This is a genomic window from Crenobacter sp. CS_VA4 (genome assembly GCF_055597485.1).
Map to the genome: position 1 here is coordinate 1 of NZ_JBVMAE010000025.1, position 54,002 is coordinate 54,002.

Sequence of the window (54,002 nt, forward strand, 5' to 3'; positions counted from 1 at the left end):
TCCGGCGTGCTTGAGCTCGCCTTCCCACTTGGCGACCACGGCGGTGGCTACGGTGTTGCCGACCACGTTGCTGGCCGCAGCCCTCGGCGGTGGCGCGCTGGGCAATCGGCTCGGCCGCACGCTGCGCCGTACCCTGGACGGCCAGGGAGCGGGCGCTGAGGTGCCGCCGCTCGGCGCCCCGGTCGTACCGTCCGCGCCGGACGGTACCGACACAGCGACCGACGCGGGGCCGGGCGACGCCGCGGCAGAGCCCCCGTCCGACCAGCCACCGCAAAAGGAAGAGACCTACCGCGTCGTGCTCAACCCGGCGGCGGTTTCGCTGCGCGGCGACGGCGCCGACAGCGCGGTGCTGATACCGCAGGTGCTCAGTTCGGAAGGCCGCGACGCCACCGCCGAGTCGGTGTTTCAGTTCGAGAAGCTGAGCGACATCGGCGATACGGCCGCCGTGCTGGCGCCCGGCGCCGCCTCGGCCACGCTGTTTGCGCGGCTGCTGCTGTCCGGCGATGCGCAGCAGTTCGCGGTGCGCTGCAAGGCCACCGTGCCGACGTCGACCGGGCAGGTCACGGTCGAGTCCGATTCGGTCACCGTGACGGTCCGCCCTGCCAACCCGCAGTTCGCCCTGCTGCTTGCGTCGGACGGTGGCGTCGGCAGCGGCGAGGGCGCGCTCGACGTGCAGACGACGCTCACCGTGTTCGGCGAACCTCGCAGCGATTATGAAGTCACCTTCTCCTGCGCGCCGAACCTGTTGTCGGGGATCTTTAAACCGGGGCCGGGCCGCTCCACCGCGCTGCCGGTCCCCAAGCTGGTGGTCGCGGACAAGAGCTACACGGTTAGCGCCAAGGGTACCTACAAAATCGGCGCGACCGAGGTGCCGCTGCAGGACGCGAAGAGCGTCATCTTCAAGTCGCTCGCGCCTGAACTTTGCGTGACGCCGTCCAAGGCCGAGGTGACCGGCGATGCGCAAGACTCGGCGACGCTCGCGATCAGCGGCACGTTCCGCGCCAACGGCCAGGCGTTCACCCCGCTGATGATCAGCGTGGATCCGCCGCGGCTGGGCAGCTGCCCCTCTCCGGTGGCGGGGGAAACTGCGACGAGCTTCGTCGCGCCGCTGCTGGACGGCGCTAAGGACGAGGACGTCACCATCACGGTACGGGCGAAGTACGCCGGCGACGATGGTGAAGTCACGCTGACCGGGCAGACGCTGATCACCGTGCTCGCGCTCGCTCCGCAGCTGAGCATCGAGACCGTGCCGGACGACGCTTACGCCTTGGCCAATGGTGGCAATCAGATCATCTTGAAGGCGGTGCTGCGCATCCGGGGCCAAGCGCAGCCGGCCACCGAGACGACTTGGCAGATCGCACCGACCGTCGTCGACGGGCGGAGCCGTGTCTACGGTACCCTGCAGGGCAGCGGCGCCACCGTGCCCTATCGGGTTCCGCTGCTGGTTGCCACGGCGTCGCTGTCGCAGAAGATCATGGCGAACTATCGCGGCAGGGGCCTGGACCTGCACGCCGAGACGGTGCTGGAACTCGAGGGGATGCAGCCGAAGATCGAGGTCCGGCTAGCCCCCGAGGATGTCGACGAGGTGCGCGCCGACGGCAAGAGCCATGACGTCGTCGCGGAAGCCTACTGGGAGGGTTACGAAGACGGCGCTGACCGGACGCAGTTCCTCCCCAAGGATCTGAAGTACAGCCTGGTCGACGGTGAGGGCAGCGTCACCAAAAAGACCGAATGGGTCGGCAGCTATCAGGCGCCCGACGGCGGCAGCGACCTGCACGACGACGTGACGGTGCTCGTGCGCGCCAGCGGGCGGGTGATCGGCGACGATGCGCCGGCGCCCGGCATCGAGATCCACGGCGACCTCCAGTTCAAGCTGCGCTATCCGAACCCCGGCTGCCGGGTCACGGTCAACCCTGCCAGCGTGGTGGCCGATGGAAAGAGCACGGCGGCGATCACCGTCGTGCCGCTGCTCTACGGCGTCGACGCCCGCAGCCTGGGCGCGACGATCGACGACTTCGCGGTGCCGCTCAGCATCCCCGACCTGGGCCGCGTCAGCGCGCTCGAGCGCACGGCGCTGACCGCGGTGCTGGCGATCTTCCGGCTGACCAACAGCTTCTCGCTGTCGGTGCCCGCCGATGTCATGGTCAGCCTGGACGGCAAGCTCTACCACTGCCAAGGCGCGAGTGTGCTGCAGGTGACCGGATCAGCTCTCGTGCCAGATCCGGTACTCGTGATCGACTGGCAACTCGATCCATCGCCTCGCACCGCCCGTCAATACGCAGCCAATGACATCCACATTTGGGGAGACGCGGTAGATCTGGTCGGCGTGGACTACCGGCTCGTCGTTGTTCCCCCGGGCTGGTCCATCGTGCAGGAGACACCCGAGGCCATGCCGTGGCAGGTGGACGGTGGACAGTGGTTGGGCGCGGCGAGCACCCCGCAAGTCCAGAGTTTCGGGCCCAATAGGGCGGGCGCAGTCCGAGCCGATTGGACGAATCAGGATGGCACGCTACGAATCACGTACCGAGTGGGGGCGATCGTGCAAAGCGCGACTGGGGAGAGGCGCACCCTTCCGGTCACGCCATTTTCGACCACAGTGGCCGTGGTTGGTGCCAAGCCGCAGCTGGCCCTATCGGCCGACCGAGATGGCAATGCCGACGGCTCGTGCATCGTCACCGTGAGCCCCACTCTAGGCCTATTTAATACCACCTTCCCCGGCGGCCTAGAGATTACGACCATCGACAACCAAACCACCCTGGATCCGTACTATGACTTACTGGGCTACTACAGGCTGGGCTACGACAAGGTCGTGCCGGGAAAGGCCCCCCACGCCTTCGATGCCCCGCCTTCCTTGACACAGCAGGCTCTCAAGCTCCGCTGCAAATTCCACCTGGCTGACGAGGCGATCAAGACGTTGGGCGAGGACGGCGGCGTCCCGGTCAAGTTCTCCGTTCGGCCGACAGGGCTGGGCTACATCCAGGAGTCCCTGGGCGCGTTCGCTTGGATGGCCAGCGATCATTACCGATCCTGTCGGGAGCACCTGCCATCGGTGGCGACCTCGGGGTGGGTCACGCCCGCGCTTTACCCGTCGCGAATTGAGGTCGAGCAGCCCGAACCCGATGCATTGCCCATTCCCGATGAGGTGCCCGAAAAAGCCTGGCAGGCGTGGATCCGTGCAACCGTCATGTCGGCCTCTAATCAGCCCGTCCCTGGCCGCGACATCCTGCGCGACCTCAAGAACCCTGATCCCGCCTTCTTCTCCAAATTCTGGTTCTTCGAGTTCAGCTACGAACCACCTGCCGATCCCAAGCTTCGTCAGTGGGACTCGCAGTGCACCCCCTACCGGATCTACGCCGCTGAATCTTCGGGCGTCGACGACCAAGGCCGTGTGCGTTTCCAGACCGGAAAGCGAAGCACCACCTACTGTGAGTATGACCATTGGAAGGCCTACCACGCCCCGGACACCGACTACCTCAAAGGTCAGGGCTGCACCGTAAAAGCCGTGTTTACAGCAGGTGACGTGTCTTGTGAGCCGCGCACGATCAAGATCGGGATTAGACCCGACGTCAGGACCGGGCCGCCGAGCGGGCCATGCGCCGACGAGCAGCTAAGGATGCAGCTCGCGTCGATAAGCGCGCGGGCGCTGAGTGACCAGTTGCAGAACCTGAGGCATCTGCAGGAGGTGCTCGACTGGCAATTCATCCACGCTGACGAGACGGCTTATTTGTCCGGGGTGACCGACGCGGTGCTTCTCTGGGAATCTGCAATGGCCAAGGAGCTGGGAGTCAAGGCCGCAGACAAGATTGGCCAAACGATGCTCCAGAAGATCGCTGCGAAGTCGATCGAGGCGGCCTTGAAAGCCCTCGGCAAGGAAGCGTTCAAAGACCTGGTCAGGCACCTGGAGGACCAGCACATTGAATGGACGGACTTGTTTTGGAAAGCCAATACGGACCGGACCAAGAAGAGCGTGCTCGAAGCCGCCAAGCAATTCCTGACGATGCGTCAGATGCAGAAGTATCTGAAAGCGGGCTTAAGGGCGGACGACTCGCTCAGTGCCATGATCTTACCCGACGGGAAGATCGTCGTGAGGGCCGGGACCGGAAACTATGCCCAAGCCTATGAGAAGATTCGCAAAGAGGTCGAGAACAATTACGGCGCCATCTTCGACACCTTGGGTAACCTTCACAGCCTCTACAATCTCGAGACCAGCGCACTGGACGCCCAGTCCAAGTTAGAGGACTTGCGTGCGGAGGCGAAGAAGGTCCAAGACCAGACGCTCTTGATGCAACTCAAGGTGGACAAAGCGATGGAAGAAATGGATTTGGCCCGCAGCGCCCTGAACTATTGTCGTCACCTCCATCCGGAGGCGGGCTAGTGCTAGTGCAACGCCGCGGCGCAGGCTCCTCCAGCGCCGCAGTTGGGAGTTCCGTCCGGCAGCCAGGCGCCGAGCTCACGACCCTTCACGATCGGCGGGTTCTCCATCCCGAACAGCCGGAACTGCACTTGAGATGGCACGCCGAGGAACGGCAGGGGACAATGCGCGCGCTTTCCAGGCGGAGATCAACAGCACGGCACCGCCTCGCCTGATCCACTTCGCCGGGATGAATCGTGATGTGCTGAACTGCCTGGGCCTCGCTTTGAGACGAAAACCATTCCAGCTCACCTTAAGGGTGAGGGTGTGGTAAGGCTCCCAGAGCAATACATCAGCCTGGTGTGGGAGGTGAAGCACTACGAGACGTGTAAAGGCGACGGCACCGTGCCGGAATGGGGCTTGCAATTGAGCCCGATGCAGCAGGACGTCTGCCTGCGCTGGTACAAGGCGACGCTGTCGGGCGACTACGTGCACCGCAGCCTCGGCTCGGACCCGGTGATTCAGGACGCGCTGGTGAAGATCATCCGCGGCGCCTTGTCGCCGGGGATAAGCTCGGCTGAGAAGGGCCTCCGGCTTTGGCTGGGGGCCGTGTTATTGGATGCCGACGAGGAAGTATCGCTCGGGGGGGCGACGTGAGGCGTTGCCGGGGACAGGCCGAAGGGCTCCCGTGCCCGGAAGCTATCGCCAGCGGGTTGGCAAGCGCCATATGGCATAGATCGCCTGCATTGGCGATCTACAGCCTCGACATGAACGACCGGGATGCCGCGCTCAACACTCTCTTGGCCGGACACAACGACCATCCGCTGCCGGTCGAATTCTCGAACGAGGTCCCGGTCCCCGCACCGCGGTGCAGCAGATACGTGGTGAACGACCGCATCGAATTCCAGTGCACCGCGCAGAGGCTGTTGAAACAGTCGTCATTGATTCTGGTGCAGGAATACACCTATACCGAGTTTGATTGGCGCATCGGGGTGCTCAACCAGCGGCCGATCTTTGCCTGCCAGTACTTCATGTCGAAAGGGCACTGGCAGGCGGCCAAGCGCGATGTAGACGGCCGCGCCCAGTTCGGCAACTGCCGCGCCGTGCCGCTCGATCGGGAACGGCCTGTACGGCGTCGACATGAACTGACCGGGCGTGGCCCGATGGTGATCGGGTTAGCCCGCTAGCATTCGACGATACCGAAACCGCCTGCCAGATAACTTTGACAAAAGGCCAGTGCAAGGCCTTGGGAGCCCCGCTGATGATAGCCAATTGCGTTGCTTGGTCATCCCGGATCATGTGGTTGCTGATCGTGCTGTTGCTGATGGGGTAATCGCGGCGCCCGCTAGACGGACGATCTTTGCCAAGGTTGGCCGAATCGACTTTCGATGTCGCCCCAATCTGCCTCGGTGTTCCCCCGTTGAAGCGCTTCGACGAGGTGCTTCCGTACGTCGGCAGGCTTTTCCGGGCTGGGTAGGGCAACGGTTATCCAATACTTAGCTGACCGCCATCTAGCGCCAGGATGGCATCGAGCTCGCCGAGCGCAAACGCCTCCCGCACCGTGGTGCGTGCCGTGCAGTCCCAGGTCGAGACCGGTACCCGCGCGCTCGGCTGCCAATAATGGCGCTCGCGCCAGCGGAACAGCGGTGGCAACTTCGGATAGTGACGGGTCAGCAGGACGAGGGTCTTGGACTTTTCCGCGGCTGTTTGGGCGTGGATCGGGGCATTGTCGGTGTAGCCGCCGTCGATGGCCGGGATGCCATCCACCCGGCGCGCCGGCATGAATGGCGGTGCAGCTGCGGCGGCGGCCAACAGGGTTTGCGCGTCTTCCAGCGTCGAGCAGTGCTGCAGCGTGCGGAAATCCTGGCGCAGCCCCAGAAAGCGCGGCAGGCGCGGGTGGATGCTGTGCCACAACTGTTTGTCCACGATATAGGCCAGGGTGCCGGCCGCGATCGAGCCCGCCAGGCCGAGTGCTCTCGCTGGGCGGGTAATGGCGATCTGAAGCTGCGAGGTCGATTGGCGCAGCGACTCGAAGTTGGCCGCATTGAGGAAGGCTGCAATCCAGGCCGGGTAGATGTGCTGGTGGGCGAACTTCAGCTTGAGCTGTGCCAACCCCTTCCAGTCGAACAGGCGCGTATTGCTGGCGTAGAGGCGCAGGCAAGCTTCCAGCGCCGCGCGCGGCCCATCGGTCAGGCACGAGGTGGCGACCCCTGCGCCAGCACTGGTGGCGACCAGTTGCGACGGCAGCCGCCAACCCAACTCAAACAAGTGGGCGACGGCACCGGCCTGCCACCAACAACGATTGCCGCCGCCGGCGAAGGCCAGCGTTTCAATCTCGGACAGGTTCAGGCGATGGATTTGTGCAACTTGGTTCATGGTGAAGAATGGCTTGGATAATGGGTCGGCTGAATGTATTAGGCGAATTGGGTACTCGTTGTTGCAGGTTGATTGGGTGCTGGATAGGGCTTGGCGAAGGTGAAGGCTTCGGGTGACGGGCCTTTTTCTTGCAGTTTTTCAAGCGCTTCTTTAGCCGACTCGACAGTCGGGATATGACCTGTCGGTACCCACCATAAGGCCAGTGATGGGGTGTCCAGTTTCTCGAACCAGTTTTTCTTGTCCTTCACCACCTTTACATGGTCGCCGGCGTAAACATACTGCTTGAGGGATTCGAACGAATCCCATACGGACATGTTGACGATGATGAGTTCATCGTCGAACATCTTTATCGCCGTCGCGTCACCTTCTTCTGTTTGCAAACGCCATACGAAGCCGGGGCTTTGGTCGGCCAGAGCATTGATATGCTCCAGTTGATCAACAAAACCTTTCATTATTGGGTGGTCAAGAGGTGCCTTGGCTCTGGCGATGTTGACTTGTGCCAAGTGAAATCTATTCGTCATTTGTACTTCCTTGATTAAGTTTTACTACCGTTTCAGAGGGCTAAGTGTCAAGCAGACTCAGAGCGACACATAGCTTGCGTAAACAAAGACGATGGCCGCGACGAGGGAAAACAACGCCCCGGTGATATTGCCAAGATAAACCAGCTTGGCGCCGATCGGATCGCGCGACGACAGCCCGCGATGACCCAGAACGGCTCCCAGCGGCAATGCGAAACAAAAAGCGTAGCCCGAAACAACCAGCGAAATGGCCAAGGCCCATTTCACGCTAGGCTCCACGGCGAAATGCGGGATGATGGCCGAGAGCGCGATCATCAAGATGGAACCGATCGGCAGGCTGGCGTGCGCCACACGCCACGAATGGATAATGTGATCAGGGTGTTGCTGCTTGATCGAGCGGGCGTAAGGCGCGCCGCAAAGCAGGCCAAACAGCAGGACGATTGAAGCGTGGAATGCGAGGTGTTTGGCGACTGGTTCCATGACTGCCTAATGGTTAATGCACGATGGCTATGGATACAATTTTTCATGCTTCTCAAGCATGATAATGAATTGAGTGATTCGTTTTTGGCGGGTATCCGCTTTCTTGGCAGTTTGTATTCTGAACAGAATGGCGTACCTGTTTTGGCTATTCAACGTCGCAAAGAAGGCCTTGGCCTTGGGGCTTTGTTCTAGTGCTGCCTGAAAATCGCTGGGTGGTACTACCGTACTGTGTGAGTCATAGGCGGCATCCCAGCGCCCATTCTCCTTAGCTTGCTTGATCGCTGCGAGGCCGGGTGGTTGCATTCGCCCTTGCTCGATGAGTGCTAGGGCTTTCGTCCTATTGATCTTGGACCAGATACTTTGTGGTCCACGCGGTGTAAATTTCTGTAACCAGGATTCTTCATCGAAGCTTTTCTTCTGGCCGTCAATCCACCCGTGGCATAGTGCGACTTCAATAGCTTCCTGATAGGAAATGGATTCAAGGTTGGCTGATTTCTTGGCCAACCTTAACCATAGGCCAACCGATGAGCCGGAGTGCTCGACTAGCCAAGTGTCCCATGCCTTTTGACTCTGGAACAGAATCACTGGTAAATCCTTATCGGATTTTTCTGCTGCTTTCACTTGGCCTACTCTCCTTTCAGTCATAGCACTCAATCAACCATGCCAATAAGCTGCCTACCTAGCAAAGTAGGATGGGTGAAGCGAAACGCGACCCATCGGGGAAAGGTTGGCCGAACAGGGGTGATGGGGTGAGGTACTATATGCCTCCCCCATCTTGCGTGCTAGCGTGGATGCCAGTCACGGCTCAGAATCCCAATAATCTAGGTTATTGCCTGATCTCTGAAGCGCAACGAAGCGCGTCCCGTCCCCCAGCGAGGCTGTTGCGAAATACTTGCCCGAGTCTGGATACTCAACAATCTCTGGCTGATCGCGAGTGCTTATTGAAAGATATTTCAAGGGCGCATCCGATGTATTAATGATTTGGTGCGGATAGTCCGGTCCCGGCGGAATGAAGGCAATATCGCCCGCCCGAAGCGGCAGCATCTCGTCGGCAACCCTGAGCGTTCCGACACCTTCCAGTATGACGAACATTTCTTCCTGCGCGTGGTGAAAATGGTAAGGACAGGAACGCTTGCCGGAAGCAACAGTATCGATACTCGCACCTAGCTTGCGCGCTGCTGTTCCGGACGCAAGGCGCGCACAAACGGTGTCATACAAGGGTTCACGTAACTCACGCTCCGCCGGCGCGTCGTTAAAGTTACGAATAAGGGTTTTTGCCAATTCCTCTGCATTTTTAGTCATCTTCTGATCTCATTTTAATATAATGGTCGCGGTGTGGCATCTAACGCCGGAGTTAAGCAAGGCAGGGTGGGTGAAGCGAAGCGAACCCATTGAGGAATGGTTGGCCGAGCAGGATTGATGGGTTGCGGAACTTGTGCCTCCATCCATCCTACTTGTATTACACGTCCACTTTGAATCCTAATTCAACATCACAGCCTGCCTGGCCTCCACGAATACCCCAGTTTTCCTTTGAAATTTCGCGCAAGAGAATTTTCACATGGTCTTTTGGAATGCCGAATGGCTCTAAATTGGCGACAATGGCCTTGTATAAATTACGTTTTACATTGAGAGAGCGTCCCGCAAACGCGTCAATGCTAATGTGCGTATAAAACTCGGGGTTTTCTCGTGCTGGTGGGCAAGCAAAACGATGAGGCTCATGCACAATGAGGCGGACGTTTTTGTCTCCGGGCAGTATCTTGAAGGCATCCCTTAACGCCATGTGAACGGCTTCCATAAGCGCGACCTCTTGCTCTGGTGGATATTGCCTTCTTACTTCGATCAGAACGCTTGGCATGAATTTTCCTTTCGTCCTCTAACGTTTGATGTGAGGGGCCGTCGTAGCGCGAAGCACGTAGGGAACCAACAAGCGCAGCTTGTTGACAGTTCGTTCGACGGAGTGGTTAGGGCAAGAGCTTGTGGAAGTTAAGGTAAGGCGCAATTCCCTGTTCAAGCTTCTCTATTGATTTTTCGAGGAACGCCAATGCTTCAGTGGTTTTGCGATGCATATCCAATAGGGCTTCGGGAGTGCTCGCAATATCTTTTCCATGATTGTGTAACCCTATAATAGAAAATGATAGGGAATGAATTTCGCCGAGAAGTTGGAAGATGCCGGCATTCTGATTAAACAGGAACTGTGATTCTCGATAGGACTTTATGAAGCCCTGTTGTGCCGCTGAAAAGGCGTCAGACAGTATTGATTCAGTGCCGCCGATAAGCGCTTGATGGAACGCAAGAGTACTTTCGTATACGGCAAATCGTCTTTCATACAAATCAAGCCTGAGCTTTTCCTTGTTTGTTTTCCATTGTTGCCATGCAATCCAGGCCACCAATGCTGAAATCAGCATCGGGGTGCATGCGGTCACGTAGTCAAAGGTTGATTTTGCTTCGAAAATGCCGATCATATTGATCTCCTTTGGCCTAACGCTTGAAATAACGGATGCGCCACCTCGTGTGACGAGTCCCTGTTGATTGAACTGTTAGGGAGAATTTACTCTGCACGCCTTGTTTTTAATATTCGGCGTATTTCTCGAAGCGCGTTTTGCTCTTGAATTTCAAATTCATTCGGTTCTAAGAACCCCTTGATTGCTGCCGCACTTACAACCAGTGAGCCAATTCCCAGTGTCAAAGTAACCAAATTCATATTGCCTTGTATGTAGAACCAAATTGCAGCCATCATGAACATGACTATGCCGCCAGTCAGGATAGGTTTAACCATCTTCAGTTTTCTAGCTCGTTCTAACCTAAGATTTTCTTCACGAAATGGTCGTTCTTCAAATAGTTCTTCATTCGTGCATTGCGCAAGAGGCTTGCCTATGTTTTGAGAGTCATCGTTAATAACTAAATCGCCATTAACGTTCATGTCTCCACCGTTATTAAAATCTCTCATACATGCTCCCTTTAAAATCGGTGATTGATATGCGTCACTTGGCTTGCCTAATTAGAATTAAATGCCCTAAATAACGCAATATATTACGTCGTAGATCAAGCAAGGTCTTGCCCAGCTAGCTTCGCATATTTATCTATGCAATAAGAATAACGCAAAATTGGCGCTTGACGCCATCATAAAAAACCGCGCCCCTGTGCAGGTGGCGCGGTTCGTTGTCGGGCTTTCGGCCAACCTTTATGAACAAGGTTGGCCGAAGCGTCGGGCAGGGCAGCGGTCAGTCCTCGATCAGATCACCCACAGGTCGGTAAACGCATTCACCGGCACGGTGAACAGCTGCTGCTGGTCGTCGCACCGCGCGAAGATCGCTGCCTGCAGCCTGGCCGGAAAGCGGCGCGGATCGAGCGCCTGTTCAGCCCTGCGCCGCGGCGGCTACCTGGGTGCGTAGCCAGACATGGCCGGGGTCGCTGTCCGCGCGAGCGTGCCAGATCTGGGTGAAGGCGAATGGGGCGAGCGGGAACGGCACGGGCAGGATCGTCAGATCTCCGGACGAGGCTGAGGCCGTCAGGCAGCGCCGCGCGGCGGTCAGTACCAGGTCGGTGCCGGCGATCAGCGCCGGGGCGACGCTCCAGTGTGGCAGGGTCACGGCGATGCGACGCCGTGCCCCGCAGGCGGCCAGCGCCCGGTCGATCTCGTCGACGCTGTCGGGGCGCACTGCTACAAGCGCGTGCGGCCGGGCGAGATAAGCGGCCAGGTCGAACGGCTGGCCGGCAGGCAGGCTGGCCGCATCGAGCGCGCAGGCGAACTGTTCCTCGAACAGCGTTGCTACCCGCCCCCTCCGGCAACTGCGGAAACACCCCGAGCGCCAGGTCCAGCTCGCCATCGGCCACCTGTGCAGCCATCGCCTCGCGGCTGTGCTGGCTGACGCGCAGTGCAATGCCGGGCGCCTCGCGCCGCAGAGTCTGGACCAACTTTGGCAGCACCGCGGCGGCGCCGTAGTCGGACATGCCGAGCTGGAAGGTGCGCTCGGCGGTGGCCGGGTCGAACGCGGTGGGGCCGAGCACCACGTGCACCTGGCGCAGCGCTTCGGCCAACGGCCGGCTCAGCGCCAGTGCCCGCGCGGTCGGCACCATGCCCTGCGCGCCGCGCACCAACAGCGGATCGTCGAACAGGTGGCGCAGCCGGCCCAGCGCATGGCTGACCGCCGGCTGGCTCATGTGCAGCCGTTCGGCGGCGCGCGAGATATGCCGTTCGGCCAACAGCGCTTCCAGGATCACCAGCAGGTTGAGGTCGATTCGGCGCAGATTATTCATATGGCGAATAGTAGTTAGCCGAAAGTTGAATTGGCAATGCGCTTGGCGCTATAGCAAGCTGGAGACGTTGATTAATAGCCGCTAAAAAAATCCAGCGTAGCGATCCCAGCTAGGCGCTCTGCCGCAGACAGTACCGTTAGTACGGTAAGGCAGAGCAACAACGCTGGGAGGAGTTTGTTAGCGGCGATAAAAGGAGTCTTGCCATGTCGCCGCTAGCCAGCTTGTTGGGCTTGTTAATCGCCTTCGCCGCCGGGGCGGTGGTGCCGGTCCAGGCCGGCGCCAATGCTGCGCTCGGCCGGGCCCTGGGCCATCCGTTATGGGCCACGCTGATCTCGCTCGGCGTCAGCGTGCTGGCCATCCTGCCGGTGATGCTGGCGCAGCGCGTGCCGGCGCCACAACTGGCACTGGCCGCCAAGGGGCCGCTGTGGTGGTGGATCGGCGGGGTGCTCGGCGTGCTCTACATCAGCAGCGCGCTGATCCTGGCGCCGAAGCTCGGGGTCAGCAACTTCATCGCCGCGGTGGTGGCCGGACAGATGGTGGCGTCGCTGCTGCTCGACCACTACGCGCTGGTCGGCTTCGCGAGCCGGCCGATCACCACCGCCCGGCTGATCGGTGCGCTCTTGATCGTCGCCGGGGTGGTGGTGATGCAGAATGCGCCGGCTGCTGGCACGGAGTTGGGGAGAGCGGTGGTGCGGGGGCGGTGAGTTTGTCTTGGTGACAATTACTTTGTGCGGGCCTAGCAGGTGACACCGCATCGACCCCGCAGTCTCATCACCCTTTAGCTGGGCATGCTCTAGATTTCCACCTGGAAGCCCAACTCGACATCGCAGCCCGCCTGTCCGCCGCGTATGCCCCAATTTTCCTGTGTGATTTCACGCAAAAGTATCTTTACGTGATCCCTGGGAATACCGAACGGCTCCAGATTGTCGACAATGGCTTTGTATAAGTTCCTTTTGGCCTCCAGCGAACGACCGGAAAAAGCATCGATGCTGATATGCGTGTAGAGCTCGGGCTTTTCCCTAGCCGGAGGGCAGGCGAAGCGATGCGGCTCATGGACGAGCAGCCGAACGTTCTTGTCGCCGGGCAATATCTTGAACGCTTCCCTCAGCGCCATGTGAACGGCTTCCATTAGTGCGACTTCTTGCTCGGCGGAATATTGTCTTCTTACTTCGATCAGGACGCTTGGCATGATCCTCTCCTGTCTTCAATCGTGAATAAAATATAAATGCACGGTGCTACAAGGTAGGATGGGTGAAGCGAAGCGTAACCCATCGAGGAAGGTTGGCCGAGCAGGGTTGATGGGTTTCGGCACTGTGTGCCTCCACCCCTCCTACTTGCTCACGCATTTCTAATAGTGAGAACAGTAGCCTTGGCAACATCAATAAGCCTGTGGAGCGTTGGAATCACAGGATGAAAGTTGATGGCGCCAGCGACAGAGAAAACTATATCTACAGAGACATTAAGCTCTTGTTCCAGTATTCCGGAGTCAGGAATCTTCGCTGCTCGACGTTGAGCCCGGTTCATCGGGGGGGGGGGGGGGGCTCCAGACCACGTCTCTGTGGTTTTGGCCGAAACCACAATTAGTTATTCCTCTAGGAAAATCTGGAACCTCTTTGATAAGGGTTTCAATGGAAAGTCTTGTGTAGTTTCCGGTTGGGATCAAGAGCTTGTGCTTATCGATGATGTCCAACTCGTGGATGAGATAGAGAAATTCATTGCCCCCAGGCTCGCCATGTGGCTTCAAATCGAGAAGAGCTTGAAAAAAAGAAGGGGAAACTCGGTCAGCTAATCGCTTCTTTATGATTTTTTCAAGCCCTGCTTCGGTTTCACTGAACGGAAATTGCAGCGTTCGCCTCTCCCATTCGGTAGTTGTGAAAGGTGAGACGATCTCCCAGTAAACGTGATCAAGAGCAGATCGAATGTTATGAACAGCGTCACCGCAAATGACAGCAGCTTCGTTTATGACGGCTTCGTTCTTTTTTGCGAAGGTGGCGCGCTGCCCTGTCTTTGTATTTGTTTCGAGAGCATAGACGAACGGGCGCTTTTTCTGGAGCAGTGCGCTTAACTCGTTGACGTGTTCCAAGGCCCTTTGAATCTTGAGACTTGTGCTATCGGCCATAAGGATAAGTCCCCCAACTAGAATCAGACATCTTAAACGACGTAATTGATTGAATTACTGACTAGGCTTCGCGTTTCTTATATTCAATAAGAATAGCGCAAAAGCATAACGTGAGGCCATCATGAAAAAAAACCGCGCCCCAATCCAGATAGCGCGATTGTCATCACTCGTTCGGCCAATCTCTGCTGCAAGGTTGGCCGAACCATCAAACTGGCAGGTTGGTCAGTCCCCGATCGGACCACCCACAGATTGGTAAACGCAGGCACCGGGGGGGCGAGCAACTAAGGTGTGGGGAGTGCAGCGCAACCCGTCGAGGAAGGTTGGCCGAATAAGGGATGGGCTGAGGCACGATGGCTCCCTCCATCCAGCGAGCTTCGGCAGCTTTAGCGTTGCAGCCCAAGCCACCGATAGCCCGACAGCAGGCAGGTGATCACACCCGCTCAAACACCGCCGCGACCCCCTGGCCGCCGTCGATGCACATCGTCACCAGAAGGTTGGCCGGTCAGGATAGATGGGTTGTGGCACTATATCATTCGAATCGACATGCGGCTCGGGGTAATGCGGCCAGCGTCTGGCTGGAAAACTTGAGCAGGCCATCGAAGTTTCTCGTGTTGTCGGCAGGACAGAACTTATCGAGGGTCATGCCGTCGGGGCTGGAAAACTCCACGTTGAAGACGGCTTTGCCGGCCTGGATAAAGCTGACATAGCCACCACATTCGCTGTAATAATTGCACTGTTCGTTAAGCGCCCAATCAGCGACCGTTGCCATCCGTGCCGCGATACGGGGGCCGTTCTTCAATCCCATTGACATGCCCCGCGCGTGCGCCTCGGTGATCATTGCCGTATTGAAATTGATTTGATCTTGCTCGGTTAAAGGGAAACCGGTGTCTTGCGTGTATGAATCATCCAGATCCGGTTCAATGCCTTCACAGCCTTTCGCCTTTGCTCTGTCAAGGCGCGCGGCGAGGATGGGCTTCAATACGTCGATCTGGCGGATGTCTACCCATCTTTCGTTGGGATAGCCGTTCACGGTCTTGCCAAGCACGCTCGGCGGATAGCTGCCGGCATCGGAACGGTAGCTCTCCCATGCCCCTGTTTCTATGTAACAGACAACGGAGATACCTTTGGCCTGGAGTTGGGAGATCGTAGCCGCATCCGTGCGCTCCATATCGATGTCGTACATCTTCTTAGGATTATTGACCGTATCCAAAACGGTTTGGTTAATGGCGGCTCCGTCTATCTGCCATTGCCAGCTGGTACCCGGCGTCAAAGCCTTCCACGAGCTGGTCGAAGGCGGTGGGGCCATAGTCGTTACGCTCGGGGGTGGGTTCGAAGGGGGGCCGGTTATATCACTTTGGCCGCCCCCTCCACAACCCGCCATCATGAGCACGACGATACTGGCGCCGCACCAACGTCCACCAAATATTTTTCTCATAGAGTCCCCCTGCATTGCACACCCATGGTGATATTCCGCCTGCCGGCTCGAACACATCGCTTAGTCCCGTTAAGAGCCGCTAACAAAACCCTCCCAGCGGTGTTGCTCTGCCTTGCCGTATTACTTGTACTGTCTGCGGCAGAGCGCCTAGCTGGGATCGCTGCGCTGGGCTTTGTTTAGCGGCTCTAAGTAATCGGGTCTGATTAAAATTACACGCCCTAAGCAATGCAATTTGTTTTGTCACGGATCAGGCAAAGCCTTTTGAGTATGGCTATGTGCTCTTTATATGCAAAAAGAATATCGTAAAGACGTCACGTGACGCCATCATGAAAAACCGTGCACCCTGTGCAGGTGATGCGGTCGTCGGGCGTTCGGCCAATCTTCACGCAAGGTTGGCTGAACCGTTAGGCGGGCAGGGCAGTGAGCCCCTGTTCAGAGCCTTAGGGGGAATAGCGGGTCAGCTGGTCTTGAAATTGGCTTCGAGCCGCAAGACAAGGGATGAGCAGTGCACCCCATCGAAGAAGGTTGGCCGAAGAGGGCATGACAGAGACCCCCCATCCGGCCCGCTACCGGCAGCTTGAGCCTTGCCGCCCAAGCCACCGATAGCCAGACAGCAGCAGATCACACCCGCTCGAACACCGCCGCGATGCCCTGGCCGCCCCCGATGCACATGGTCACCAGCGCGTAGCGGCCGCCGATGCGCTGCAGCTCGTGCAGCGCCTTGACCGCGATGATGGCGCCGGTGGCGCCGACCGGGTGGCCGAGCGAGATGCCGGAGCCGTTCGGGTTGACCTTGGCCGGGTCGAAGCCGAGTTCCTTGGTCACGGCGCAGGCCTGGGCGGCGAACGCCTCGTTCGCTTCGATCACGTCGAGGTCGGCGACGGTCAGCCCCGCGCGTTCCAGTGCGATGCGGCTGGCCGGCACCGGACCGATGCCCATGTGGTCCGGTTCGACCCCGGCGTGTCCCCATGCCACCAGCCGTGCCAGCGGCTTGAGGCCGAGTGCCTGCACGCGTGCGCCGTCGGCCAGCACCACGGCGGCGGCGCCGTCGTTGAGGCCGGAGGCATTGCCGGCAGTGACCGTGCCGTCTTTCTGGAACGCCGGCTTCATCTTGGCCAGTTGCTCCAGCGTGGCGTCGGCGCGTACGTGCTCGTCGGTGTCGAACACCACCGTGCCCTTGCGGGTGGCGATCTCGACCGGGACGATCTGCTCCTTGAAGCGCCCTTCGGCGATCGCCCGCGCGGCACGGCGCTGGCTTTCCAGCGCGAGCTGGTCCTGCATCTCGCGGGTGATGCCGTAGCGTGCCGCCACGTTCTCGGCGGTGACGCCCATGTGGATCTGCTGCCACGGGTCGTGCAGGATGCCGAGCATATAGTCGACCATCTGCGCGTTGCCCATGCGCGTGCCCCAGCGCGCACCCGGCATCAGGTAGGGGCCGCGGCTCATCGATTCGGCACCGCCGCCGACGGCGATGTCGGCATCGCCGACGAGGATGCTCTGCGCCGCGAGCAGGATGGCCTGCAGGCCGGAGCCGCACAGACGGTTGACGTTGAACGCCGGCGTTTCCTTCGGGATGCCGGCGTCCATCGCCGCCACGCGCGACAGGTACGCGTCCCGAGTTTCGGTCGGGATCACATTGCCCATCACCACGTGGCCGACGGCGGCCGGGTCGACGCCGGAGCGTTCGAGCGCGGCGCGGATCACGGTGGTGCCGAGTTCAACCGGGGCGACGTCCTTGAGCGAGCCGCCGAAGGTGCCGATGGCGGTGCGGGCAGCGCCGACGACGAAGATGTCTTTTGGAGTCATGGCAGACCTTTAAACAAAGTGAAAACAGCCCGGAAGCGCAAGGCGGCTCCGGGCTGAAAAGGGCGGTGACCGTTCAGATCACCCACAGGTCGGTGAACGCATTCACCGGCGTGGCGAGCAGCGTCGCTTGGTCGTCGCACAGCGCGAAGATCGCCGCCTGCTGCTTGGTCGGGAAGCGGCGCGCCAGGTTGGTCTTGAACTTGGCTTCGAGCAGCGGGATGCCGTCCTTGCGGCGGCGCTGGTGGCCGATCGGGTATTCGCACACCATCTCGGGCAGCACGGTGCCGTCGAGCAGCTCCACGGTCAGCGCGTTGGCGATGCTGCGCTTTTCCGGGTTGTGGTAGTCGCGGGTGAAAGCGGTATCCTCGACGCAGACGATCTTGTCGCGCAGCGCGTCGATGCGCGGGTCGACGGCGATCTGGTCTTCGTAGTCGCTGGCGGTGAGTCGGCCGAACAGGAGCGGCACGGCGACCATGTACTGGATGCAGTGGTCACGGTCGGCCGGGTTGGCGAGCGGGCCCTTCTTGTCGATGATGCGGATGCACGCCTCGTGGGTACGGATGGTGATCTTCTTGATGTCGGCGGCGCTCTTGCCGGCTTGGGCGAGCTGCTGGTGCAGCGTCATCGCGCACTCGACCGCGGTCTGGCTGTGGAATTCGGCCGGGAACGAGATCTTGAACAGCACCTTTTCCATCACATAGCTGCCGTACGGGCGCTGGAACGCGAACGGCTTGCCTTTGAAGAGCACGTCGTAGAAGCCCCAGGTGGGCGCGGACAGTACGCCGGGGATGCCCATTTCACCCTTCATCGAAAACAACGCCAGGCGTACCGCGCGGCTGGTGGCGTCGCCGGCCGCCCAGCTCTTGCGCGAGCCGGTGTTCGGGGCGTGGCGGTAGGTGCGCAGGCTCTGGCCGTCCACGAAGGCCTGGCTGACCGCGTTGACGATTTCTTCCTTATTGGCGCCCATCAGCTTGGCGCACACCGCGGCGGACGCGACCTTGACCAGCACCACGTGGTCGAGGCCGACCTTGTTGAATGAGTTCTCGATGGCGATGCAGCCCTGGATTTCGTGTGCCTTGATCATCGCCTCGAGTACGTCGCGCATCGTCAGCGGCGCCTCGCCGCGGGCGACGCGTTCGCGCGAGACCCAGTCGGCGGTGGCGAGGATGCCGCCCAGGTTGTCGGATGGGTGGCCCCATTCGGCGGCGAGCCAGGTGTCGTTGAAGTCGAGCCAGCGGATCATCGCGCCGATGTTGAAGGCTGCTTGAATAGGGTCGAGCTGGAACTGGGTGCCCGGGACTTTGGCGCCGTTCGGCACCACGGTGCCCGGCACGATCGGGCCCATCAGCTTGGTGCAGGCCGGGTAGGACAGCGCTTCCAGGCCGCAGCCGAGCGTGTCCATCAGGCAGAGGCGAGCGGTGTTCCACGCTTCGGCCGAATCGATGCGGTAGTCGGCGACGTAGTTGGCGATGTCGACCAGAACCTGATCCGGGTCGGGGCGAACGTTGGAGATATGAGCGGACATCTGGGGGTTTCCCTTTGGATGAAAAGCGGCGCTTAGCGCCGCGGCAATCGGGTCAGGGGGCGCTGTGCAGAACGCCCGGGTAATCGAGCACGAAACCGTGTTTGTCGGCGGTGATGACCGCGCTGAAGTCGCTGTCGAGGCTCTGGTAACGGTAGCGTGGCCGGCCGTCGTCGCCATCGTCCAAACGGCTGTACCGCTGGCGGCTGATGAACGGCTCGAGCGAGGGCAGGGGCAGAAACAGCACCGACAGCTCGGCCGACTCGCCGGGCGATAGCGCGAGGCGACGGATCGGCAGCGTGTTGGTCAGGCCGCTGTCCATCACGTCGATGTCGATGCAGGCGGCGAACTCGGGGCGGGCCTCGCCGCCGATCCGCCACACGCCGTCGGCGCCGCGCTCGATGACGAGGCGCTTGGAGTACGGTGCGGCCAGCGTCAGTTCGGCGCGGGTCAGCGTGCCGTCGGGGCCGGTGTCGAGCTGGTAGTCGAGCTCGACCGCTGCCTGACGCAGCGTGCTGGCACCGCGCCAGCCACGCCCGGAGCCGACGTCGGCAACGGCGAGCTCGCTGCCGTCGGAGCCATCGGCCAGCCAGTGGTAATGACGGGTGGTCGTCATCGGTGGCTCAGCGCTGCGCCAGCGGCACGAACACGCGGTCTTCCGGACCGGTGTAGTTGGCCGAAGGGCGGATGATCTTGCCGTCCTGGCGCTGTTCGATCACGTGCGCGCCCCAGCCGGCGGTGCGCGCGATCACGAACAGCGGGGTGAACAGCGCGGTCGGCACGCCCATCATGTGGTAGCTGACCGCGCTGAACCAGTCGAGGTTGGGGAACATCGCCTTGATCTCGTGCATCACCGCCTCGATCCGTTCGGCGATCTGGTACATCTTCAGGTCGCCGGCGCTTTGCGACAGCTGCTCGGCCACCGCCTTGATCACCTTGTTGCGCGGGTCGGCGATGGTGTAGACCGGGTGGCCGAAGCCGATGATCACTTCCTTGTTCTCGACGCGGCGGCGGATGTCGAGCTCGGCCTCGTCCGGGGTCTCGTAGCGCTGCTGGATCTCGAACGCGACCTCGTTGGCGCCGCCGTGCTTCGGGCCGCGCAAGGCGCCGATCGCGCCGGCGATGCTGCTGTAGACGTCCGAACCGGTGCCGGCGATCACCCGCGCGGCGAAGGTCGAGGCGTTGAATTCATGCTCGGCGTACAGATTGAGCGAGGTGTGCATCGCATGCACCCACTCCTGCGACGGCGCCTTGCCGTGCAGCAGGTGCAGCAGGTGGCCGCCGATGCTGTCGTCGTCGGTCTCGGTGTCGATGCGCTTGCCCGAGTGGCTGTAGTGGTACCAGTAGAGCAGCATCGAGCCCAGGCTCGCCAACAGGCGGTCGGTGATCTCGCGCGCGCCGGCCACCGGGTGTTCGTCCTTTTCCGGCAGCACGCAGCCGAGCGCCGACACGCCGGTGCGCATCACGTCCATCGGGTGCGCGGACGCCGGCAGCGTCTCGAGCACCGTCTTCACCTGCGCCGGCAGGCCACGCATGCCTTGCAGCCGGGCCTTGTAGCCGGAAAGTTCGGCGCGGGTCGGCAGGTGGCCGTGCACCAGCAGGTAGGCGATTTCCTCGAATTCACACTCGCCGGCAATGTCGAGGATGTCGTAGCCGCGGTAGTGCAGGTCGTTACCGCTGCGCCCGACGGTGCACAGCGCGGTATTGCCGGCGACCACGCCGGACAGCGCTACGGACTTTTTCGGTTTGAGCGGACTTGCCACGTCGTTCATGCCATTTCTCCCTTGTAGATCATGTCGGTAGATCAAGAAAAACACGGACTGCCAAACACAGTGGGGAGGTCGGCCGAAGGCGTCTTACCGGTTCGGCCAACCTTGTTTCGTTATCGTTGTTGTGACGGCGTTTCGCTGGCAAACAGCGCGTCGAGCTTGGCCTCGAAGGCGTGATAGCCGAGGTGCTGGTAGAGCTCGGCGCGGGTCTGCATGGTGTCGAGCACGTTGGCCTGGGTGCCGTCGCGGCGGATCGCGCCGTACACGTTCAGCGCGGCCTGGCTCATCGCGCGGAACGCCGACAGCGGGTACAGCACCATGCCGACGTTGGCCGAAGCGAGCTGTTCGGTGGTGAACAACGGCGTTGCACCGAATTCGGTGATGTTGGCGAGGATCGGTACCTTCACCGCCTCGGCGAAGCGCCGGTACATCGACAGCTCGGTCATCGCCTCGGGGAAGATCATGTCGGCGCCGGCCTCGACGCAGGCCACCGCGCGCTCGATCGCCGCGTCCAGTCCCTCGACCGCCAGCGCGTCGGTGCGCGCCATGATCACAAAGCTGTCGTCGCGGCGCGCGTCGACCGCCGCCTTGATGCGGTCGACCATTTCCGCTTGCGACACGATCGCCTTGTTCGGGCGGTGGCCGCAGCGCTTCGCCTGCACCTGGTCCTCGATATGCACCGCCGCGGCGCCGGCCTTTTCCACCGCGCGCACGGTGCGGGCGATGTTGAACGCGCCACCCCAGCCGGTGTCGATATCGACGAGGAGCGGCAGCTCGGTCACGTCGGTGATGCGGCGGATGTCGATCAGTACGTCTTCGGGCTGGGTGATGCCGAGGTCCGGAATGCCGCAGCTGGCCGCCGCGACGCCGCCGCCGGACAGGTACAGCGCCTGAAAGCCGCTGTGCTCGGCGAGCAGCGCGCTATAGGCGTTGATCGCGCCGACGATCTGCAGTGGCTGTTCCTGGGTAACGGCGGCGCGGAAGCGCTGGCCAGGGGAGGTGGTGTGAATCATCGAATGCTCCGTGGTGGGTTGGAGTAATTGCTCGTCATTCTAGCAAGCGCTTGGTTGTAATTGGAAGCCCCAGTCGCGTTCTTTTCGACAAGGGGAAGCTCTGCTAAGGTTCGGGCATCCGTCGCCGGCCGTCAGGCCTTGCGGCACGCTGGTCGCCAGGCCATGGCGTGCTGCTTGGTTTGGCGTAGAACCGGCGCTGACGGCGGGGGAACTCGGAACTCGCCGTGTGGTCTAGTCTGTGCCTGCCCAGTGATCTCACAACAATTAAGGGCCGGCGCATCAGGGAGCATTACAACGACATGAGTGATCGGGATATCGATCAACAGTTGGTGGAGCGTGCGCAACGAGGCGAAAAACGAGCTTTCGACCTGCTGGTCGCGAAGTATCAGCGTCGCCTCGGCCGTTTACTGTCCCGGTTCATCCGGGACGGTGCCGACATCGACGACGTCACCCAGGAAGCCTTTATCAAGGCTTATCGGGCGTTGCCGTCGTTTCGGGGTGAAAGTGCGTTCTATACCTGGCTGTACAGGATTGGCATTAACACCGCCAAGAATTTTCTGAGCGCAAGCGGGCGCCGCCCGGTAGTGGGCAGCGAGGTAATGGACGAAGACGGCGAGACCTACGACATGACGTCGCAGGTGCCCGACCTGAACACGCCCGAATCCGAGCTGATGAACAAGCAGATCCTGCAAACCGTCAACGCGGCAGTCGAAGCGTTGCCGGAGGAGTTGCGTACTGCCATTACCCTGCGGGAAATGGACGGCTTAAGTTACGAAGAGATAGCCAGCGTGATGAACTGCCCGATCGGCACCGTTCGATCGCGGATTTTTCGCGCACGAGAAGCCATTGCTGCAGAACTCAGGCCGTTGCTGGACACAGCGAAAAACAGAAGGTGGTAGGTATGAAGGAATCGGTATCCGCTTTGATGGATGGCGAACTCGACGGACATGAGGCCGCCAAGGTCGTCACAGCACTCGGTAGCGACGAGTCGCTGAAAGAGGTATGGGACAGTTATCACCTGATCGGGGACGCGATGCGCGCCAACACGATCCTGTCGGTAAGTGTCCGCCAACAGGTGGCAGAACGGTTGGCCGACGAGCCAACCGTTCTGGCACCGCGTCGCTGGTTCGGCCAAATCCGCACGCGCCAGCTCGGCGCCGCCGCGCTGGCCGCCAGTGTCACTTTCGCCGCGGTGGTGGCATGGCAGCAGTTGGGCAGTGCGGGGGCGCCGCATGCTGTGCTGGTCGCCGCCAACACGCCGGAAGTGCAGCAGGTGACGCCGGAGCGCGACGATCCCTATCTGATGGCCCATCAGGAAATGTCTTCCGACCCTAACGTGATGCGCGTTGCCCTGGGTAGCGGAGGTCGCCACTGATGCATCGCTTCAGCTGTATCACGGGCGGCGTGTTGCTCGGCGTCGCCCTGGTCGCGCATGCCGGCGACGACTGGCAGCCGCTGCGCAAGGCCGCGCAGGCCGGCCACCAACAGCCGCTCAGCGGAACCTATCTGCACCAGATGAGCGGCGCGCTGGAGACCTTCCGGGTGTACCGTGGCGTGATCGATAACCAACTGACCGAGCGGCGCGAGTCGCTCGACGGGTTGCCGCGCGAAATCGTGGTCCAAGGCAACGAGGTCACCTATTTCGCGCCGGATGCCCGCTCGCTGGCTGCAGCCCGGGTCAGCGCGCGGCGTCTGTTCCCGGCGATGCTGACGGACGATGTCGATAGCCTGGCGGCATCGTATTCAATCAAGCGCCTGGGTAGCGACCGGGTGGCGCGTCACGATTGCGACTGGTACCTACTCAAGCCGAACGACGGGCTGCGCTACAGCCAGCGTTTCTGTCTCGACACCGTCACCGGCCTGCCGCTGAAGACGGTGCTGCTGCCGCCGCGCAGCACCGAAGTGGCCGAGCAGTACACCTTCACGGACGTCGATCAGACGGCACCGAAGGACAGGTCCTTGTTCAAGCCCCGCTACAAGCTCAGCTACACCCAGCACGTCGGCGTCCAGCCGCCGGCCGCGTCGGCGCCGCAGATCGCGACGTCGGTCGACGTTGCCGGCCTGCCGACGGGCTTCAGGCTGCTGCGCGCGGTCGAACGCACCATGCCTAGCGGCGACAAGGCCCGTCACCTGATGTATACGGACGGGCTGGTGATGCTGTCGCTGTTCGTCGAGCCGCAGGCAGGCGACCCGCGTCCCGACCGCGCAGGCGTGGTGCAGGGGGCGCTGTCGATCGCTTCGCATAACGTCGACAATCTGCAGCTGACCCTGGTCGGCGACATGCCGGAGCAAAGCCTGGTCAGCCTGCTGCGCTCGATCAGGGTCAGCCTGAAATGATCGAAACCCAGGCGCGGGTGGTGCGGGTCGAACGCGGCCACGTCTGGGTCGAGCCGCGCCCACACACCCCGTGCGGGCAGTGCGACCCGGTGCACGGCTGCCGCTCGCTGTCGATCGCCCGGATGTTCAGCACCGGTGACCGGTCTTTTGAGGTCCGCAACCCGCTCGACGCCGCGGTCGGCGACTGGGTGACCGTGTCCATTCCCGAGCGGGGCATGCTGGGCAGCGCGCTCTTGATGTATCTTGTGCCGCTGGCCGGCCTGTTCGCCGGCGCCGCCCTCGGCGCGCTGGCTGGCGAGACCGTATCGGTGCTCGCCGGCCTGGCTGGTTTTGCCGCCGCGCTGCTCGCGGTGCGGCGCGCCTCGCGCGGCTTCGGTCAACGTTCGCTGTTTCAACCCGTCATCACCGAACGAATCGATGTCCTTGCCTTAACCCCGGAGAGACCATGCCGATCAAGAAGCTGATCGTAACCGCCGTTCTGGCATCCACCGTGGCGCTCGGCCCACAGGTGGCCGTCGCTGCGGTCGCTAGCCTTCCCGATTTTACCCAGCTGGTGCAGGACGAAGGCCGTGCCGTCGTCAACATCAGCACCAAGCAGACGGTCAAGGAGTCAGTGGCCGAGGTGCCCGATGAACTGGCCGGCGACCCGTTCTTCGAGTTCTTCCGCCGTTACGCGCCGCGCCAGCAGCGCGAGTTCCAGGCGATGTCGCTCGGCTCGGGCTTCATCATCTCCAAGGACGGCTATGTGCTGACCAACTCGCACGTGGTCGCCAAGGCCGACGAGATTACCGTCACGCTGACCGACAAGCGGGAGTACAAGGCCAAGCTGATCGGCTCGGATGCGCGCACCGACGTGGCGCTGTTGAAGATCAACGACGGCAACCTGCCGGTGGTGAGACTCGGTGACGCCAGCACCCTGAAGGTGGGCGAGTGGGTGGTGGCGATCGGCTCGCCGTTCGGCTTCGACAACTCGGTGACCGCCGGCATCGTCTCGGCCAAGGGCCGCAGCCTGCCGGATGAGAGCTACGTGCCATTCATCCAGACCGACGCCGCGGTCAACCCGGGCAACTCGGGCGGACCGCTGTTCAACCTGAACGGTCAGGTGGTCGGCATCAATTCGCAGATCTATAGCCGTTCGGGCGGTTTCATGGGCATCTCGTTCGCGATTCCGATCGACGTGGCGATGAACGTGGCCGACCAGCTCAAGAGCAAGGGCAAGGTCAGCCGCGGCCGCATCGGCGTGACCACCCAGGAGGTCAACAAGGCGCTAGCTGCCTCGTTCGGCCTGGCGCAGGCGAACGGCGCGCTGGTGACCAATGTCGAAAAAGGTGCCCCGGCCGACAAGGCCGGCCTGAAACCGGGCGACATCCTGCTGAAGGTCGACGGCCAGCCCATCCTGTCCGGCGCCGACCTGCAACGCGCGATCGGCGGCATCGCCCCGGGCAAGCCGGTGATGCTGGACGTGTGGCGCAACCGCGCCAGCCGCAGCGTCGTCGTCGTGGCCGAAGAACTGAAGGACGGCGATCCGAAGCTGGCCGCGCGCGAAACCAACCAGCCCAAGGCGGCTGAGCCGGCCGAGCAGACGATGAGCCAGGTCGGCCTGGTGGTCAGCGAACTGAACGCGCAGCTGCAGCGACGCCTCGGCGTGCCGTTCGGCCTGTTGGTGCAGCGTGCCAACCCGGCGGCGCAGCGCGCCGGCATCCAGCCAGGCGATGTGATCGTCGGCGTCGGCGGCGAGCAGCTGACCAACGCCAAGCAGCTGTTCAGCGCGATCAACAACGCCAAGAAGGGCAGTTCGGTCGCGTTGCAGATCATGCGTGAGGGTGGCGCGCTGTTCGTGGCGCTGCCGGTCGGGGAGAGCCAGTGACGCTGACCCTGTACTTTCGCGAGTACTGTAGCCTGTGCCATCACATGTTGGCCGAACTCGCGCCGTGGCAGGCGCGGTTCGGTTTTGCGCTGGACGTGATCGACGTCGATAGCGACCCGGTGCTGGAGGAACGCTTCAACGAACTGGTGCCGGTACTGATGGATGGCGAGACCGAAATCTGCCACTGGCACCTGAACACCGACAGCTTGGCTGCACATCTTGACGAAATCCGTTAAAATTCCCGCCATTACAGGACATGAAGGGCACGGTTTCGTGCCCTTAACTTTTGTGTGACCGCATGAACCACATTCGCAATTTCTCGATCATCGCTCATATCGACCACGGCAAATCGACGCTGGCCGACCGCTTTATTCAGTTCTGCGGCGGGCTCGAACTGCGTGAAATGAGCGCGCAGGTGCTTGACTCGATGGACATCGAGAAAGAGCGCGGCATCACCATCAAGGCGCAGACCGCGGCGCTGACCTACAAGGCGCGCGACGGTCAGGTCTACAACCTGAACCTGATCGACACCCCGGGCCACGTCGACTTCTCCTACGAAGTGTCGCGCTCGCTGTCCGCCTGCGAAGGCGCACTGTTGGTGGTCGACGCCTCGCAGGGCGTCGAGGCGCAGACCGTCGCCAACTGCTACACCGCGATCGACCTGGGCGTGGAAGTGGTGCCGGTGCTCAACAAGATCGACCTGCCGGCCGCCGAACCCGAGCGCGTCGCGCAGGAGATCGAGGACATCATCGGCATCGAGGCGACCGACGCGGTGCGCGCCTCGGCCAAGTCGGGCATCGGCATCGAGGACATCCTCGAGACCGTCATCGCCAAGATCCCGCCGCCGAAGGGCAACCCGGACGGCCCGCTCAAGGCGCTGATCGTCGACTCGTGGTTCGACAACTACGTCGGCGTGGTGATGCTGGTGCGAGTGATCGACGGCAGTCTCAAGCCGAAGGACAAGATCAAGTTCATGGCGACCGGCGCCGAGCACCTGTGCGAACAGGTCGGCGTGTTCACCCCGAAATCGGTGCAGCGCCCGAACCTGAACGCCGGCGAAGTGGGCTTCGTGATTGCCGGCATCAAGGAACTGAAGTCGGCCAAGGTCGGCGATACCATCACGCTTTCCACCAATCCGGCCGCCGAGCCGCTGCCTGGCTTCAAGGAGGTGCAATCCCAGGTCTTCGCCGGTCTCTACCCAGTGGAATCGCACGACTACGAGTCGCTGCGCGACGCGCTGGAAAAGCTGCAGCTGAACGACGCGGCGCTGAAGTACGAGCCGGAAGTGTCGCAGGCGCTGGGCTTCGGCTTCCGCTGCGGCTTCCTGGGCCTCTTGCACCTGGAGATCGTGCAGGAGCGTCTCGAGCGCGAGTTCGACATGGACCTGATCACCACCGCGCCGACGGTGGTGTACGAGGTGCTGATGAAGGACGGCACGCTGCTCGAGGTAGAGAACCCCTCCAAGCTGCCGGACCTGTCGAAGATCGACGAGATCCGCGAGCCGATCATCACCTCGACCATCCTGGTGCCGCAGGAATTCGTCGGCGCGGTGATGACGCTGTGCAATCAGAAGCGCGGCGTGCAGCGCAATATGCAGTACATGGGCCGTCAGGTGATGCTGACCTACGAGCTGCCGATGAACGAAGTGGTGATGGACTTCTTCGACAAGTTGAAATCCACCAGCCGCGGCTACGCCTCGCTCGACTACGAGTTCAAGGAATTCCAGACGGCCGATCTGGTCAAGCTCGATATCCTGGTCAACAGCGAGAAGGTCGACGCCTTGAGCCTGATCGTGCACCGCCAGACCTCGGTGTACCGCGGCCGTGCGCTGGCGGCGAAGATGCGCGAACTGATCCCGCGCCAGATGTTCGACATCGCGGTGCAGGCGGCGATCGGCAGCCAGATCATCGCGCGCGAAACGATCAAGGCGCTGCGCAAGAACGTGCTGGCCAAGTGCTACGGCGGCGACATCACCCGGAAGAAGAAGCTGCTCGAGAAGCAGAAAGCCGGTAAGAAACGGATGAAACAAGTCGGCAACGTGGAAATTCCGCAGACGGCCTTCCTGGCCATTCTGCAAGTGGGGGACAAATAAGTGGGCGAAAATCTGTTCTGGGTAGGGACGGCCGCGGCGGTGATCGGTCTGGTGCTGATCATGCTGGGCGGCAAGAAGCAGCCGGGCGCCAAGGACTATCCGGCGTCGATCCAGTGGGGCTACCTCGCGCTGGTGATCGGCGGCTTCGTCATGCTGTCCGACCTGATGAGCTTCAGCGCGGTGATGCTGATCTTCGTGGTGATCACCGGCATCGTCTGGGCGATCGACAAGTTCATGCTGGCCAAGAAGCGCGCCGCCGAAGGCCGCGAAGCCGGCCACTTCGTCGACTACTCGCGCGGCTTCTTCCCGGTGATCCTGGTGGTGTTCCTGCTGCGCTCCTTCCTGGTCGAGCCGTTCCAGATTCCGTCGAGCTCGATGCGCCCGGGCCTGGTGGTCGGCGACTTCATCCTGGTCAACAAGTTCACCTACGGCATCCGCGTGCCGGTGCTGAACAATGTGGTCGTGCCGATGGACAAGGTCGCGCGCGGCGACGTGGTGGTGTTCAACTTCCCGCCCAATCCGAAGGTCAACTACATCAAGCGCGTGATCGGTCTGGCCGGTGACACCGTCGAGTACCGCAAAAAGCGCCTGACGGTGAACGGCAAGCCGGTGGACACCGTCGACGACGGCAGCTACGACTACCTGGAACGCGGCCTCGCGATGATCCACAACCAGCAGTTCAAGGAAACGGTGGGCGGCAAGACCTACAAGACCCTGGACATCCCGGAATTCCCGCCGGTCTCGCTAGGCCAGGTGCAGGATTTTCCGTACCGCAACAACTGCAGCTATGATGATGGCGGGTTCACCTGCAAGGTGCCGGCCGGTCACTACTTCATGATGGGCGACAACCGCGACAACAGCCTGGATGGCCGCTACTGGGGCTTCGTCGACGACAAGCTGATGGTCGGCAAGGCCTTCCTGATCTGGATGAACTTCAGCGACTTCTCGCGCATCGGCACCCGAATCCATTGAGACGAATATTCTGATGAAAGCAACGACGATTCGCCGTCAGCAAGGTCTGACGGTCATTAATATGATGGTTGGCGTCATGGCGCTGGGCATTGTACTGGCCGGGCTGCTCAAGCTGGTCGGTGCATAGTGAGCTTCTGGGGGGCGCGCTGATGCGCGCCGTCCGCTGGGCTTAGTTCGGCCAAGCGAGACCACGGCTGGCAAGGGCCGGGCGCAGGATCAAACCATCCGTCCTGTGGCCGCAACCCTTGGCTTTTTGCCAACGTCGGTGGGCGATCGTTTTGATCGCCGGCCGGCTAACCGCTAGTACACCGTAAATACGTGAAAGACTTCAGCCGATTCCAGCGCCTGCAGACGGCGCTGGATTATTCATTCCGCCAGCCGGAACTGTTGCGTCAGGCGCTGACGCACCGCAGCTACGGCTCGCCCAACAACGAGCGCTTCGAGTTCGTCGGCGACAGCATCCTCAACTACACCGTGGCGCGGATGCTGTACGACGCCTTCCCGAAGCTGACCGAGGGCGAGTTGTCGCGCCTTAGGGCCAACCTGGTCAACCAGAACACCCTGGCCGAAATCGCCCAGCTCTTGAAGCTCGGCGACGACCTGTCCCTCGGCGAGGGCGAACTGAAAAGCGGCGGCTTCAACCGCCCGTCCATCCTCGCCGATGCGCTCGAGGCCACCTTCGCCGCGGTCAGCTTCGACGCCGACTTTGCCGAGGCCGAACAGGTGGTGCGCCGGTTGTTCGCCGAACGCGTTGCCACCATCGACCCGACCAAGCAGGCGAAGGACGCCAAGACCCGGCTGCAGGAGGCGCTGCAGGCGCGCCACTTCGCGCTGCCGAAATACCGCATCCTCGCCCAGACCGGCGAGGCGCACGAGCAGTGGTTCAAGGTCGAATGCGACCTGGGCGAACTGGCGATTGAAACCACCGGTGAGGGCGGCAGCCGCCGCGCCGCCGAACAACAGGCGGCCGAGGTCGCGCTAGAGCGCCTCGCCGCCCGTTACCCGCAGGGCAAGAAATGATGGACATGCATTACCACTGTGGCTTCGTTGCCATCGTCGGCCGGCCGAACGTCGGCAAGTCGACGCTGATGAACCACCTGATCGGCCAGAAGGTCAGCATCACCTCGAAAAAGGCGCAGACCACCCGGCACCGCGTCAACGGCATCCATACCGAAGCCTCCGCGCAGTTCATCTTCGTCGACACGCCGGGCTTCCAGACCTTTCACCGCAACGCGCTGAACGACGTGCTCAACCAGAGCGTCAAAGAAACCCTGTCCGACGTCGACTGTGTGCTGTTCGTGCTGGAAGCGAAACGGCTGACCGGCGCCGACCGCGAGGTGATCGCGCTGCTGCCGAAGCACCGTCCGGTGATCCTGGTGGTCAACAAGGTCGACAAGGTCAAGGACAAGGCCGAGCTGTTCGCCTTTATCGAAGAGTGCCAGGCCGAGTTCGCCTTTGCCGACGTCGAGGTGGTCAGCGCCAAGCACGGTCAGCGTCTGGCCGAACTGCTCGACAAGGTGCGCCCGCACCTGCCGGAATCGCCGCCGCTCTACCCGGAAGACATGGTCACCGACAAGAGCGAGCGCTTCCTCGCCACCGAAATCGTGCGCGAGAAGCTGTTCCGCTACCTCGGCGAAGAGCTGCCGTACGCGATGAACGTCGAGGTCGAGCTGTGGGAAGTGGACGGCGAGATGTACCGGATCCACATCGCCGTGCTGGTCGATCGCGAGAGCCAGAAGGGCATCCTGATCGGCAAGGGCGGCGAGAAGCTCAAGAAGATCTCCACTGAGGCGCGCCTCGACATGGAGCAGATGTTCGACCGTAAGGTCTACCTCAAGGTCTGGGGCAAGGTGAAGTCCGGCTGGGCCGACGACGTCCGTTTCCTCAAGGACTTCGGCCTGAGCTGAGCCGCTTCGGCCAACCTTGATCCGAGGTTGGCCGAATCCTGTGCCACCCCGTCTTTTTCTCCCATTCCTTTTCCTGCCATCCGATGAGCCAACCGGGCAAGATCGACCGCCAGCCGGGCTATGTGTTGATGTCGCAGCCGTGGCGCGAAACCAGCCTGCTGATCGAGGTGCTGACGCGCGATTACGGCCGGCTGACGCTGATCGCACGCAGCGCCCGTCGTCCGCAGTCGACGCTGCGCGGCGTGCTGATGCCGTTTGCGCCGCTGGAGCTGGCCTGGTTCGGCAAGACCGAACTGCGCACGCTGCATTCGGCCGACTGGCAGGGCGGGGTGGCGCAGCTGTCCGGCCTGACCCTGTTGTCCGGCTTCTACCTGAACGAGCTGGTGGTGAAGCTGACCGCCCGCGACGACCCGCATCCAGCACTCTACTTCGCCTATGATCGCGCGGTGCGCGCGCTCGGCGCCGGCGACGAGCTGTCCACCGTGCTGCGCCGCTTCGAGCTGGCCTTGCTCGCATCGCTCGGCTATACGCCGACGTTTGACCGCGACGTGTCCGGCCGGCCGATCGAGGCCGAGCAGGGTTATGTCTGTCAGGCCGACGGCTTGCCCGAGCCGCTCAACGAGCGTACCGTGATGGCCGAATCGGAAGTGGTGCCCGGCGCCGTGCTGCTGGCGCTGGCCGCCGACGATTTCAGCGAGCCGGCCACCCGCCGCGCCGCGCGCCGGCTGACCCGGCTGTGGCTCAACAAACAGTTATTCGACTGCCGCCTCGCCACCCGCGAGCTACTGCAGACGATCAGTGGCCTATCCGACTGACGCCTCCATCCTTGCGCAGCCTGGCCATCGTAAAACCGAAGGAACATTCCATGATTCTGTTAGGCGTCAACATCGACCACGTCGCCACGCTGCGCCAGGCGCGCGGCACCCGCTACCCGAGCCCGGTCGAGGCCGCTCTGGTGGCGGAAACCGCCGGCGCCGACCTGATCACCCTGCACCTGCGCGAAGACCGCCGCCACATCCAGGACGACGACGTCTGGGCGATGAAGCAGGTGATCAAGACCCGGATGAACCTGGAAATGGCGCTGACCGAGGAAATGCTCGCCAATGCCCTTAAGGTGCAGCCGGAAGACGTCTGCCTGGTGCCGGAAAAGCGTGAAGAGCTGACCACCGAGGGCGGCCTCGACGTGATCCGCTACTTCGAGCAGGTGCGCGATTTCACCCGCGCCCTGTGTGACGCCGGCATCCGCGTGTCACTGTTCATCGACCCGGACCATGCGCAGATCGAGGCGGCACGCGACGCCGGTGCCGGGGTGATCGAGCTGCACACCGGCCGCTACGCCGACGCCCACACCGCCGCCGAGCGCGACGCCGAGCTGGTACGCATCACCGAGGCGGCGGTGTTCGGCGCGCACATCGGCCACGTGGTCAACGCCGGCCACGGCCTGTCCTATCACAACGTCAAGCCGGTCACCGCGATCAACGAGATCGCCGAGCTGAACATCGGCCACGCCATCGTGAGCCACGCGCTGTTTGTCGGCTTCCCGCAGGCGGTGCGCGAGATGAAGCAGCTGATGCTCGAGGGCCGGCGCGACGCGCTGCGTTAAGCGGAACAGGGCATGATCTACGGCATCGGCACCGATATCGCGCGGATCGCTCGCTTCGGCCAACTGGTCGAGCGGCACGGCAGCGATGTAGCGGCACGGCGCATCCTGGCGGTCGACGAGCTGGCCGACTACGCCGCGGCGCCCGACCCGGCGCGTTTCCTCGCCAAGCGCTTTGCCGCCAAGGAAGCACTCGGCAAGGCGCTCGGCACCGGCATCCGCGCGCCGGTGCTGCTGACCGCGATCACGGTGACCAAGGATGCGCTCGGCAAACCGGGCTTTGCGCTGGCCGAACCCTTGCAGCAATGGTTGGCCGAACACGGCGTCGGCCGCTTGCACCTGTCGATCAGCGACGAGAGCGAGCATGCGCTGGCGTTCGTGGTGGCCGAAACGGATTGATTTTTTTTGCCACAGAAAACGAGCCGAAGGCGAAGTTTCTGCGAAGCTAAAAATACAGACAAAACTATCGGCAAAGGCCGATGAGCAAGGGAAGAGCTTTCTTTCCGTGGCTTCTGTGGGCAAAAACGAATTGGAACTTCCCCCATGACAAACACTCTGCACCTGCCGCGCGGCCCGTTGATGGTCGATGTCGCGGGCCTCACCCTGACTGACGCCGAGCGCGAGCGCCTGCGCCACCCGCTGGTCGGCGGGGTGATCCTGTTCCGCCGCAACTTCCAGGACGTCGAGCAGCTGCGCGCACTGACCGCCGAAATTCACGCCTTGCGTAGCCCGGCGTTGTTAATCGCCGCCGACCACGAGGGTGGCCGGGTGCAGCGCTTCCTCTATGGTTTCACCCGCCTGCCGCCGATGCGCGTGCTCGGCGACATCTGGGCCGACAGTCCGGATCAGGCCAAGGTCCTGGCCGAAACGGTCGGCTACGTGCTGGCCGCCGAGCTGCGCGCCTGCGGCGTCGACCTGTCGTTTACGCCGGTGCTCGACCTCGACTGGGAGCGCTGCGCGGTGATCGGCAACCGCAGCTTCCACCGCGACCCGTACATCGTCAGCGAACTGGCGCAGGCGCTGCAGAAGGGCTTGGCACGCGGCGGCATGGCCACCTGCGGCAAGCACTTCCCCGGCCATGGCTGGGTGGAAGGTGACAGCCACCACGAGATACCGGTCGACCCGCGCACGCTCGACCAGCTGCGCGCCGACGACCTGGTGCCGTTCGCCAAGTTGGCCCAAAGCGGCCTGACCTCGGTAATGCCGGCACACGTGGTCTACCCGGAAGTAGACGGCCAGCCGGCCGGCTTCTCGCACCGCTGGCTGCAGGAGATCCTGCGCGGCGAGCTGCGCTACGACGGGGTGATCTTCTCCGACGACCTGTGCATGGAAGGGGCGGCCGGTGTCGGCGGCATCACCGCGCGCGCCGAGGCGGCGTTTGTCGCCGGCTGCGACATGGCGCTGGTCTGCAACCGGCCGGACCTCGCCGACCAGGTACTCACCGAATTGAGCGCGCCGACGCCGCCGAAGTTGGCCGAACGCCTGGCGCGAATGGCCGGCAAGGGCAAGGTCGCCGACTGGCAGCAGATGGTCGGCAGTGCCGAGTTCGCCCAGGCGCAGGCGGTGGTGCGTGCGCTGGCGATGCCGCCGGACGCCTTGAGCGGCCCGGCCGTCGGCGAGGCGCACTGAGGTTGCGCTTCGGCGCATCCTGACGGGCCTGTTTCTCGGAGGCGCGCTGCTGGCCGGCTCGATGCAGGCCTACGCCCCCGCCTTGGTGATACTCGTCCACAGGTGTGCCGCCGCGAGCGAGCGAAACGGCGCATAGCGTTCGAGGAGCCGCTCGGCCTCCACCTGATCCAGGCGCTCCGGGCTAGCGGTCAGCGTCGTCAGCGCATTGCGTACCGCGACATCGCCATGCAGCGAGCAATCCGCCATCCCCAGGCCCCGTAGCAGCGTGTAGTGCGCCGTCCACGGGCCGATACCCTTTATGGCAGTCAGTTTATGGCTGGCGGTGGCGATGTCCTCGCCGATCAGCTTATTGAGGCAAAGGGCACCCTCCGCGACCAGGTGCGCCACCCGTACCAGCGTCTCGCTCTTGGCGCGGCTGAACTTGAGCCGGCCCAGCTCGTCCGGGCTCACTTCGGCCAACTGCTCGGCCTCCGGGTAACACCACAAACCGCTCGAGTGCAGCCGCCCGGCGCGTTCGATCAGACGGCGGCGCAGGCTGATCGCCAAGGCCAGATTGATCTGCTGGCCGGTGATGGCCCAGGTCAAGGCTTCAAACGGCGTGGCTGCCTGCGGAATGCGTAGACCGCGTTGGGCCGCGATCACCGGCCCCAACACCGGGTCATCGCCGAAGCGGGACTCGAAGTGCTCCGGCTCGAGGTGCAGCCCCAGCATCCGCTCGACGATGGTGGCGAGTGCCGGAATCGGCACCGCGTCTTGCCCGCCATCGCTATCGAAGCGGCAGTTTGCCGCCGTCTCGGTAAGCTCGATGGTCAGGACTCCGGGACGGCCCTGTAGAATCAGCCCTTTCTCGATGCGCTGGCCGGTGACGCGTTCTGCGGTGTGCAGGGTGTCCCGGCCGTGAAAGGCGAGCACCTCTTGGCGGCGAAACGAGCGGGGAAGGGCGACGGTAAAACCGGGCACGATGGATGACCTCGCGGCAGATGGGCTAGCTGCCCAGTGTTGCCGATCCTGCCCTCCGCTTCAATCCGATTCTTGCGCAGCGGGCAAACGCACCGCGGGCCTTAGGCGAGATCTGCGCAGGGCTAGACCTTTCCCCAGCAAAAAGCCACGGCAGGCCGTGGCTTTTTGCATGGTGGTGCCGGCTGAAGCGGGTAGTGTCGTTGCCAAAAACCAATGAAACGATCGTGCTCGCCGGCGCTGCTGCAGGCAGAACCCGTCGTACGGCAAGGCAGGAGTGGGGGGCGCAAAGAAAGAGCCTCGCGGGGAGGCTCTTCGTTTCGCGCAGCCTGACACGGATGCGTCCGCCGACGCGCTAGAGCTGGCTCATGCCACCGTCGATGACGATCTCGGTGCCGACGATGAAGGCCGATTCGGCCGACGCCAGGTGCAGCACGGTCACGGCCACTTCCTCGGGCTTGCCGAATCGCCCGAGCGGCACCTGTGCCAGGATCTGGGCGGCCGTGGCGTCCAGCGTGGCGGCATCGAGCCCCAGCTTGCCGTACAACGGGGTGTGGATAGGGCCGGGGCTGACGACGTTGACCCGCACGCCCTGCGGCAGCAGTTCGGCCGACAAGGTCTTGGCCAGCGAGATCAGCGCCGCCTTGCTCGCCGCGTACACCGACGAGTTCGGCATGCCGATGTGGGCGTTGATCGAGCCGTTGAGCACGATGGATGCACCCGGGTTGAGTAGCGATTGCAGCGCCTGGATCTGGAAGAAGGCGCCCTTGACGTTGGCGTTGAAGCTGTCGTCCCAGAGGGCTTCGCTGACGTCGGCGAGGGCGGCAAACTTGGCCATGCCGGCATTGATGAAGACGGCATCGAGCCGGATGTCGCGTTCGGCCAACGTTGCCGCCAGGGCGTGGGCGGCGCCCGGCGCGCCGGTTTCATTGCGGATGGCCAGCGCGGACTCGCCCAGCGTGGCCTGGGCCTGTTCCAGCGCGGCGGCGTCGCGGCCGGTGATGACGACGCGGGCACCCTCGGCGGCGAAGGCCTGGGCGGTGGCGAGGCCGATACCGCTGGTGCCGCCGGTGATCAAGATGGTTTTGTCGATGAAGCGTTGCATGGTGTTCTCCAAAGGGTTGCGGTGTAGGACCGTGCTTTCATCATCGTTGCATCGCAGTCGAAAGACATGTCACGTTCTCGCTGCCAATGTTCGATGCGGTTGCATATCTTGGCCGTGAGCGGCTCAACTGATCCAAAAGAATAAAGTCTGTCACGAGGCAATGAAGTCTGACATGCCTTTGGCATGACGGGCTGCGTGATCCAGTAAAACAAATGAGGCCCATGAGGCCTCATATTTTGGTGCGCGTTAACCGGTGCTCAGTCGTCTACTGATCGGTCATACAACGGCAGCTTGCCTTGGGGGGGGGCCGCTTATCGGGTGCGGATTCAACCGGTGGATGGATGAGTCCGATCCTGAGCAGAAACCGGACACTGGATTCTCAGTGTCGTCTACGGATTTTCTCAGACAAGTAGTTTCTGATTGTTTCCATCGATGCCTCCGATACGGTTTGCCCAAGACTTCACCCTTTGGTTTTTTGACCCGAGTCGGAGACACGAGCTTTTGCGATAGCTACGGACAAAGTGTTAACGGGGAGGCACAAGGCTGCAGTCAGAAGTGCCAAGCCCATATGGCACAGGTAGACGGCATTGAAGTCGGCACGTTGCAAACCGGCGCTGCCAAGCAGTAGCACAGTGAGGGCGACACCCATGACTGAACCAATTTGTCGTATCGCCTGATTAATGGCACCGCCTACGGCGTAATGGCTGGAGGGTAAGTGGCTGACCGCAGCCCCCGACAGCGATGGCAACACCATGCCCACGCCTAGGCCACTGAACAGCATGCCTGGTAGCCAGTCGGTCAGATACGCGGGCTTAGTACCAGGCACCAACAAGAACCACAGTGCACTGGCGGCGTAGACCAGACCTCCCACTACCAGCAGCGGACGGTGACCATGCCGACTCGCTATTCGGCCCGACATCGCTGCAACCGGAATCACCAGCAGCGGTCCGGGGGCCATCGCCAAGCCCGCCAGTGGCAGCGAATAGTGCCAGATCGACTTCATGTAAAAAAAGAAGGCGAAAAGCATCATCGAGAACGCGATGCCGAAGCTCAACGTTGCGAGATTGACGTAACGGTATGTGGCGTTGCGAAACAAACCCAAGTCCACCAGTGGCGCTGTGGTAACCCGAGCCCAGGCGACAAATCCGAGGACGCACACTAGCCCAATGCCTGCAACACCCAGCAACTCATGGCGTGACCAGGCAAGCGACTCAGCTTGCACGATAGACAGCGCCAGTGCGCCGATACCGACGATCAGCAAGCTCATGCCTACCAGATCCAGTGGACGCCCCTCGGTAGACTGCTTCATTTCCGGCAGCAATGTTGCACCGCGCCAGATGGCAAGAATGCCCATCGGCACATTCAGGTAGAACGCCCACTGCCACCCGAGCGATGCGATCACGAATGCCCCCAGGCTGGGACCGACTGCTGCCGCCAGACCACCAACCGCGCCCCATAGGCTGACAGCCACAGCACGTTTGCTTGTCGGGAACGCCGCTAGCACGAGTGAGAGTGATGCGGGAGTCAGCAATGCAGCACCAATGGCCTGCAGTACTCTGGCCGCGACAAGCCACCCCACACTGACCGCCAAGCCACAGGCAACAGAAGCCACCAGAAACAGTGCAACACCAACGAGAAATACCTTCTTGCGCCCATGCTTGTCTGCCAATCCGCCGGCGGGGATCAGCATCGCGGCATAGGCCACGGTGTAGGCATTGAGTACCCACGAGAGGTCTGCCGCAGTTGCCTGCGGGAAACCTGCCCGCAAGGCACTGAAGGCTGCGAACAGTATGGTGCCGTCCATGGAAACAAGAAACACAGCCACGCTGGCCACCCAGAACACCGGCCAAGGTGAGGCGGTGCTGGGGGACATGCTTGGCAGAGCCTGTTCCATGCTGGCGCGCGAGGACATGATGGTTTTGGTGTCTGAGTCTGTCATGAGGCTCTTCTGGTCATTTGGTTCGCTCGGTCCCTCAGCGCCAAGCTCGTTGAGGTGCTTGCCACTGTGAGAAGGTCGGGATCGATTCACACCAATCCAAACGTTTTCCTTAGGCCCTTCTCGACCGGGCCAGCGGGCATGAAGCGGCGCAACTTGGCCAGAAGAGAGGCCTCGCCCTTGGGCGTATGGCGCATCTTCCAAACGTCCAACGCGGCATCAACAATCGTGGAGGCGACTCCATCGGGATTGGGTGCTTTTTGGACATTGTTTTGAATGGCCTGGGAAACGACGCCGAGCTCTACGTCGTAGTCGGAGATTCTGGAAGCCGTCTGTGGCGCATTGATATCCAGGTTGGTTTTGGTAAAAGAGGGTTCGACCAGCGCTACGCGAATGCCGAATTGGCGTACCTCGTGATCCAGGGTCTCGGACAGCCCTTCAACGGCATGCTTGGACGCCGAATAGAGCGCCATGTACGGCGCAGGCAGAAAACCCAGCACCGAACTGACGTTGACGATGCGGCCGGAACGCTGCGCGCGCATGTGCGGCAGCACCGCCTTGATCGTGCGCAAGAGGCCGAAGAGGTTGGTGTCGAACAGTGTCTGGGCTTCGGCAATCGATGTTTCTTCCATCGCACCGAGCAGGGTTACGCCCGCACTGTTGACCAGCACGTCGATGCGCTTGGCTTGATCGATGATGATCTGGATGCCACGTTGAATTGACGCTTCGTCACGGATGTCCATCTCGATGAGAGTGACACCAGGTATTGCCTGGGCTTTTGCCGTATTGCGCACCGTGCCAAATACGCGGCAGCCCCGCTGGGCGAACTTCTCTGCGGTGGCTCGTCCGATACCAGACGACACACCTGTGATGACGACAACAGTCGAACTTTTCATGGGATTTCCGTTTCGATATAGAAAGATAGCGATTGCGCAACTCAGGACAGGCCGCCTTGGCGGCCCATCTTCACACCGGTTCTTCCGCCAAAGCTCGGCTGACGCTGGCGGGCCGGATCTTGAACCAGATGGAATACATTGCCGGCAGGAATACCAGGGTCAGGATCGTCCCGGCGAAGGTGCCGCCGATCAGTGTGTAAGCAAGCGTTCCCCAGAACACCGAATGGGTCAGCGGGATGAACGCCAGGATCGCCGCCAGTGCAGTCAGGATCACCGGCCGCGCACGCTGCACGGTCGCTTCGACCACTGCACGGAATGGATCTAGCCCAGCCTTTTCGTTTTCACGGATCTGTCCGATCAAGATCAGCGTGTTGCGCATCAGGATGCCCGACAGTGCAATCAGGCCGACCAGCGCATTGATGCCGAAGGGCTGCTGGAACAGCAGCAACGTCGGCACCACACCGATCAGCCCCAGCGGGCTGGTGAGGAAGACCATCACCATTCCTGCGATTGAACGCACTTGCAAGATGATGATGAGCAGGGTGATGGCGAGCATGATCGGGAAGATCGGCAGCATCGCCACCGTGGCCTTGCCCGATTCCTCGATGGATCCCGCTTCTACGATGTGATAGCCACTGGGCAGCTTTGCCATGATCGGCTGGAGTTGCTTGGTAATGGCCGTTGACACGTCCGGTGGCTGCAAGCCTTCGGCAATATCGCCCCGCACAGTGATCGTCGGCATGCGGTCGCGCCGGCGCATGATTGGCTCTTCCATGCGCACCTCAACCTTGCCCACCTGCGACAGCGGGATACGCTGCCCATGGGCGCCTGCCAGCGTGAAATCGCCAATCTTGGCCGGGTCGAGCCGGACATTACCGGCCGAGCGTGCGACGACCTGCACCGTGCGAATGTCCTCGCGTACAGCGGTGACGGGCACCCCGGTCAGCAGGAATTGCAGTTGTTGTGCCACGGCGCTGGAGGTCAGACCCACCGCCTGCAACCGGTCTTGCTGCAAGGTGAAGTGCAGCGTGGGTACACGTACTCCCCAATCCGTGTTGACTGTGCGCATCAGCGGGCTGGCATCCATGACCTGCTGCACTTCGGTCGCTACCTTGCGCAACACCTCCGGATCGGGGCCGGTGACCCGGTAGGCCACCGGGAATGGCGAATAGGGGCCAAATACGAGTTGGGTGACGCGCAAGCGTGCCTCGGGGGCCAGACCGTCGGCGATGGCCTGTCTCAGTCGGTATTTCAGTGCTTCACGCTCATCCTGGTTATCCGTTCGCACGACAACCTTTGCAAACGACGGATCAGGTAGTTCCGGTCCCACTGAGAAGAAAAAGCGTGGCGCACCCTGGCCGACGTAGGCGGTGACGATCCTGGCTTCCTTCTGCTTGGCCAGCCAGGCCTCCACCTTCGCGGTGGCTGCACTGGTTTGCGTGATCGACGTGCCATAGGGCATCTGCACCTCGACCAACACTTCAGGCCGGTCAGAAATCGGGAAGAACTGTTTCTTGACCACAGCCATGCCAAGCACCGACACAACAAAAAGGCCGATCACCGAGCCGGCGACGATCCACTTGCGGGCAATGATGCGCCCCAGCAGTTGACGGAAGCGGTTGTAGCGTGGCGTGTCGTAGATCCCCTCGTGACCGCCTTCGACCTTCTTGAAGTCGGGCAACAGCTTGACGCCCAGGTAGGGGGTGAACACCACCGCGACCACCCACGAGGCGATCAGGGCGATGCCAACGATCCAGAACATATTGCTTGTGTACTCACCCGCCGTGGATCGGGCGAAGCCATTGGGCATGAAGCCAACTGCCGTGACCAGCGTGCCCGAAAGCATTGGTGCTGCGGTGTGGCTCCAGGCATAGGCCGAAGCGGCGATCCGGTTGTAGCCTTCTTCCATCTTCACTACCATCATTTCGATGGCGATAATGGCATCGTCCACCAGCAGGCCCAGCGCCAGGATCAGCGATCCCAGCGTGATGCGGTCGAAGTTCTTTCCGGTTGCCAGCATCACGGCAAAGACGACGGCTAGCGTCAACGGTACGGCCGCGGCAACTACGACGCCCACGCGCCAGCCCATGCTCACAAAGCTCACCAGCATGACTACCAGCACCGCGGCGAAGAACTTGATCATGAACTCATCGACCGCCGAGCTGATGTTGACGGCTTGGTCGGTCACTTTAGTCAGGCTCATGCCCAGCGGTTGCTCTGCGTTGATCGCGCCGACTTCGCTATCCAGCGCCTTACCCAAGTCGAGCCCGTTCCAGCCGTCGCGCATGACGACGCCCAGCAACAGCGCCGGCTCGCCACCGTTACGGATCATGAACGTCGCTGGGTCTTCGTACCCGCGCTTGACTGTGGCAATGTCCGACAGCTTCAGTGTGCGGCCTTGCGCCACCACCGGCGTATCTCGGATTTTCTGCAGTTGGTCGAAGGCACCATCCAGGCGGATGAATACCTGCGGTCCCTTGGTTTCCACTGAGCCGGCGGGCGTCAGTACATTTTGGCTATTGAGGGCGGCAAACACGTCCAGCGGGCTGATGCCCAGTGTGGCCAAGCGATCATGCGAGAACTCGATAAAGATCCGCTCGGCCTGTTCGCCAACGATATTGACTTTCTTCACACCAGGCACATGCAGCAGACGCTGGCGCAGCGTTTCCGCATCGCGAACAAGCACGCGCTGTGGTTCACCCTTGGCCTTGAGTGCAAACAAGGCGAAGGTCACATCAGAATATTCATCATTCAGAAATGGACCAATCACGCCAGAAGGAAGATTTTGTACTTCATCTCCAATTTTCTTCCGTGCCTGATAGAACTCTTCTTTCACTTCCGGCGGAGGGGTGCTATCCAGCAAGGTCAGCGTGGTAAAAGCCAGTCCAGGACGGGTGTAGGTCTCGCTACGGTCATACCAACGCAGCTCCTGCAGACGCTTCTCGATCTTCTCGGCCACCTGATCTTGCATCTCCTGCGCGGTAGCGCCGGGCCAGGCGGTAACGATGGTCATCACCTTGATCGTGAATGAGGGGTCCTCGGCACGACCCAGCTTGAAGAAGGACATTACCCCCGCCAGCGAGATCAATAGAATCAGGAATAGCGTAACGGCACGTTCGCGTACAGCGAGTGCCGATAGGTTGAAACGGCCTTCGCTCACGGCTTGACTCCTTCTGCTGCAGTGGCGACGGCTTGGTCAGCCACCCGGATCTGCTCGCCTTCGCGTAGCAGGTGCGCGCCAAGCGCGACGATCCGGTCGCCTTGCTTGATCTGGCCGGCGATGCGCGCGCCATCGTCACCCAGGTGCAGGACAGTGACCGGCCGCCAGGAAACCTTAGCCGGCTTACCATCGATCACCCATACTCCCGGCCCTTTGCCTGCGTCGGACAGCGCGCCGATTGGCACCTGCATGCCGCCGTTCACTGCAGCACGGCCGTCCGGAATCCGGACGGTCACCGTGGCACCCAACGGGGCATCGGCCAATTCGCCATCCAGCACATAGTGTGCTTCGAAGGTGCGGGTAAGTCGGTCTGCAGTATCGGACAGCTGACGAAGTTTGGCCGGAACGCTGACGTCTTCCTTGCCGAACAGCGTGGCTTGCCCGATGGAACCGACTGCAGGGCGCAGGGTTTCTGGCAACTGGATGACGGCCTCGCGGCGACCGGCGTGAGCTAGACGCACCACGATCTGTCCCGCGTTGACGACTTGGCCGGGCTCGGCCAGCGTTTCCATGACCACCCCATCGCCATCCGCCACCAGCTCCGCATAGCGGCTTGCATTGCGGGCCACGTCGGCCTGCGCTTCAGCTGCGCTGAGCTGGGCTTTGGCGGCATCAGCCGCCGCTTTGATCTGGTCGTAGGCGGAAGCAGAAATCGCACCGGTTCCACGCAGGTCACGGTAACGGGCTTCGTCCTGCGCCGCCTGCTGTGCCCGTGCTCGCGCTGCGGCAACCGCCTCCTGTTGTGCATTGGCGGCAAGCCGCAGATCGACCGGGTCGATCCGCATCAGCGGCTGGCCGCGTTTGACGGTTTGCCCAGCGTCCACCAGGCGCTCTAGCACCTTGCCGGAGACCCGGAAGCCGAGATCGCTCTGTACCCGGGCGGCTATGGTGCCAGTAAATGAACGTGATTCAGGGATGGTTGCCTGAACAATGGCGGTACGCACAAGCGGTGTGCTGGTACGTGGGTCGGATTGTGTTTTTTCGCCGCAAGCGACCAAGGCAAACGGCAAAGCACAAATGACTGTAGAGATAGCAAGGCGATGCCGAAGCATGAAAGTCCCTTTGACGAAGTGATCGGGACTTTCAGTATTGTTCTTGTGACCAATTTAGTCAATGGTCACAACTCGTCTGTATCATCACGGCGACAGGCTGCGCAGCACCAGGCTGGAAAGTTGCGCGGGTGCCTCCTCGGTGTTCTCGAAGTTGTATTGCAACAGCAGCGGGTGCAGATAAGGGCGCATCACCAGGTAAATCGCTTTGGCGGTTTCATCAAGCGGTGTCTTGCGCTCAAAGTCCCCGCTCAGTCGCCCCTGCTGCACGATGTCTTGTAGCAAGCCCTGAATGCGCTCTTCGTAGGCGACCGTCGCCTGCCAGCGTTCACCGGCAGCAGAGGCGGCGATCTCATAGAGTTTACGATCTTGGAAAAACAGCCGAAGGCTTGACTCTACAATGGTTTTAAACATCCGCCGCAGTTTCTCTGGCGGTCGTTCCACTGCGTCTACCGCTGTTCTGACATCGTTCTCAATCTCGCGTAGACAGTTAGCACAAATCATCTCGCCGATGGCTTGCTTGGACTCGAAGAACTTGTAGATATAGGCCTTGGAAAAACCAATAGCCTTGGCGAGGTCAGACACAGTGGTCTTCTCGTAGCCATAGAGGCTGAAGTGCTCGGTGGCGGCTGCGACGATTTGACCGCGTACTTCGTGGTCGGCCGGGCCGCGGGCGACTGCGGGGGATGTGTGTGTATTCTTCATGGGCAGTAGCTTACAGACGCGCTCAAAAATTGACAACAAGTGACCAATATGTATTATGGTCACTATAGTCCATCTTGATTCGGAGCCTGCCCGTGCTAGCTAAACGCCCTCTTGCCTTGCTCATCGCCGCCGGTCTGTTGACCGGCTGTGCCGTTGGTCCCGATTATGCCCGGCCCAACATGCCGATGCCTGAACGGTATCTGGGCGCTGCCTCAGTGGAACAGCGGCATGCGTCAACCAGTGCCGACCTGGCTGCATGGTGGACGGGGTTCGGTGATCCGCAACTGAGTCGATACGTCATGCTGGCGTTGGAACAGAATCTCGATCTCGCGCAGGCATCCGCTCGTGTCGTTCAAGCGCGGGCGGGCCTGGGGGCGGCCAATGCCGCATTGCTGCCTGCTGGCAATGTCAGCGGCCAAGCTGCCAGAGCCTACCAATCCGTTGAAACGCCCTTGGGGCAAGTCTTGAATTCGAAACCAGGATTCGACCGTTATGGCAATGCCTACGAGGCCGATCTCGGTGCCAGCTGGGAACTGGACTTGTTTGGTGGCTTGCGCCGTGGACGAGAAGCGGCGCTGGCCGAGTATCAGGCTTCGGAAGCCGGTGCCACTGCCACACGCTTGGCGGTAGCGGCCCAGACCGCCGACATTTATATCAGCATCCGCGGATTGCAAACCCGCTTGGAGGTGGCCCGGAGACAGGTGCAGAAACAGCAGGAGCTGTTTAAGACCATCCAGCTGCTATATAGCAAGGGTTTGGCGGCCGAACTGCAGGTGAACCAGGCCGAAGGGGCGCTTGCCCAGGTCCAGTCCTCCGTTCCAGTCCTCGAAACGGGGCTGGACGCGGCCATGAACGCATTGGATGTGATGCTGGGTTCGTCACCCGGCACGCATCGCGCCGAGCTGGCCGAAGTTGGTGCCATCCCTGTCGCCCCACGCATTGGCACCACCGGATCGCCGGGCGAGTTGCTTCGGCGCCGGCCTGACCTGATCGTGGCCGAGCGCCGATTGGCTGCATCGAATGCACGTATTGGCGTTGCCATTGCCGAGTATTACCCCAAGCTCTCGCTGAGCGGGCTGATCGGCAGTGCGACGGCAGTGTCCGCCGGTAATCTGTTCACTAGTGGTGCCAGCCAGGCCACCGGCGTGCTGGGGCTGCGCTGGCGTCTGTTCGATTTTGGGCGCATCAACGCGCAGATCGACCAAGCAAAGGGCCAGGAGGCAGAGAGGTTGGCCGCGTATCGGCTTGCCGTGCTACAGGCAACCGAGGACGTGGAAAACGCTTTCTCGGCCTTGGTCAAACGCGAAGAACAGGCAGCAGCCCTTGCCAAAGGTGTGGGCTCGCTTGGCCGCGCCCAGTCGGCCTCGTTTGCCGCCTATCAAAAGGGTGTCGTCAGCCTGATCGAGGTGCTGCAAGCCGATGAAAGTTTGCTCCGTGCCTCCGACGCGCAAGCACAGGCGCAAGCAGAATCAGCACGCGCAGCGGTCGCAGCCTTCAAGGCGCTTGGCGGTGGTTGGCAGCCCCGCGCACCCGAATTGCAGGCAATCAAGTAGCAACAGGTGCGAGTCCGGACTCCTGAGCAAACCTGCCATTGTGAACCTCTCTACTCATTGGTTGCTTTGGCCGACGATCTGCCAGCACACATGATGAGCTGGCCTACAAGCCGGCCAAAGCGGTCCCCTACTTTTTGCTCAGACCATGACTGCTTTCTGTCAGAAAACAGCCTCTTACTTCCTGTTGGAGCTGGGGCAGACCAGACAGTCATTAGTACAGCTCGATGGCCATCACCGAGAGTGATGGCGGACATTGAGGAAATGACTTCAACTGACAGAAGTTCGGCGTTCGTCGCCGTTGGATGCTCTCAGTAACTGCGTAAGCAAAGTAGCTGCGGATTGCTGACTGTAGTGAAGCTTGGTGCGCCAAGGCGCCACGTCCACCATCGACTAAATATGCAGAGCAGCCATCAGGTTGCTCAAATCTCTTGTCAGCTTTCGTCCGGCGTCACCATGCGCATAGGGCGAGTCCCTATCTTCGCCCCTGTGACTTCATCCACAGCGATTGCTTTAATTTCAGTGCCGGTTTCTGCGTCGAAGAAACGAGTCAGCTTGCCGCCGCCCCGGTATTGACGACCCCACGCACCAATCATGAACAGCACCGGCAGAAAATCGCGGCCGGCAGCCGTCAGCAGATACTCCTCGCGCGGCGGGTGTTCCGAGTAGCGCCGCTTTGCCAGCAAGCCCTCCTCAGTCAGTGTCGCCAGCCGGCGGGTCAGCATCGTCGGTGCAATGCCCAGGCTTTTCCGGAATTGGTCAAAGCGTGTGAGGCCGGCGTGGGCATCCCGCAGGATCAATATGCTCCACGCGTCACCGGCAACAGCCAAGCTGCGCGCGATCGGGCACGGGTTATTGCAACTATTTTCGTTGTCCATACTATTTTGATAGTGACTTACTTTCAGATTGGTAGTATTGTTCATATCAGTTTGATACTAACACTTCGACGACAAGCAATCCACTCGCCGGGAGATTTCATTGATGGGCACGAACAATACAGGTATCGCTCCGGCAAGCGGGGCATCTTCAGGCATCGGCGCAGCCACTGCGGCGCGGCCGATGGGCAATGTGAAATGGAAAGATGTACCGACCCGCACGATTGACGTTGGCGGGGTAGCTTTCGCCTACCGGGAGCTCGGCCCCGACTCCGGCGTGCCAGTGATCTTCCTGCACCACCTGATGGCCGTGCTCGACGACTGGGACCCACGTGTGATCGACGGCATCGCCGCGCAACGGCGGGTGATCGCCTTCGACAACCGCGGGGTCGGCGCCTCGAGCGGATCGGTACCGCACACCATCGAGGAGATGGGGCGCGATGCCATCGCCTTCATCCGTGCCTTGGGGCTCAAAAAGGTCGATCTGCTCGGCTTCTCCTTGGGCGGCGGCGTAGCGCAAATGGTGGCCTTGCAGGCTCCCGGCCTCGTGCGCCGGATCGTCCTTGCCGGCACGGGGCCACGGGGCGGCGGCGGTATCGACGAGATCACCAGAATTGCCGTCACCGCCTACCTCAAGGCGGCGCTCACGCTGAGCGATCCGAGGAATTTCCTGTTTTTCCCTCGCACCCCGGAGGGCAAGCGCGCGGCGAAAGACTATTTCGCCCGGCTGAAGGAACGCACCAAAAACCGTGACAAGCCCATTTCCCTACAGGCCCGGCGTGCCCAACTGCAGGCCATCAGAACGGCGGGGCTGAGTGCGCCAGACGACCTCTCGGTGATTACGCAACCGGTTTTCGTCGCCAACGGCGACCGTGACCTGATGGTCGACAGCAGCCATTCGGCCAACATGGCTCGCCGGCTGCCGAATGCCCGACTCACGATCTACCCCGATTCCGGCCACGGCGGCGTCTTCCAGCACTACCGGGCCTTTGTGCCGGCGGTGCTGGACTTCCTCGCTGACGAATCCGATCCGACCAGAATGAAAAACCAGGGATGAACAATCAAACCATGAAAGCGCTCACCTTCAAACGCTATGGCAAGTCGCCCGAGATCGGACTCGCCGAGGTACCCCACCCCACGCTGAAGGCCGACGAACTGCTGGTACAGGTCCACGCCGCCAGTGTGAACCCGATCGACAACATGATTCCGACCGGGATGTTCAAACCGGTCCTGCATTTCCAGCTTCCGGCCACACTGGGCAGCGATCTGGCCGGTGTGGTGAGCGAGGTTGGCGGCAACGTGACCCGTTTCAAGCCAGGCGATGCCGTCTTCGCCAGCATCTTCGACCTTGGCACGGGGTCGATTGCCGAGTTCGCGGTGGTGCCGGAGCGCGCTGCCGCGCTGAAGCCGGCCAATCTGGACTTCGTGCAGGCCGCGTCGATCCCGATGGTCGGGCTCACCTCGTGGCAAGCGCTGAAGGAACGTGCCAGTCTTCAGGCCGGCCACAAGGTGTTCATCCCTGCCGGCTCCGGCGGAATCGGCACGTTTGCGATCCAGCTGGCAAAGCACCTTGGCGCCAGGGTGGGTACCACCACCAGCACGGGTAACGTCGAACTGGTGCGCAGCCTGGGCGCAGACGAAGTGGTCGACTACAAGAAGCAGGCATTCGAGAACGTGCTGCGCGGCTATGACGCGGTGCTTGGCACCGTCAGGGGTGACGCGATCGAGAAGTCCATCGCCATCCTCAAACCGGGAAGCAAGATCGTCTCGCTGATCGGCCCGCTGGACGCCGCATTCGCGCGTGCCAAGCGCCTGAACTTCGTCCTGACCTTCGTATTCGGGCTGATGAGCCGCAAGATCATGCGCCTTGCGCAGAAGCGGGACGTCACCTACTCGTTTCTGTTCATGCACCCCGACGGCGCCCAACTCACCGAAATCGGCAAGCTGCTCGAAACCCAGCGCATCAAGCCCGTGATCGACAAGGTGTTTCCGTTCGAGCAGGCCAAGGAGGCGCTCGAGTACCTTGCCCAAGGACGATCCAAGGGCAAAGTGGTCGTCAAGATGCTGTGAACCGTCGCCATTAAGTCCCCAGTTTTTACCCACCAGACCGACAGAAGAAAACCATGAACTCATCCAGAAAAATCGCGGTTGTAACCGGCGCTTCATCCGGCATTGGTGCCATCTACGCAGATCGTCTTGCCGGGCGCGGCTATGACCTCCTGCTCGTTGCCCGGCGCGGCGACCGCCTGCAGACGCTCGCCACAAGGCTTGAGCAGGCTTACGACATCAAGGCCGAAACGCTGGTGGCCGACCTGGAGCAAGAAGCCGATCTCACGCGGCTGGAAACCGTTCTCGCAACCAATCCCGCCATCCGGGTGCTGGTGAACAACGCCGGCATTGCCAGGCTGAGCCCGGTTACCGACACACCGCTGCAAGACTCGCTGTCGCAGATCGCGTTGAACATCACCACCCTGACGCGCTTGACGCATGCCGTGCTGCCCGCGTTCAAGGCGCGCAACGATGGCGTCATTATCAACATTGCCTCGGCATTGGCACTTCATGCGCTGCCGGTAAGCGCCGTATACAGCGGCACCAAGGGTTTCGTGCTCAATTTCAGCCGAGGCCTGCAGCAGGAACTGGTGAATACCGGCGTCAGGGTCCAGGTGGTGCTGCCTGCCGCCACCGCCACCGACCTTTGGGATATCTCCGGGGTGCCGCTGGCCGCACTGGCGCCAGAGACGGTGATGTCTGCCGAGCATCTTGTCGACGCTGCGTTGGCCGGTTTCGACCAGGGCGAGTCGGTCACGTTGCCGTCCATGGCGGATACCGGCCTCTGGGAGCGATACGACACGGCACGCGCCGAGCTGTTCGCCGCGATGCAAACCGGCCAGCCTGCGCCACGACTCCTTGCCCTCTGAACGCAGTCGGGCGCCGCGCCCTGGTTGCCATCCGACCTGATCCAAACCCGACATCCTGGAGACTTTTATGAGCAGCACGCTCTTCACCCCCACCCAACTCGGCAGCCTGACGCTGAAGAACCGCATCGTCATGGCGCCGCTGACGCGCAGCCGCGCGCCCGGCAACCTGCCCAATGAACTGATGGCGCACTACTACCGCCTGCGGGCGGATGCCGGACTGATCATTACCGAAGGCACCTCGCCGTCACCCAACGGCCTGGGTTACGCACGCATACCCGGACTGTTCAGCGCAGAGCAGGTGCAGGGCTGGCGACGGGTGACCGATGGCGTCCATCAGGCCGGCGGCCGGATTTTTGTGCAATTGATGCATACTGGGCGGGTCAGCCATCCCGCGAACATGCCGGCCGGTGCCAGCGTCCTGGCGCCCTCGCCGATCACCGTTCCCGGCGAGATGTGGACCGACAGCGACGGCATGCAGCCGCATCCCGTACCACGCGAAATGAGCGAGGCGGACATTGCGCAGAGCATCGCCGAATATGCGGCGTCGGCCGAACTGGCGATAGAGGCCGGTTTCGATGGCGTCGAGCTGCATGCGGCCAACGGTTACCTGATCGACCAGTTCCTCAATACGGCGTCCAATCAGCGCCATGATCGCTGGGGCGGCTCGGTCGAAAACCGCATCCGCTTCGCGGTCGAAGTCGCCAGGGCAACCGTCGCCGCCATTGGCGCCGGGCGCGTTGGCATGCGGATCTCGCCGTATGGCGTCTTCAATGCCCAGCTACCGGATGCCGAGATGGATGACGTGTACCTGCGTCTGATCGACGAGTTGAATGCGCTTGGCCTGCTCTATATCCACATCGTGGATCACAGCGCCATGGGAGCGCCGGAAGTCAGTCCCGAATTGAAAGCCAGGCTCCGTGCCGCGTTCAACGGGCAATACATTCTCTCCGGTGGCTACGATGTCGCCCGCGCCGATGCCGATCTCGACGCACAGCGTGGTGACCTGGTGGCTTTCGGTCGTCCGTTTATCTCGAATCCGAATCTGGTAGCCAAGCTAAAGTCGGGACAGGAACTGGTGGCGCCTGATTTCGCTACTTTCTACACGCCTGGCGAAAAGGGTTACACTGACTATTGAAGCCTATCCCAGATACCTGCCATTGAGGTGACCGGTGTGGAACTGGTATCGTAAAAAGTACGCGATCTAACGATCTGGAAAGTTACGAACAGGATCAGTGCATGGGGACATATCTGGTTAGCCGATGGGAGTGGTCACATGGGGTTGATAGAGTGAAGGTAGCCAGTTCGAGTCCTGTCGGACTGTGAAATAAGACAGCTGGGCAGCCCGGTTCCCCGGGCCGTCCACTTTGTTGAACATCCATCTTTCCAATCAGGCGACTTCCGCTTTGGATCGAATCCAGCCCCTTTCGATTGCCCTGTCAGGCGACTGCTAAGGCCGAATAGGAGCCGGTTAGCCGTCACCAACTGGTTGGCTGCTTGGGGTCGGCTTCCACCCTCCAAGAAAGGTAGTGTAGTTGGATGAAACCCACGTCGTTGTTAGGTTTGACAGACTATATTCCTCAAACCATACAGCTATCGCTCAAAACGGCACACTCATGACTGACATAAATGGCTTGTTGCGCACTTGAAAATACATATATGCATCAATGGCTTGCGAGTAGTTGCCATGACAGACTTTATTCTTTCGAATCAGAAAGATGATCGGAAAGAATAAAGTCTGTCACGAGGTAATGAAGTCTATCATGCATTGGTCATGCTATAAAAGCGAAGAGGCCCTTAGGGCCTCTTCTCATTTTGCAGCATTAGTTACTACCATCCTTCTATTCTTCAGGCAGTGCATCGGCTGAAGCGCCTCAAATAATTGCTACTGGGCAGTAGTGAGAGGGGAGGCCTGGACGTGAGGCGTTGGCAAGCCTAAATACTTGCTTGCCTGTGCGCCTGTTAGGTGGCGTAGGCTCTTCATCGACAGGTCCAGTGTTGCATGGATCTTCCCTCCATGTAGCGGCCTGATAACTTCAGCTAGAACTAGTGTTGCGGCCATGGCACCGACAAATGGCGTTGCGACAGCCCGCGATGCAAGCTGTGTCATCCCACACAAGTCTTGACGCTGTTCGGCTAGTGCACTGTACACGTCGTTCAGTTCTTCTTTAGCTTGGGCTGTAATTTCAGCTGGCCAGATCTCAGCTGCCTTACGGGGGTTGGGGAAGGTGTGGGTCCGGATACTGCGAAAATCCCGGTAGCCACTCCCCAAGCCCGCCTCGATCACCATGGCAAAATCCGCCGAATCTAGATAGCGACGAGCATTGACGTTATCAACGCCAAACAGCGCTGTAGTCGGCTCGCCATCCTGAATGTTATGGCCCGAGTCAAAGCGACGCTCAACAAGAGTGGTGGTGAAACCAATGGCCTCAAGGCGTTCTGCCATGACCCGAGTTTTAAAGGCGCCCAGGTTACCCTCATTCAAAAACAGGCAAGTGCTGAGGTTGGACCTTGCCGCCTTATCGTAATCGTGGAGGACGAGATGAGGGCGTCCGTTTCTTGGATAAGGCAACATTCCGAGCGCCCAGGCATAGGCTTGACCAAGGTGGCCAAGCCCGACCAACCAGAGCTTAGCCGGCAGATAGCACAAAGAAGGGCCACAATGCGAACTCCAGTTGTCATGAGCCAACGGGTCCCATAACGAAACTCCTACGGTGCGGTATCCCGCCTCGGGTAGATCGCTTCGGATATGCAAGAAAGCCTCGTTAACCCCCAAGGCGGCTGCAGCGATACCGGCGAGGGGGTTATCACCCTGACAGGCTAACTCGGCCGCACCAGTTAGCGGTCCGATGGCTGCGCACCAGCCATCCCATGTAAGGCGGATGCAGAAGGATGCCTTATGTTCGACGGCAGTTTGTCCTATCACTAGTGTCGGTAAGCTGGTGCTGATTGCTGTCGCCACCGTGCCTTGAAGTTCTGTGATAACGCTTCGAGCCACGCGGCCTTCGTACAAAGGTACCTGCAGCTCGGTGTCAAGGTTACCTGAGACTTCCACCCCGCCAAGGAAGACACGTACTGCGCAATTCAAGGCCGTGAGGAAACAGGCTTGACCGGCCAAGGTGTCTGCCCAACCTGATCCGAGATGGATATGTAAGCGGTAATTCTTGAAGATCTCAATCGCTTCCTCGGGCGAAGAGACTTCCCCGCTGTCCAAGGCCATTTTGGCTAAGCGGTGCATGGTGTCGGCGTTGAGTTCACTCATCGCGGTACTCCTTTATCAGTAAAACGTACCCGACGCTCGACGTCAGAGTCGGTGTAGGTCGTCCACTTATGGTTGCCCTCATAAACATACATACCTAGGTCGCGTAGCTGGACTTGCCCTTGTGCAAAATGGGGCACGATGAAAGCGATATGACCTGCCAATGCCACCATGGGGTTTGCGCGATCAGAGCGGCTTTGTGCTGCACCTAGCCGATGTGTATGAACATCTGCAACAACAGTAAGACCGTTGGCTCGGCATAGCTCCCAAAGCTTGGCGAAGCTCGCTGCAGTGAGGGCCACATAGTCGCTGTGCAGAGCATCCGTTTGGAGGTGCTCATACGGCAAGAAACATGTAACGGTCCTTCCTGCCTCACTTTTGTACCCCAGAAGGAAGGCGCCGCTTTCCCTGGCTCCAGCTCCTTGGGTACGCAAGTGCGCTATGAGTTGAGCCCAAAGTTGTTCCGGAGCTTCAAGCAGTGGCGTGATCATCTTGGCGGCTGTGAAGGAGTTCATGAACAACCTCCAGGTAGTGGCTAATGCCCTTTGCAGGGGCCCATAGAAGCTGCGGATACTTCACCGGCCAATCGGAATGCCCGTTGATGCTTATGCGGTCGCAAGGGATATAGAGTGCTTCCCCGTTCATCCAGTCAGGTCGGAAAGCTTCTCTGCGTCGCTCCCCATCTCGCCGCCAACCGGGACGTTCTGGGATCTTAAAAACAACTGTCGGCTCCCGAACGACCAGTGGCCTCGAGATGGGGAGCCACTGCAGTCCAGGCGTAGGAGAAACTCATTTCCGTCACTCGCTACCACTTTGATAAAGAGATGTGGCCAATCCAGCTTCTCAAGCTTCCAGCGGTTGCGATCCACGCCATTGAGAAACCGTGCCGACTTGAGGTCGGCACGTAAAAACTGCTCATCTGGTGCCATCTGACCTTCCTCTCAGCCGTTGATGCGGTGCACCGGCACCAGGTCGAACGTGATGGAGCACTGCGGACAGGTCGTCAGAGTGCCGACATGGACGTCAGCTTCGGGCTGAACGTTGTTTCCGGCAATTTGCAACACATGCTCAGCAAGGTCTCCGGGCGCCATGCCAAGCTTGTTGCCGGCCCACTCGCGAACGCGGCCGACTGTGGTGGCCGGGCTGAACTGGTGTTGTACGACTTGGCCACCAAAGTGCACGTGAACAGTCACATGTTCACAGCGGTGCAGATGGAGCCGAACTCCATGCTCTTTCTTCAGGTGCTTGACGTGTGTTGCCTGATCCATGGTGTTGTCGTCATCGTCTTCAAGCAAGAGCTTCAGCTCGATGTGGTCAGCCCCGGTGGGCAGCAGGTCCAGGGCTGCACGCTTGAGATCTTCGATGGTGGCATGCTCATCGATTTCGATCAGCTTGATGTCGTTGAAGTGTGTTGGCGCTCACTGAATTTTGACCAGCCGTGCTCGTTGAATTTTGACCAGGTATGGAGGCCGCCCGCGCAGCGGG

The 54,002-nt window shown here is 61.2% G+C and carries 54 protein-coding genes and 1 pseudogene; 24 read left to right on the top strand and 31 right to left on the bottom strand.

What is annotated here, in order from left to right:
- The first annotated feature begins 52 nt into the window (after positions 1-52).
- The 3 genes from ACZ2IA_RS18085 to ACZ2IA_RS18095 all read left to right on the top strand — a co-directional run bounded on the left by ACZ2IA_RS18085 (position 53) and on the right by ACZ2IA_RS18095 (position 5,538).
- The gene (locus ACZ2IA_RS18085) at positions 53-4,375 is read left to right on the top strand and encodes a hypothetical protein (RefSeq protein ID WP_470293990.1); all 4,323 of its coding nucleotides are present in this window, start codon (positions 53-55) and stop codon (positions 4,373-4,375) included.
- A gap of 303 nt (positions 4,376-4,678) precedes the next feature.
- Positions 4,679-5,008, top strand: coding sequence for a hypothetical protein (locus ACZ2IA_RS18090; RefSeq protein ID WP_470293991.1), 330 nt, complete (start codon positions 4,679-4,681; stop codon positions 5,006-5,008).
- Between the two features lie 89 nt (positions 5,009-5,097).
- Positions 5,098-5,538: an ATP-grasp domain-containing protein gene (locus ACZ2IA_RS18095; RefSeq protein ID WP_470293992.1), complete on the top strand. Its 441-nt coding sequence runs from the start codon at positions 5,098-5,100 to the stop codon at positions 5,536-5,538.
- 298 nt (positions 5,539-5,836) lie between these two features.
- Here the strand turns inward: ACZ2IA_RS18095 and ACZ2IA_RS18100 are convergent, their stop codons facing one another.
- The 10 genes and pseudogenes from ACZ2IA_RS18100 to ACZ2IA_RS18145 all read right to left on the bottom strand — a co-directional run.
- Positions 5,837-6,727: a patatin-like phospholipase family protein gene (locus ACZ2IA_RS18100; RefSeq protein WP_470293993.1), complete on the bottom strand. Its 891-nt coding sequence runs from the start codon at positions 6,725-6,727 to the stop codon at positions 5,837-5,839.
- A gap of 38 nt (positions 6,728-6,765) precedes the next feature.
- Positions 6,766-7,248, bottom strand: a complete 483-nt coding sequence (locus ACZ2IA_RS18105) for a DUF3291 domain-containing protein (RefSeq protein ID WP_470293994.1) — start codon at positions 7,246-7,248, stop codon at positions 6,766-6,768.
- A 57-nt stretch (positions 7,249-7,305) separates the two neighbouring features.
- A complete protein-coding gene (locus ACZ2IA_RS18110) occupies positions 7,306-7,725 on the bottom strand; it encodes a styrene oxide isomerase (RefSeq protein WP_470293995.1) in 420 nt (139 codons plus the stop codon).
- 27 nt (positions 7,726-7,752) lie between these two features.
- Positions 7,753-8,346 (bottom strand): YdeI/OmpD-associated family protein, encoded by a 594-nt coding sequence (locus ACZ2IA_RS18115; protein ID WP_470293996.1) that lies wholly within the window; start codon positions 8,344-8,346, stop codon positions 7,753-7,755.
- A 177-nt stretch (positions 8,347-8,523) separates the two neighbouring features.
- Positions 8,524-9,027, bottom strand: a complete 504-nt coding sequence (locus tag ACZ2IA_RS18120; RefSeq protein ID WP_470293997.1) for a cupin domain-containing protein — start codon at positions 9,025-9,027, stop codon at positions 8,524-8,526.
- A 157-nt stretch (positions 9,028-9,184) separates the two neighbouring features.
- Entirely contained in the window at positions 9,185-9,580 is a 396-nt protein-coding gene (locus ACZ2IA_RS18125) for a tautomerase family protein (RefSeq protein ID WP_470293998.1), read from the bottom strand.
- 106 nt (positions 9,581-9,686) lie between these two features.
- On the bottom strand, positions 9,687-10,187 hold the full coding sequence (locus tag ACZ2IA_RS18130) for a hypothetical protein (protein WP_470293999.1): 501 nt from the start codon (positions 10,185-10,187) through the stop codon (positions 9,687-9,689).
- Between the two features lie 86 nt (positions 10,188-10,273).
- A complete protein-coding gene (locus ACZ2IA_RS18135; protein ID WP_470294000.1) occupies positions 10,274-10,672 on the bottom strand; it encodes a hypothetical protein in 399 nt (132 codons plus the stop codon).
- A 409-nt stretch (positions 10,673-11,081) separates the two neighbouring features.
- The gene (locus ACZ2IA_RS18140; RefSeq protein ID WP_470294001.1) at positions 11,082-11,552 is read right to left on the bottom strand and encodes a LysR substrate-binding domain-containing protein; all 471 of its coding nucleotides are present in this window, start codon (positions 11,550-11,552) and stop codon (positions 11,082-11,084) included.
- Between the two features lie 10 nt (positions 11,553-11,562).
- Positions 11,563-11,982 (bottom strand): annotated as a pseudogene (locus ACZ2IA_RS18145) (LysR family transcriptional regulator); the annotation flags it as partial.
- Between the two features lie 203 nt (positions 11,983-12,185).
- Between ACZ2IA_RS18145 and ACZ2IA_RS18150 the strand changes: the two are divergent.
- The gene (locus ACZ2IA_RS18150) at positions 12,186-12,686 is read left to right on the top strand and encodes a DMT family transporter (RefSeq protein ID WP_470294002.1); all 501 of its coding nucleotides are present in this window, start codon (positions 12,186-12,188) and stop codon (positions 12,684-12,686) included.
- A gap of 89 nt (positions 12,687-12,775) precedes the next feature.
- On the opposite strand, the gene ACZ2IA_RS18155 is transcribed toward ACZ2IA_RS18150, so the two are convergent.
- From ACZ2IA_RS18155 to prpB, 8 genes are all read right to left on the bottom strand, one after another.
- Positions 12,776-13,171, bottom strand: coding sequence for a tautomerase family protein (locus ACZ2IA_RS18155; protein WP_470294003.1), 396 nt, complete (start codon positions 13,169-13,171; stop codon positions 12,776-12,778).
- A 297-nt stretch (positions 13,172-13,468) separates the two neighbouring features.
- Entirely contained in the window at positions 13,469-14,101 is a 633-nt protein-coding gene (locus ACZ2IA_RS18160; protein WP_470294004.1) for a hypothetical protein, read from the bottom strand.
- A 529-nt stretch (positions 14,102-14,630) separates the two neighbouring features.
- Positions 14,631-15,593 carry an endo alpha-1,4 polygalactosaminidase gene (locus ACZ2IA_RS18165; protein ID WP_495849310.1) on the bottom strand — a complete coding sequence of 321 codons (963 nt, stop codon included), beginning with the start codon at positions 15,591-15,593 and terminating at the stop codon, positions 14,631-14,633.
- A 564-nt stretch (positions 15,594-16,157) separates the two neighbouring features.
- On the bottom strand, positions 16,158-17,342 hold the full coding sequence (locus ACZ2IA_RS18170; RefSeq protein ID WP_470294006.1) for an acetyl-CoA C-acyltransferase family protein: 1,185 nt from the start codon (positions 17,340-17,342) through the stop codon (positions 16,158-16,160).
- Positions 17,343-17,415: 73 nt separating this feature from the next.
- Positions 17,416-18,867 (bottom strand): bifunctional 2-methylcitrate dehydratase/aconitate hydratase, encoded by a 1,452-nt coding sequence (locus ACZ2IA_RS18175; protein ID WP_470294007.1) that lies wholly within the window; start codon positions 18,865-18,867, stop codon positions 17,416-17,418.
- Between the two features lie 52 nt (positions 18,868-18,919).
- Positions 18,920-19,480, bottom strand: coding sequence for a putative glycolipid-binding domain-containing protein (locus tag ACZ2IA_RS18180; RefSeq protein ID WP_470294008.1), 561 nt, complete (start codon positions 19,478-19,480; stop codon positions 18,920-18,922).
- Between the two features lie 7 nt (positions 19,481-19,487).
- The gene (gene prpC, locus ACZ2IA_RS18185) at positions 19,488-20,636 is read right to left on the bottom strand and encodes a bifunctional 2-methylcitrate synthase/citrate synthase (RefSeq protein WP_470294009.1); all 1,149 of its coding nucleotides are present in this window, start codon (positions 20,634-20,636) and stop codon (positions 19,488-19,490) included.
- A gap of 110 nt (positions 20,637-20,746) precedes the next feature.
- The gene (gene prpB, locus ACZ2IA_RS18190; RefSeq protein WP_470294010.1) at positions 20,747-21,646 is read right to left on the bottom strand and encodes a methylisocitrate lyase; all 900 of its coding nucleotides are present in this window, start codon (positions 21,644-21,646) and stop codon (positions 20,747-20,749) included.
- Positions 21,647-21,945: 299 nt separating this feature from the next.
- On the opposite strand from prpB, the gene rpoE reads away from it, so the two are divergent.
- The 14 genes from rpoE to nagZ all read left to right on the top strand — a co-directional run bounded on the left by rpoE (position 21,946) and on the right by nagZ (position 34,050).
- Entirely contained in the window at positions 21,946-22,545 is a 600-nt protein-coding gene (gene rpoE / locus ACZ2IA_RS18195; protein WP_470294041.1) for an RNA polymerase sigma factor RpoE, read from the top strand.
- 2 nt (positions 22,546-22,547) lie between these two features.
- Complete coding sequence (locus ACZ2IA_RS18200) at positions 22,548-23,021, top strand: sigma-E factor negative regulatory protein (RefSeq protein ID WP_470294011.1); 474 nt, start codon at positions 22,548-22,550, stop codon at positions 23,019-23,021.
- The gene (locus ACZ2IA_RS18205; protein WP_470294012.1) at positions 23,021-23,983 is read left to right on the top strand and encodes a MucB/RseB C-terminal domain-containing protein; all 963 of its coding nucleotides are present in this window, start codon (positions 23,021-23,023) and stop codon (positions 23,981-23,983) included. Before ACZ2IA_RS18200 ends, ACZ2IA_RS18205 begins: the two co-directional genes overlap by 1 nt.
- The gene (locus tag ACZ2IA_RS18210) at positions 23,980-24,447 is read left to right on the top strand and encodes a SoxR reducing system RseC family protein (protein ID WP_470294013.1); all 468 of its coding nucleotides are present in this window, start codon (positions 23,980-23,982) and stop codon (positions 24,445-24,447) included. Before ACZ2IA_RS18205 ends, ACZ2IA_RS18210 begins: the two co-directional genes overlap by 4 nt.
- Positions 24,429-25,850 carry a DegQ family serine endoprotease gene (locus tag ACZ2IA_RS18215; RefSeq protein ID WP_470294014.1) on the top strand — a complete coding sequence of 474 codons (1,422 nt, stop codon included), beginning with the start codon at positions 24,429-24,431 and terminating at the stop codon, positions 25,848-25,850. The genes ACZ2IA_RS18210 and ACZ2IA_RS18215 overlap by 19 nt, the downstream gene beginning before the upstream one ends.
- Positions 25,847-26,086, top strand: a complete 240-nt coding sequence (locus ACZ2IA_RS18220) for a glutaredoxin family protein (protein ID WP_470294015.1) — start codon at positions 25,847-25,849, stop codon at positions 26,084-26,086. Before ACZ2IA_RS18215 ends, ACZ2IA_RS18220 begins: the two co-directional genes overlap by 4 nt.
- A 62-nt stretch (positions 26,087-26,148) precedes the next feature.
- Positions 26,149-27,942, top strand: a complete 1,794-nt coding sequence (gene lepA, locus ACZ2IA_RS18225) for a translation elongation factor 4 (RefSeq protein ID WP_470294016.1) — start codon at positions 26,149-26,151, stop codon at positions 27,940-27,942.
- Positions 27,943-28,914, top strand: a complete 972-nt coding sequence (gene lepB, locus ACZ2IA_RS18230) for a signal peptidase I (protein ID WP_470294017.1) — start codon at positions 27,943-27,945, stop codon at positions 28,912-28,914.
- A 318-nt stretch (positions 28,915-29,232) separates the two neighbouring features.
- Entirely contained in the window at positions 29,233-29,934 is a 702-nt protein-coding gene (gene rnc / locus ACZ2IA_RS18235) for a ribonuclease III (RefSeq protein WP_470294018.1), read from the top strand.
- A complete protein-coding gene (gene era, locus ACZ2IA_RS18240) occupies positions 29,931-30,821 on the top strand; it encodes a GTPase Era (protein ID WP_470294019.1) in 891 nt (296 codons plus the stop codon). The genes rnc and era overlap by 4 nt, the downstream gene beginning before the upstream one ends.
- Positions 30,822-30,904: 83 nt before the next feature.
- On the top strand, positions 30,905-31,636 hold the full coding sequence (gene recO, locus ACZ2IA_RS18245) for a DNA repair protein RecO (RefSeq protein ID WP_470294020.1): 732 nt from the start codon (positions 30,905-30,907) through the stop codon (positions 31,634-31,636).
- A gap of 53 nt (positions 31,637-31,689) precedes the next feature.
- Complete coding sequence (gene pdxJ, locus ACZ2IA_RS18250) at positions 31,690-32,424, top strand: pyridoxine 5'-phosphate synthase (RefSeq protein ID WP_470294042.1); 735 nt, start codon at positions 31,690-31,692, stop codon at positions 32,422-32,424.
- Positions 32,425-32,436: 12 nt separating this feature from the next.
- A complete protein-coding gene (gene acpS / locus ACZ2IA_RS18255) occupies positions 32,437-32,820 on the top strand; it encodes a holo-ACP synthase (RefSeq protein ID WP_470294021.1) in 384 nt (127 codons plus the stop codon).
- 144 nt (positions 32,821-32,964) lie between these two features.
- Entirely contained in the window at positions 32,965-34,050 is a 1,086-nt protein-coding gene (gene nagZ, locus ACZ2IA_RS18260) for a beta-N-acetylhexosaminidase (RefSeq protein WP_470294022.1), read from the top strand.
- A 69-nt stretch (positions 34,051-34,119) separates the two neighbouring features.
- Here nagZ and ACZ2IA_RS18265 read toward each other — a convergent pair whose 3' ends face one another.
- From ACZ2IA_RS18265 to ACZ2IA_RS18295, 7 genes are all read right to left on the bottom strand, one after another.
- Positions 34,120-35,010 carry a DNA-3-methyladenine glycosylase family protein gene (locus ACZ2IA_RS18265; protein ID WP_470294023.1) on the bottom strand — a complete coding sequence of 297 codons (891 nt, stop codon included), beginning with the start codon at positions 35,008-35,010 and terminating at the stop codon, positions 34,120-34,122.
- A 352-nt stretch (positions 35,011-35,362) separates the two neighbouring features.
- Positions 35,363-36,112: an SDR family oxidoreductase gene (locus ACZ2IA_RS18270; RefSeq protein WP_470294024.1), complete on the bottom strand. Its 750-nt coding sequence runs from the start codon at positions 36,110-36,112 to the stop codon at positions 35,363-35,365.
- A 460-nt stretch (positions 36,113-36,572) separates the two neighbouring features.
- A complete protein-coding gene (locus ACZ2IA_RS18275; RefSeq protein ID WP_470294025.1) occupies positions 36,573-38,051 on the bottom strand; it encodes a DHA2 family efflux MFS transporter permease subunit in 1,479 nt (492 codons plus the stop codon).
- An 86-nt stretch (positions 38,052-38,137) separates the two neighbouring features.
- Positions 38,138-38,944 (bottom strand): oxidoreductase, encoded by an 807-nt coding sequence (locus ACZ2IA_RS18280; RefSeq protein ID WP_470294026.1) that lies wholly within the window; start codon positions 38,942-38,944, stop codon positions 38,138-38,140.
- Positions 38,945-39,014: 70 nt separating this feature from the next.
- The gene (locus ACZ2IA_RS18285; protein WP_470294027.1) at positions 39,015-42,104 is read right to left on the bottom strand and encodes an efflux RND transporter permease subunit; all 3,090 of its coding nucleotides are present in this window, start codon (positions 42,102-42,104) and stop codon (positions 39,015-39,017) included.
- Positions 42,101-43,108: an efflux RND transporter periplasmic adaptor subunit gene (locus ACZ2IA_RS18290; protein WP_470294028.1), complete on the bottom strand. Its 1,008-nt coding sequence runs from the start codon at positions 43,106-43,108 to the stop codon at positions 42,101-42,103. The genes ACZ2IA_RS18285 and ACZ2IA_RS18290 overlap by 4 nt, the downstream gene beginning before the upstream one ends.
- A gap of 192 nt (positions 43,109-43,300) precedes the next feature.
- Positions 43,301-43,918, bottom strand: coding sequence for a TetR/AcrR family transcriptional regulator (locus tag ACZ2IA_RS18295; RefSeq protein WP_470294029.1), 618 nt, complete (start codon positions 43,916-43,918; stop codon positions 43,301-43,303).
- A gap of 92 nt (positions 43,919-44,010) precedes the next feature.
- Here ACZ2IA_RS18295 and ACZ2IA_RS18300 point away from each other — a divergent pair, with 92 nt between their 5' ends.
- Positions 44,011-45,471, top strand: coding sequence for an efflux transporter outer membrane subunit (locus tag ACZ2IA_RS18300; protein ID WP_470294030.1), 1,461 nt, complete (start codon positions 44,011-44,013; stop codon positions 45,469-45,471).
- A 431-nt stretch (positions 45,472-45,902) separates the two neighbouring features.
- Here the strand turns inward: ACZ2IA_RS18300 and ACZ2IA_RS18305 are convergent, their stop codons facing one another.
- A complete protein-coding gene (locus tag ACZ2IA_RS18305; RefSeq protein ID WP_470294031.1) occupies positions 45,903-46,391 on the bottom strand; it encodes a winged helix-turn-helix transcriptional regulator in 489 nt (162 codons plus the stop codon).
- Positions 46,392-46,449: 58 nt separating this feature from the next.
- On the opposite strand from ACZ2IA_RS18305, the gene ACZ2IA_RS18310 reads away from it, so the two are divergent.
- The 4 genes from ACZ2IA_RS18310 (at position 46,450) to ACZ2IA_RS18325 (ending at position 50,396) form a co-directional block, all read left to right on the top strand.
- On the top strand, positions 46,450-47,400 hold the full coding sequence (locus tag ACZ2IA_RS18310; protein ID WP_470294032.1) for an alpha/beta fold hydrolase: 951 nt from the start codon (positions 46,450-46,452) through the stop codon (positions 47,398-47,400).
- Positions 47,397-48,413: an NADP-dependent oxidoreductase gene (locus ACZ2IA_RS18315; protein WP_470294033.1), complete on the top strand. Its 1,017-nt coding sequence runs from the start codon at positions 47,397-47,399 to the stop codon at positions 48,411-48,413. The genes ACZ2IA_RS18310 and ACZ2IA_RS18315 overlap by 4 nt, the downstream gene beginning before the upstream one ends.
- 53 nt (positions 48,414-48,466) lie before the next feature.
- Complete coding sequence (locus tag ACZ2IA_RS18320) at positions 48,467-49,261, top strand: SDR family NAD(P)-dependent oxidoreductase (protein ID WP_470294034.1); 795 nt, start codon at positions 48,467-48,469, stop codon at positions 49,259-49,261.
- 67 nt (positions 49,262-49,328) lie between these two features.
- Positions 49,329-50,396 carry an alkene reductase gene (locus ACZ2IA_RS18325; RefSeq protein WP_470294035.1) on the top strand — a complete coding sequence of 356 codons (1,068 nt, stop codon included), beginning with the start codon at positions 49,329-49,331 and terminating at the stop codon, positions 50,394-50,396.
- Between the two features lie 747 nt (positions 50,397-51,143).
- Here the strand turns inward: ACZ2IA_RS18325 and ACZ2IA_RS18330 are convergent.
- Genes ACZ2IA_RS18330 through ACZ2IA_RS23380 form a run of 5 tightly spaced genes read right to left on the bottom strand, consistent with a single transcriptional unit; the run spans position 51,144 to position 53,785 of the window.
- Positions 51,144-52,520, bottom strand: coding sequence for a ubiquitin-activating E1 family protein (locus ACZ2IA_RS18330; RefSeq protein ID WP_470294036.1), 1,377 nt, complete (start codon positions 52,518-52,520; stop codon positions 51,144-51,146).
- Positions 52,517-53,032, bottom strand: a complete 516-nt coding sequence (locus ACZ2IA_RS18335; RefSeq protein WP_470294037.1) for a hypothetical protein — start codon at positions 53,030-53,032, stop codon at positions 52,517-52,519. Before ACZ2IA_RS18335 ends, ACZ2IA_RS18330 begins: the two co-directional genes overlap by 4 nt.
- Positions 52,989-53,162: a DUF7665 family protein gene (locus tag ACZ2IA_RS18340; RefSeq protein ID WP_470294038.1), complete on the bottom strand. Its 174-nt coding sequence runs from the start codon at positions 53,160-53,162 to the stop codon at positions 52,989-52,991. Before ACZ2IA_RS18340 ends, ACZ2IA_RS18335 begins: the two co-directional genes overlap by 44 nt.
- Positions 53,159-53,446 (bottom strand): DUF7665 family protein, encoded by a 288-nt coding sequence (locus tag ACZ2IA_RS18345; protein ID WP_470294039.1) that lies wholly within the window; start codon positions 53,444-53,446, stop codon positions 53,159-53,161. Before ACZ2IA_RS18345 ends, ACZ2IA_RS18340 begins: the two co-directional genes overlap by 4 nt.
- A 12-nt stretch (positions 53,447-53,458) precedes the next feature.
- Positions 53,459-53,785, bottom strand: a complete 327-nt coding sequence (locus ACZ2IA_RS23380; protein WP_495849311.1) for a hypothetical protein — start codon at positions 53,783-53,785, stop codon at positions 53,459-53,461.
- On the opposite strand from ACZ2IA_RS23380, the gene ACZ2IA_RS23385 reads away from it, so the two are divergent.
- Positions 53,768-54,002: hypothetical protein (locus ACZ2IA_RS23385; RefSeq protein ID WP_495849312.1), on the top strand; the 235-nt coding region annotated here is incomplete at its 3' end. The genes ACZ2IA_RS23380 and ACZ2IA_RS23385 overlap by 18 nt on opposite strands.

What these genes read in the sequence shown, in the direction of transcription:
- ACZ2IA_RS18275 (WP_470294025.1), bottom strand. Translation starts at nt 38,051, where the DNA reads ATGACAGACTCAGACACCAAAACCATCATGTCCTCGCGCGCCAGCATG.
- ACZ2IA_RS18345 (WP_470294039.1), bottom strand. Translation starts at nt 53,446, where the DNA reads ATGGCACCAGATGAGCAGTTTTTACGTGCCGACCTCAAGTCGGCACGG.
- ACZ2IA_RS18170 (WP_470294006.1), bottom strand. Translation starts at nt 17,342, where the DNA reads ATGACTCCAAAAGACATCTTCGTCGTCGGCGCTGCCCGCACCGCCATC.
- ACZ2IA_RS18335 (WP_470294037.1), bottom strand. Translation starts at nt 53,032, where the DNA reads ATGAACTCCTTCACAGCCGCCAAGATGATCACGCCACTGCTTGAAGCT.
- prpC (WP_470294009.1), bottom strand. Translation starts at nt 20,636, where the DNA reads ATGAACGACGTGGCAAGTCCGCTCAAACCGAAAAAGTCCGTAGCGCTG.
- ACZ2IA_RS18200 (WP_470294011.1), top strand. Translation starts at nt 22,548, where the DNA reads ATGAAGGAATCGGTATCCGCTTTGATGGATGGCGAACTCGACGGACAT.
- ACZ2IA_RS18135 (WP_470294000.1), bottom strand. Translation starts at nt 10,672, where the DNA reads ATGAGAGATTTTAATAACGGTGGAGACATGAACGTTAATGGCGATTTA.
- ACZ2IA_RS18110 (WP_470293995.1), bottom strand. Translation starts at nt 7,725, where the DNA reads ATGGAACCAGTCGCCAAACACCTCGCATTCCACGCTTCAATCGTCCTG.
- ACZ2IA_RS18160 (WP_470294004.1), bottom strand. Translation starts at nt 14,101, where the DNA reads ATGGCCGATAGCACAAGTCTCAAGATTCAAAGGGCCTTGGAACACGTC.
- ACZ2IA_RS23380 (WP_495849311.1), bottom strand. Translation starts at nt 53,785, where the DNA reads ATGGATCAGGCAACACACGTCAAGCACCTGAAGAAAGAGCATGGAGTT.
- ACZ2IA_RS18310 (WP_470294032.1), top strand. Translation starts at nt 46,450, where the DNA reads ATGGGCACGAACAATACAGGTATCGCTCCGGCAAGCGGGGCATCTTCA.
- ACZ2IA_RS18215 (WP_470294014.1), top strand. Translation starts at nt 24,429, where the DNA reads ATGCCGATCAAGAAGCTGATCGTAACCGCCGTTCTGGCATCCACCGTG.
- rpoE (WP_470294041.1), top strand. Translation starts at nt 21,946, where the DNA reads ATGAGTGATCGGGATATCGATCAACAGTTGGTGGAGCGTGCGCAACGA.
- ACZ2IA_RS18330 (WP_470294036.1), bottom strand. Translation starts at nt 52,520, where the DNA reads ATGAGTGAACTCAACGCCGACACCATGCACCGCTTAGCCAAAATGGCC.
- ACZ2IA_RS18325 (WP_470294035.1), top strand. Translation starts at nt 49,329, where the DNA reads ATGAGCAGCACGCTCTTCACCCCCACCCAACTCGGCAGCCTGACGCTG.
- ACZ2IA_RS18130 (WP_470293999.1), bottom strand. Translation starts at nt 10,187, where the DNA reads ATGATCGGCATTTTCGAAGCAAAATCAACCTTTGACTACGTGACCGCA.
- acpS (WP_470294021.1), top strand. Translation starts at nt 32,437, where the DNA reads ATGATCTACGGCATCGGCACCGATATCGCGCGGATCGCTCGCTTCGGC.
- ACZ2IA_RS18320 (WP_470294034.1), top strand. Translation starts at nt 48,467, where the DNA reads ATGAACTCATCCAGAAAAATCGCGGTTGTAACCGGCGCTTCATCCGGC.
- ACZ2IA_RS18125 (WP_470293998.1), bottom strand. Translation starts at nt 9,580, where the DNA reads ATGCCAAGCGTTCTGATCGAAGTAAGAAGGCAATATCCACCAGAGCAA.
- ACZ2IA_RS18205 (WP_470294012.1), top strand. Translation starts at nt 23,021, where the DNA reads ATGCATCGCTTCAGCTGTATCACGGGCGGCGTGTTGCTCGGCGTCGCC.
- ACZ2IA_RS18175 (WP_470294007.1), bottom strand. Translation starts at nt 18,867, where the DNA reads ATGTCCGCTCATATCTCCAACGTTCGCCCCGACCCGGATCAGGTTCTG.
- ACZ2IA_RS18140 (WP_470294001.1), bottom strand. Translation starts at nt 11,552, where the DNA reads ATGGCGAGCTGGACCTGGCGCTCGGGGTGTTTCCGCAGTTGCCGGAGG.
- era (WP_470294019.1), top strand. Translation starts at nt 29,931, where the DNA reads ATGATGGACATGCATTACCACTGTGGCTTCGTTGCCATCGTCGGCCGG.
- ACZ2IA_RS18305 (WP_470294031.1), bottom strand. Translation starts at nt 46,391, where the DNA reads ATGAACAATACTACCAATCTGAAAGTAAGTCACTATCAAAATAGTATG.
- nagZ (WP_470294022.1), top strand. Translation starts at nt 32,965, where the DNA reads ATGACAAACACTCTGCACCTGCCGCGCGGCCCGTTGATGGTCGATGTC.
- ACZ2IA_RS18180 (WP_470294008.1), bottom strand. Translation starts at nt 19,480, where the DNA reads ATGACGACCACCCGTCATTACCACTGGCTGGCCGATGGCTCCGACGGC.
- ACZ2IA_RS18340 (WP_470294038.1), bottom strand. Translation starts at nt 53,162, where the DNA reads ATGAACGGGGAAGCACTCTATATCCCTTGCGACCGCATAAGCATCAAC.
- prpB (WP_470294010.1), bottom strand. Translation starts at nt 21,646, where the DNA reads ATGATTCACACCACCTCCCCTGGCCAGCGCTTCCGCGCCGCCGTTACC.
- ACZ2IA_RS18155 (WP_470294003.1), bottom strand. Translation starts at nt 13,171, where the DNA reads ATGCCAAGCGTCCTGATCGAAGTAAGAAGACAATATTCCGCCGAGCAA.
- ACZ2IA_RS18120 (WP_470293997.1), bottom strand. Translation starts at nt 9,027, where the DNA reads ATGACTAAAAATGCAGAGGAATTGGCAAAAACCCTTATTCGTAACTTT.
- ACZ2IA_RS18295 (WP_470294029.1), bottom strand. Translation starts at nt 43,918, where the DNA reads ATGAAGAATACACACACATCCCCCGCAGTCGCCCGCGGCCCGGCCGAC.
- ACZ2IA_RS18315 (WP_470294033.1), top strand. Translation starts at nt 47,397, where the DNA reads ATGAACAATCAAACCATGAAAGCGCTCACCTTCAAACGCTATGGCAAG.
- ACZ2IA_RS18270 (WP_470294024.1), bottom strand. Translation starts at nt 36,112, where the DNA reads ATGCAACGCTTCATCGACAAAACCATCTTGATCACCGGCGGCACCAGC.
- ACZ2IA_RS18210 (WP_470294013.1), top strand. Translation starts at nt 23,980, where the DNA reads ATGATCGAAACCCAGGCGCGGGTGGTGCGGGTCGAACGCGGCCACGTC.
- ACZ2IA_RS18165 (WP_495849310.1), bottom strand. Translation starts at nt 15,593, where the DNA reads ATGTGTTCGAGCCGGCAGGCGGAATATCACCATGGGTGTGCAATGCAG.
- ACZ2IA_RS18100 (WP_470293993.1), bottom strand. Translation starts at nt 6,727, where the DNA reads ATGAACCAAGTTGCACAAATCCATCGCCTGAACCTGTCCGAGATTGAA.
- ACZ2IA_RS18150 (WP_470294002.1), top strand. Translation starts at nt 12,186, where the DNA reads ATGTCGCCGCTAGCCAGCTTGTTGGGCTTGTTAATCGCCTTCGCCGCC.
- ACZ2IA_RS18105 (WP_470293994.1), bottom strand. Translation starts at nt 7,248, where the DNA reads ATGACGAATAGATTTCACTTGGCACAAGTCAACATCGCCAGAGCCAAG.
- recO (WP_470294020.1), top strand. Translation starts at nt 30,905, where the DNA reads ATGAGCCAACCGGGCAAGATCGACCGCCAGCCGGGCTATGTGTTGATG.
- ACZ2IA_RS18280 (WP_470294026.1), bottom strand. Translation starts at nt 38,944, where the DNA reads ATGAAAAGTTCGACTGTTGTCGTCATCACAGGTGTGTCGTCTGGTATC.
- lepA (WP_470294016.1), top strand. Translation starts at nt 26,149, where the DNA reads ATGAACCACATTCGCAATTTCTCGATCATCGCTCATATCGACCACGGC.